Origin of the sequence: Micromonospora sp. B11E3 (assembly GCF_039871625.1) — a bacterium.
Taxonomy (GTDB): Bacteria; Actinomycetota; Actinomycetes; order Mycobacteriales; family Micromonosporaceae; genus Micromonospora.
Map to the genome: position 1 here is coordinate 1 of NZ_JBDPMC010000049.1, position 51,939 is coordinate 51,939.

Annotated in this window: 43 protein-coding genes, 2 tRNA genes and 2 pseudogenes; 11 read left to right on the forward strand and 36 right to left on the reverse strand. The window is 73.3% G+C overall.

All coding sequences use genetic code 11. The annotated features are described in order from the left end of the window. Positions 1 to 105, forward strand: a pseudogene (locus ABGB16_RS22255) (IS5/IS1182 family transposase); the annotation flags it as partial. Positions 106 to 124: 19 nt separating this feature from the next. On the opposite strand, the pseudogene ABGB16_RS22260 reads toward ABGB16_RS22255, so the two are convergent. Beyond that, a pseudogene (locus ABGB16_RS22260) lies at positions 125 to 602 on the reverse strand (hypothetical protein); the annotation flags it as partial. A 453-nt stretch (positions 603 to 1,055) separates the two neighbouring features. On the opposite strand from ABGB16_RS22260, the gene ABGB16_RS22265 reads away from it, so the two are divergent. Continuing rightward, positions 1,056 to 2,435 (forward strand): hypothetical protein, encoded by a 1,380-nt coding sequence (locus tag ABGB16_RS22265; RefSeq protein WP_347670029.1) that lies wholly within the window; start codon positions 1,056 to 1,058, stop codon positions 2,433 to 2,435. 87 nt (positions 2,436 to 2,522) lie between these two features. Here ABGB16_RS22265 and ABGB16_RS22270 read toward each other — a convergent pair whose 3' ends face one another. The 4 genes from ABGB16_RS22270 to ABGB16_RS22285 all read right to left on the reverse strand — a co-directional run bounded on the left by ABGB16_RS22270 (position 2,523) and on the right by ABGB16_RS22285 (position 6,101). Then, positions 2,523 to 2,795, reverse strand: coding sequence for a hypothetical protein (locus ABGB16_RS22270; RefSeq protein ID WP_347670030.1), 273 nt, complete (start codon positions 2,793 to 2,795; stop codon positions 2,523 to 2,525). A 609-nt stretch (positions 2,796 to 3,404) separates the two neighbouring features. Then, positions 3,405 to 3,478, reverse strand: a tRNA-Ile gene (locus ABGB16_RS22275). Between the two features lie 257 nt (positions 3,479 to 3,735). Continuing rightward, positions 3,736 to 5,856 carry an MMPL family transporter gene (locus ABGB16_RS22280; protein ID WP_347670031.1) on the reverse strand — a complete coding sequence of 707 codons (2,121 nt, stop codon included), beginning with the start codon at positions 5,854 to 5,856 and terminating at the stop codon, positions 3,736 to 3,738. 169 nt (positions 5,857 to 6,025) lie between these two features. After that, a tRNA-Asn gene (locus tag ABGB16_RS22285) sits at positions 6,026 to 6,101 on the reverse strand. 288 nt (positions 6,102 to 6,389) lie between these two features. Between ABGB16_RS22285 and ABGB16_RS22290 the strand changes: the two genes are divergently transcribed. The 4 genes from ABGB16_RS22290 (at position 6,390) to ABGB16_RS22305 (ending at position 12,985) form a co-directional block, all read left to right on the forward strand. Continuing rightward, on the forward strand, positions 6,390 to 6,776 hold the full coding sequence (locus tag ABGB16_RS22290; RefSeq protein WP_347670032.1) for a hypothetical protein: 387 nt from the start codon (positions 6,390 to 6,392) through the stop codon (positions 6,774 to 6,776). A 357-nt stretch (positions 6,777 to 7,133) separates the two neighbouring features. Then, positions 7,134 to 10,472: a ThuA domain-containing protein gene (locus ABGB16_RS22295; protein ID WP_347670033.1), complete on the forward strand. Its 3,339-nt coding sequence runs from the start codon at positions 7,134 to 7,136 to the stop codon at positions 10,470 to 10,472. A gap of 85 nt (positions 10,473 to 10,557) precedes the next feature. Continuing rightward, positions 10,558 to 11,649 (forward strand): sugar phosphate isomerase/epimerase family protein, encoded by a 1,092-nt coding sequence (locus ABGB16_RS22300; RefSeq protein WP_347670034.1) that lies wholly within the window; start codon positions 10,558 to 10,560, stop codon positions 11,647 to 11,649. Between the two features lie 142 nt (positions 11,650 to 11,791). Then, complete coding sequence (locus ABGB16_RS22305; protein WP_347670035.1) at positions 11,792 to 12,985, forward strand: ROK family transcriptional regulator; 1,194 nt, start codon at positions 11,792 to 11,794, stop codon at positions 12,983 to 12,985. A 44-nt stretch (positions 12,986 to 13,029) separates the two neighbouring features. Here ABGB16_RS22305 and ABGB16_RS22310 read toward each other — a convergent pair whose 3' ends face one another. From ABGB16_RS22310 to ABGB16_RS22395, 18 genes are all read right to left on the reverse strand, one after another. Next, positions 13,030 to 14,040 (reverse strand): sugar phosphate isomerase/epimerase family protein, encoded by a 1,011-nt coding sequence (locus ABGB16_RS22310; RefSeq protein ID WP_347670036.1) that lies wholly within the window; start codon positions 14,038 to 14,040, stop codon positions 13,030 to 13,032. 320 nt (positions 14,041 to 14,360) lie between these two features. Beyond that, the gene (locus ABGB16_RS22315) at positions 14,361 to 15,440 is read right to left on the reverse strand and encodes a polyprenyl synthetase family protein (RefSeq protein ID WP_347670037.1); all 1,080 of its coding nucleotides are present in this window, start codon (positions 15,438 to 15,440) and stop codon (positions 14,361 to 14,363) included. Positions 15,441 to 15,453: 13 nt separating this feature from the next. Continuing rightward, positions 15,454 to 16,863, reverse strand: a complete 1,410-nt coding sequence (locus tag ABGB16_RS22320; protein ID WP_347670069.1) for a nucleotide pyrophosphatase/phosphodiesterase family protein — start codon at positions 16,861 to 16,863, stop codon at positions 15,454 to 15,456. A gap of 32 nt (positions 16,864 to 16,895) precedes the next feature. Continuing rightward, positions 16,896 to 18,092 carry a metabolite traffic protein EboE gene (gene eboE, locus ABGB16_RS22325; RefSeq protein ID WP_347670038.1) on the reverse strand — a complete coding sequence of 399 codons (1,197 nt, stop codon included), beginning with the start codon at positions 18,090 to 18,092 and terminating at the stop codon, positions 16,896 to 16,898. Beyond that, complete coding sequence (locus ABGB16_RS22330) at positions 18,092 to 18,964, reverse strand: TatD family hydrolase (protein ID WP_347670039.1); 873 nt, start codon at positions 18,962 to 18,964, stop codon at positions 18,092 to 18,094. Before ABGB16_RS22330 ends, eboE begins: the two co-directional genes overlap by 1 nt. Before the next feature lie 2 nt (positions 18,965 to 18,966). Beyond that, complete coding sequence (locus tag ABGB16_RS22335; protein ID WP_347670040.1) at positions 18,967 to 19,614, reverse strand: EboA domain-containing protein; 648 nt, start codon at positions 19,612 to 19,614, stop codon at positions 18,967 to 18,969. 27 nt (positions 19,615 to 19,641) lie between these two features. Further along, complete coding sequence (locus ABGB16_RS22340; RefSeq protein ID WP_347670041.1) at positions 19,642 to 20,550, reverse strand: sugar phosphate isomerase/epimerase family protein; 909 nt, start codon at positions 20,548 to 20,550, stop codon at positions 19,642 to 19,644. Then, positions 20,547 to 21,392, reverse strand: a complete 846-nt coding sequence (locus tag ABGB16_RS22345; protein ID WP_347670042.1) for an SCO3242 family prenyltransferase — start codon at positions 21,390 to 21,392, stop codon at positions 20,547 to 20,549. Before ABGB16_RS22345 ends, ABGB16_RS22340 begins: the two co-directional genes overlap by 4 nt. Beyond that, positions 21,389 to 22,543 (reverse strand): inositol-3-phosphate synthase, encoded by a 1,155-nt coding sequence (locus tag ABGB16_RS22350; RefSeq protein WP_347670043.1) that lies wholly within the window; start codon positions 22,541 to 22,543, stop codon positions 21,389 to 21,391. Before ABGB16_RS22350 ends, ABGB16_RS22345 begins: the two co-directional genes overlap by 4 nt. A 520-nt stretch (positions 22,544 to 23,063) precedes the next feature. Next, entirely contained in the window at positions 23,064 to 24,362 is a 1,299-nt protein-coding gene (locus ABGB16_RS22355; RefSeq protein WP_347670044.1) for a Gfo/Idh/MocA family oxidoreductase, read from the reverse strand. Between the two features lie 20 nt (positions 24,363 to 24,382). Next, complete coding sequence (locus ABGB16_RS22360; protein ID WP_347670045.1) at positions 24,383 to 25,441, reverse strand: substrate-binding domain-containing protein; 1,059 nt, start codon at positions 25,439 to 25,441, stop codon at positions 24,383 to 24,385. A gap of 125 nt (positions 25,442 to 25,566) precedes the next feature. After that, the gene (locus ABGB16_RS22365) at positions 25,567 to 26,700 is read right to left on the reverse strand and encodes an ABC transporter permease (protein ID WP_347670046.1); all 1,134 of its coding nucleotides are present in this window, start codon (positions 26,698 to 26,700) and stop codon (positions 25,567 to 25,569) included. 76 nt (positions 26,701 to 26,776) lie between these two features. Next, on the reverse strand, positions 26,777 to 28,288 hold the full coding sequence (locus tag ABGB16_RS22370; RefSeq protein WP_347670070.1) for a sugar ABC transporter ATP-binding protein: 1,512 nt from the start codon (positions 28,286 to 28,288) through the stop codon (positions 26,777 to 26,779). A gap of 248 nt (positions 28,289 to 28,536) precedes the next feature. Next, a complete protein-coding gene (locus tag ABGB16_RS22375; protein ID WP_347670047.1) occupies positions 28,537 to 29,715 on the reverse strand; it encodes an ROK family protein in 1,179 nt (392 codons plus the stop codon). Positions 29,716 to 30,011: 296 nt separating this feature from the next. Next, entirely contained in the window at positions 30,012 to 31,073 is a 1,062-nt protein-coding gene (locus tag ABGB16_RS22380; RefSeq protein WP_347670048.1) for a YihY/virulence factor BrkB family protein, read from the reverse strand. 63 nt (positions 31,074 to 31,136) lie between these two features. Then, positions 31,137 to 31,946 carry an ABC transporter permease gene (locus ABGB16_RS22385; RefSeq protein WP_347670071.1) on the reverse strand — a complete coding sequence of 270 codons (810 nt, stop codon included), beginning with the start codon at positions 31,944 to 31,946 and terminating at the stop codon, positions 31,137 to 31,139. A gap of 36 nt (positions 31,947 to 31,982) precedes the next feature. Then, a complete protein-coding gene (locus ABGB16_RS22390) occupies positions 31,983 to 32,780 on the reverse strand; it encodes an ABC transporter permease (RefSeq protein ID WP_347670049.1) in 798 nt (265 codons plus the stop codon). A gap of 124 nt (positions 32,781 to 32,904) precedes the next feature. Next, the gene (locus ABGB16_RS22395; RefSeq protein WP_347670050.1) at positions 32,905 to 33,375 is read right to left on the reverse strand and encodes a GNAT family N-acetyltransferase; all 471 of its coding nucleotides are present in this window, start codon (positions 33,373 to 33,375) and stop codon (positions 32,905 to 32,907) included. Positions 33,376 to 33,622: 247 nt separating this feature from the next. Here ABGB16_RS22395 and ABGB16_RS22400 point away from each other — a divergent pair, with 247 nt between their 5' ends. Both ABGB16_RS22400 and ABGB16_RS22405 read left to right on the forward strand, forming a co-directional pair. Then, the gene (locus ABGB16_RS22400; protein ID WP_347670051.1) at positions 33,623 to 33,964 is read left to right on the forward strand and encodes a hypothetical protein; all 342 of its coding nucleotides are present in this window, start codon (positions 33,623 to 33,625) and stop codon (positions 33,962 to 33,964) included. Between the two features lie 111 nt (positions 33,965 to 34,075). Further along, positions 34,076 to 34,462 carry a hypothetical protein gene (locus tag ABGB16_RS22405; RefSeq protein ID WP_347670052.1) on the forward strand — a complete coding sequence of 129 codons (387 nt, stop codon included), beginning with the start codon at positions 34,076 to 34,078 and terminating at the stop codon, positions 34,460 to 34,462. On the opposite strand, the gene ABGB16_RS22410 is transcribed toward ABGB16_RS22405, so the two are convergent. The 3 genes from ABGB16_RS22410 to ABGB16_RS22420 form a co-directional block, all read right to left on the reverse strand. Further along, positions 34,440 to 35,018, reverse strand: coding sequence for a hypothetical protein (locus tag ABGB16_RS22410; RefSeq protein WP_347670053.1), 579 nt, complete (start codon positions 35,016 to 35,018; stop codon positions 34,440 to 34,442). The two genes, ABGB16_RS22405 and ABGB16_RS22410, sit on opposite strands and share 23 nt — an antisense overlap. A gap of 398 nt (positions 35,019 to 35,416) precedes the next feature. After that, positions 35,417 to 35,608 (reverse strand): DUF397 domain-containing protein, encoded by a 192-nt coding sequence (locus ABGB16_RS22415; RefSeq protein WP_347670054.1) that lies wholly within the window; start codon positions 35,606 to 35,608, stop codon positions 35,417 to 35,419. Continuing rightward, positions 35,599 to 36,402 carry a helix-turn-helix transcriptional regulator gene (locus ABGB16_RS22420; protein WP_347670055.1) on the reverse strand — a complete coding sequence of 268 codons (804 nt, stop codon included), beginning with the start codon at positions 36,400 to 36,402 and terminating at the stop codon, positions 35,599 to 35,601. The genes ABGB16_RS22415 and ABGB16_RS22420 overlap by 10 nt, the downstream gene beginning before the upstream one ends. A gap of 436 nt (positions 36,403 to 36,838) precedes the next feature. Between ABGB16_RS22420 and ABGB16_RS22425 the strand changes: the two genes are divergently transcribed. After that, complete coding sequence (locus tag ABGB16_RS22425) at positions 36,839 to 37,084, forward strand: flavin reductase (RefSeq protein ID WP_347670056.1); 246 nt, start codon at positions 36,839 to 36,841, stop codon at positions 37,082 to 37,084. A gap of 112 nt (positions 37,085 to 37,196) precedes the next feature. On the opposite strand, the gene ABGB16_RS22430 is transcribed toward ABGB16_RS22425, so the two are convergent. The 9 genes from ABGB16_RS22430 to ABGB16_RS22470 all read right to left on the reverse strand — a co-directional run bounded on the left by ABGB16_RS22430 (position 37,197) and on the right by ABGB16_RS22470 (position 45,522). Next, the gene (locus ABGB16_RS22430; RefSeq protein ID WP_347670057.1) at positions 37,197 to 38,129 is read right to left on the reverse strand and encodes an ABC transporter ATP-binding protein; all 933 of its coding nucleotides are present in this window, start codon (positions 38,127 to 38,129) and stop codon (positions 37,197 to 37,199) included. A 127-nt stretch (positions 38,130 to 38,256) separates the two neighbouring features. Next, the gene (locus ABGB16_RS22435) at positions 38,257 to 38,793 is read right to left on the reverse strand and encodes a hypothetical protein (protein ID WP_347670058.1); all 537 of its coding nucleotides are present in this window, start codon (positions 38,791 to 38,793) and stop codon (positions 38,257 to 38,259) included. Next, positions 38,793 to 40,661: a DNA primase gene (dnaG, locus tag ABGB16_RS22440; protein ID WP_347670059.1), complete on the reverse strand. Its 1,869-nt coding sequence runs from the start codon at positions 40,659 to 40,661 to the stop codon at positions 38,793 to 38,795. The genes ABGB16_RS22435 and dnaG overlap by 1 nt, the downstream gene beginning before the upstream one ends. Before the next feature lie 122 nt (positions 40,662 to 40,783). Continuing rightward, a complete protein-coding gene (locus tag ABGB16_RS22445) occupies positions 40,784 to 41,035 on the reverse strand; it encodes a helix-turn-helix transcriptional regulator (RefSeq protein ID WP_347670060.1) in 252 nt (83 codons plus the stop codon). 13 nt (positions 41,036 to 41,048) lie between these two features. Continuing rightward, positions 41,049 to 41,900: an ABC transporter permease gene (locus tag ABGB16_RS22450; protein WP_347670061.1), complete on the reverse strand. Its 852-nt coding sequence runs from the start codon at positions 41,898 to 41,900 to the stop codon at positions 41,049 to 41,051. Next, complete coding sequence (locus tag ABGB16_RS22455) at positions 41,897 to 42,871, reverse strand: ABC transporter ATP-binding protein (protein ID WP_347670062.1); 975 nt, start codon at positions 42,869 to 42,871, stop codon at positions 41,897 to 41,899. The genes ABGB16_RS22450 and ABGB16_RS22455 overlap by 4 nt, the downstream gene beginning before the upstream one ends. Positions 42,872 to 42,979: 108 nt before the next feature. After that, positions 42,980 to 43,813, reverse strand: coding sequence for a siderophore-interacting protein (locus ABGB16_RS22460; RefSeq protein WP_347670063.1), 834 nt, complete (start codon positions 43,811 to 43,813; stop codon positions 42,980 to 42,982). 62 nt (positions 43,814 to 43,875) lie between these two features. Continuing rightward, positions 43,876 to 45,159, reverse strand: coding sequence for a deoxyguanosinetriphosphate triphosphohydrolase (locus ABGB16_RS22465; protein WP_347670064.1), 1,284 nt, complete (start codon positions 45,157 to 45,159; stop codon positions 43,876 to 43,878). A 12-nt stretch (positions 45,160 to 45,171) separates the two neighbouring features. Next, positions 45,172 to 45,522 carry a VOC family protein gene (locus ABGB16_RS22470; RefSeq protein WP_347670065.1) on the reverse strand — a complete coding sequence of 117 codons (351 nt, stop codon included), beginning with the start codon at positions 45,520 to 45,522 and terminating at the stop codon, positions 45,172 to 45,174. 237 nt (positions 45,523 to 45,759) lie between these two features. Between ABGB16_RS22470 and ABGB16_RS22475 the strand changes: the two genes are divergently transcribed. Beyond that, positions 45,760 to 46,263 (forward strand): roadblock/LC7 domain-containing protein, encoded by a 504-nt coding sequence (locus tag ABGB16_RS22475; protein WP_347670066.1) that lies wholly within the window; start codon positions 45,760 to 45,762, stop codon positions 46,261 to 46,263. Between the two features lie 133 nt (positions 46,264 to 46,396). Here the strand turns inward: ABGB16_RS22475 and ppdK are convergent, their stop codons facing one another. After that, the gene (gene ppdK / locus ABGB16_RS22480) at positions 46,397 to 49,105 is read right to left on the reverse strand and encodes a pyruvate, phosphate dikinase (RefSeq protein WP_347670067.1); all 2,709 of its coding nucleotides are present in this window, start codon (positions 49,103 to 49,105) and stop codon (positions 46,397 to 46,399) included. Between the two features lie 312 nt (positions 49,106 to 49,417). Between ppdK and ABGB16_RS22485 the strand changes: the two genes are divergently transcribed. After that, entirely contained in the window at positions 49,418 to 51,232 is a 1,815-nt protein-coding gene (locus ABGB16_RS22485; RefSeq protein WP_347670068.1) for a beta-N-acetylhexosaminidase, read from the forward strand. Positions 51,233 to 51,939 lie beyond the last annotated feature (707 nt).

Genomic DNA, 51,939 nt, shown 5'->3' on the forward strand with positions numbered 1-51,939 from the left:
TATCTGTACCTGGCCGCCGCCATCGTCACCATCCGTCAGCTCATCACTCGAGCCCGAACCCTCTACCGCTGGGACGCCCGACCCACCACTCGCAGACTCAGATGACACCTATTGCCGGTCGCTCTTAGTCAAGCAGGCCGCGTATGGCGCTCGCGAGATTGGCGAGTCTCTCGTCGGCGCGGCGGCGTCGGTGTTTGACCCATTCCTTGCCTTCGGCAGCGACACCTTCGAGGACGTGCAGGGTGTGACTGAGCCCAGCGGCGTCCAGCGACAGTTCAGCGATCTTGATTGCGTTTTCGTCGTGCTGGAGCGCCTCGTCGGCAGGTTCGCTCACTCGGACTGAGATGGGTTCTCCGTTGAAGAGCGTCAGCTCGAAGGTCTGCCGCTGTGTGGCGATCCCGTCAATCCGGACCGCGGCGACGGCGTCGAAGCGGTAATTGAGTCGTTGGGTCGTGCGGTGTGCGCCGGTTTCGAAGTCGAGATCGATGTTGACCTGCCGGACCCCGTCGTCCGTGAGCAGGAACAGCAGCAGACGGTACCGGGAGTACCGCCATGGTCTGCGGATACCGCGCCTTTTTACAGGAGGGTGCCGGTGCCTCGACCAGTACTACCTGCTGGCCGGTGACATCATACGGCTGCACCGGCTGCGCTGGGTCATGGAGACGTCGATGCTCAAGACCCTGGCCCGTAAGCACAAATCGACGGTGTCGAGAATGGCCGCCAGACACAAGGCCAAGACCGTCACACCGTACGGGCCGCGCACGTGCTTCGAGGCCCGCCTCGACCGCGATAGCAGGAGTTCACTGGTCGCACGGTTCGGCGGGATCCCGCTCAAACGGCAGAAGACAGCGGTCCTCATCGACCGGCAGCCGACCCGGCCGATCTACGCCCACAAGGAACTCATCCAGAGACTCCACAAGGGCAGAGCGTGGGCGGAACGGATTCGCCTTCTATCGACGCTTGACTACAGTCAAGCGGCACGGCCACGACGCGGTCCGCCGGCTGCGCGCGATCGCCCCCGACCTGATCGACCAGACGGCCGAGAGGAGTTCGCGATGACCGCCCGACTCCGCGAGGCGCTGCGCACCGCCGCGGCCGACGTCCCCGCGTACGAGGTGTACGAGCGGGCGCTCGCCACCGCCCGCCGCTCCCGCCTGCGGGCCGCCGGCGCGACCGCGGCGGCGCTGGCGCTGGTCGCGCTGGCCGGGGCGGTGCTGCCGCTGGTGCGTACCCCCGCGGTCGACTCGGCGGCCGACGCGCAGGCCGCGCTGCCCGACCGGGTCGGCGTGCCCCCCTTCGGCAGCCTGCACGCCACCGACCGGCCGCGACTCGGCCCCGCCTCGGTGATCTTCACCGGGCAGGCTCCGGGGCTGATGTGGGGCGACGAGGGCAGCATCGTCGCGGTCGTTGGTGCGGACACCGACCGCTACCGGATCATCAAAGGCGAGCGGGAGGCGCAGGCCGGCGAGGACATCGTGCTGTCCCCCGACGGTCGCCGGGTCGCCTTCAGGTCGGTCGGCTTCGCGCGCCCCCGCGTGGAGATCGTCGACCTGGTGGCCGGGCGCAGCCGTACCGTCGCCAGCGGAGTGTCCGGCACCGTGATGGCCGAACCGGCGGCGTGGTCGCCGGACGGCCGGGCGCTGGTCGTCCGGGACACGGTGCCGACAAGTCCGGAACGCAGCGACTACCGCGAGGTGCTGAGCATCGTGTGGCTGGACGGCAACCGCCCGACCCGGCTGGCCGACGGTCACGAGAGGGGCGCGTCGCCGGTCGCGTTCGCCCCGGACGGCGCGCGGCTCGCCTTCCAGACCGGGCGGACGGTCACGGTCACCGACCTGGACGGTCGGCGGCTCTCCGCGTTCAGCCTCGCCCCCGACACGGAACTGGCCGGCAAGGGCGCCTGGAGCAGCGACGGCCGGACGCTGACGGTTGCCCGGCGGGACGGCGGCAGTTGGAGCCTGCGGCGCATCGACCCGGCCACGGGCCGGGACCTCGGCGCGACGGACACGCCGGCCGTCTCCGGTGTGACCGCCATCCGGCTCCTTGGCTGGGCAGCGGACGGGTCCGCCCGGGTCGTCGCCTACCAGCCCGTTCCCCACGCGCCGGCCGCGTTCGACGCACCCCTCGACATGGATCAGCGACTGGCCTCCCTCAACGTCGGCACCGTCCGGGTGCTGGCCCTCCACCGGGGCGCGGACTCCCCCACCACCCTGCTCACCGCCCCGGAAGACGTCGTCGGGATCGACGTCTGCGACGACCTGGTCCGCAGCGGTCGCACCCGCCACGCCAGCCCGCCGGGCGGCGGGGTGGGCCCCCGATTCTGGTACTGGGTGGCCCTCATCACCGTCCTGGTGGCCGGCATCGCGGCGTACCGCAACCGCGGAGGGCTGGCGCTCTGGCTCCACAACCGGCGGGTCAGGCGCGCGCGTAGATAGTTGGCGCGGTACCGCCGGTGACGTCCCGGGCTGGCCCCGGCCGAGCAACGAGCGGCCCTTCCCCGCACCGGGAAGCTCGTGTCCGGGTCAGAACTTGCGCATCTCGTCCAGCACCAGCCGCCAGTTGACCGGATGGCTGTGGCTGGCCGGGTAGCTCTCCGTCTGATCGAGCTGGTCCAGGACAGCGTGGGCCATGGTGCTGAGGGCTTCGCGGAGGTGGTAGATGTCGGCCGCGAGCTTGTCGTCCTCGACGTAGCCGCCCCAGCCGCCCTCGGCGATCCTGGCGGCACGCTGCTCCGCCAGGTTCCGCAGCCTGTGCAGGGCGGCGCCGGCGAGCTGGTGCCAGTAAAGGTTCGACATCTGTACGGTCGCGCTGCCGTCGGGCTCGCTTCCAACTTCGGGGCGGGGTGCATTCATGTGTCCTCCAGGGAGATGGGCGGTGGATTGAGGTGGTGCCTCCTCTCGGGAAGATGACGTCGGGTGATGGTAGGCGGGCAGTGGCACCGGCCCGACCCCTCGCGATCAACAGCGTGTCGGCCAACACCGCCACGGATGGCCTTCCGGCACCCGCTTCTACCGGTAAAAACGGCCCTCACATCGCTACCCGCTGCCCATCGCCCTCTTGCGGACCGGATGTGGACTGCACGGCGTAGCTTCCACCGCCTGCCGGTCATAGGCTCGCTTCGTGACGTCGGTGATCGAGATGGTGGGGTGCTGGTGGCACAGGCGACCGCCGAAAGGTTGACTCTGGCCTCCCGCGACGCGTCGATAGCGCTCGCTGTACGACGTGGATGTCCTGAAGGTGTGAGGGGCGACTCCCACAACTGCTGAACCGGTGCCCCAGGCATGGCGGATCCAGCGGAGTCGTACCCGTCTTCAAAATCCCCACAGACACGGCGATGCCCCCGCCCGAAACGGACGAGGGCACACACGATGATCAACCACTGGTTCGCACAATGGTGCGGTCGGTGGGGCGGGCGGGACTCGAACCCGCGACCGAGGGATTATGAGTCCCCTGCTCTAACCGGCTGAGCTACCGCCCCGCAGCCGCGCCGGATCGTAACCCGCCCGGTGGATCACCGGCCAGTGCGAAACAGCGCCGCACGCACCCTCGACGTCGCACGATGGGCTACGCGAGGATAACAGTACGCTGCAGCGCTACGCCGTCCCCTTCGTACCCGGTCGGGCCGTTCCTCCGGGCGCCCCATCCGGGCCCCCTGGGGGCGACCGACGAAGGGTGGCGTTCGCCGTCCAGTACAGCCAGCCGACCGCCGGCAGCCGTCAGCCCGGGGTGCGCAGCTCAGCGCGCATGCCGGGCCGCCCGTCGCGCCGCGCGGCCCAGCCGGCTCGGCCACCACACGGGCGGCCCGATGTCGTACGACAGGGCGGGCACCAGCAGCGAGCGGACGACGACGGTGTCGAGCAGGACCCCGACGGCCACCGCGACGCCCAGCTCGACGAGGACCACCAGCGGCAGCACGGCGAGCGCGGAGAACGTCGCCGCGAGCACGATGCCGGCGGAGGTGATCACGCCGCCGGTGAGGGTGAGGCCGGCGAGCACCCCGGGCCGGGTGCCGCGCCGGACCGACTCCTCCCGGACCCGGCTCATCAGGAAGATGTTGTAGTCGATGCCGAGGGCGACGAGGAAGACGAACGCGAACAGCGGGAACGACTGGTCGACGCCGGGGTAGTCGAGGGCGTACCGGAAGATCAGCCCGCACAGGCCGAGCGTGGCGAGGAACGACAGCACCACGGTCGCGATGAGCAGCACCGGGGCGAGCAGGGCGCGCAGCAGCAGGGCCAGCACGACGGCGATCACCGCGAGCACCACCGGGATGATCACGTTGCGGTCCCGGGCGGACGCGTCGGCGGTGTCGACGTTGACCGCGGTGAAGCCGCCGACCACCGACTGGGAGTCGGGCACCCGGTGCACCGCCTCCCGCAGCTTCCGCACGGTCCGCTCGGCGCCGACGCTGTCGGGCCGGTCGGCCAGGGTGGCCTCCAGCTGGACCCGGCCGCCGACGACCGCGGGTGGGGCGTTCGCGTCGGGCGGTGCGGCCGAGCCACGCCCGGTGACCGGCCGGACGGACGCCACCCCGGGCACCGCCTCGGCGACCCGGGCGACCTGCTGGGCCGTCTCCTGACTGGTGAAGATGGTGGCCGGGCTGCCCGCGCCGGCCGGGTAGTGCCGGGAGATCGCCTCCTGCCCGGCGACGGAGTCGGTGCGCGTGGTGAACAGCTCGCTCTGGCCCAGGGTGGTGACGTGCAGCTGGGTCAGGCCGACGGTGAGCACGGCCAGGGCGGCGGCGGTGACCAGCCAGACCGGCCGGGCGCGGCGGGCCACGAAGCCCGCCACCCGGCTCCAGATCCCGTGCTCGGCGCGGGGGTCGGCCCGGTCCGCCTCCGGCCGGCGGGGCCAGAACGCCCAGCGCCCGCCGAGGAGCAGCAGCGCGGGCAGGAAGGTGAGCATCACCAGCAGCGTGGCGGCGATGCCGACGGCCGCGACCGGGCCGAGCGCCCGGTTGGAGTTGAGGCTGGACAGCAGCAGGCAGAGCAGGCTGACGATGACGGTGCCGCCGGAGCCGACGATCGCCGGGGCGGCGCCCCGCCAGGCGGCCCGCATCGCGTCCCAGGCGCGCCGGTGCCGGTGCAGCTCCTCCCGGTACCGGGCGATGAGCAGCAGCGCGTAGTCGGTGCCGGCGCCGAAGACGAGGACGGTGAGGATGCCCTGCGCCTGCCCGTTCAGGGTGACGAGGTCGGCGTCGGCGAGGACGTAGACGAGCAGGGCCGCCAGGGCGTACGACATCCCGGCGGCGAGCAGCGGGAGGATCCACAGCACGGGGCTGCGGTAGACGACCAGCAGGATGACCAGCACCACGAGGAGGGTGACGAGCAGCAGCGGCCCGTCGATGGCCCGGAACACCTCGATCAGGTCGGCGAGCAGGCCGGCGGGGCCGGCGACGTGCACGGTCAGGCCGCCGGTGTCGGCGCCGGCGACGGCCCGCAGCTCGTCGACCACGCGGCCGATCCGTTCCCCCTCGGCGTCGTCGATCGGCACGACGACCTGGAGCGCCTGGCCGTCCCGGCTGGGTACCGGCGGCGGGATCGGCGGCACCACGCCCCGTACCCCGGCGAGGCGCGCGGCGTCGGCGGCGGCCCGCCGTCGGTCCGCCTCCGTGATCCCGGTGGCCCGCTCGTAGACGACCAGGGCGGGAGTGGTCCGCCGTTCGGCGAACCCGGCGGCGAGGTCCTGCGCCCGGGTCGCTTCGGCGTCGGCGGGCAGGAAGGCGGCGTTGTCGTTGGTGGCGACCTCGCCCAGTCGCCCGGAGTACGGCCCGGCCACCATGCCGACGACCAGCCAGGCGACCACGACCAACGCCGCGATCAGCGTGGCCGCTCCCCGGCCCCGTCCCGTCGCCATTCGGCCATGGTGCCGGCGGAAGCCGCCCGAGGTGTGAGGAAGGGCTCCGTGTTAACGCTTCCGGTAGAGAAACGCCCCGGGGCGTGGCCGCCGAGCGGCAAAACGAGCCGAGGGAGACCCATGGAGCAACTACGCCCGCCGGTGTGACCGACGGGCGTTTGATGAGAGGTGGCTCCCCCGTTTGGACTCGAACCAAAAACCTGCCGGTTAACAGCCGGCTGCTCTGCCAATTGAGCTACGGGGGACCGCATGACGCCTGGTTCCGGATCTCTCCGGCACCCGGCGACGGGACAAGAGTACAGGACTCCCGGGGGGTTCGCGCCAGGGGGTTGTCGACGGGCCGGGCCTGTGGCGGACCCAGGGCGAAACGCCGAGAAAGCAGACAAATCGCCATCCAGGCCCAACCAGGCATGAGCGCGGAGCAGGATGGGTAGTTAGCTGCCAACGCAGGACGTAGGCGCGAACGGGTCGCCGCCGACGGGGCTCCTTTCCCCGGAAGCGGCGACGGCGCGTCAGGTACGGAAGGAGCCGCCATGCGCGGAAAGATCATGTTCCTAGGCGGGCTGGCTGCGGGATTCGTCCTGGGCGCCCGTGCCGGTCGGGAGAAGTACGAGGAGTTGGTCGTCCGGGGCCGCAAGGTGCTCGACCACCCGACCGTCCAGGAGGCGGCGGGTGTCGCACAGGCCCAGGCGAACCGGCTCTACAGCGAGGGCAAGGACAAGCTGAGCCAGACGAAGCTGGGCGAGAAGCTCGGCGCCAACGGCAGGCAGGGCCTGACCCCCGCCGACAGCGCGTACGCGGGCACGCCGGCCGCGGTCGGCAGCAAGTCCGGCGGCAGCGCGTCGGGCACGAGCTCGACCGGGTCGCCCTCGGGCAGCACCAAGCCGTCCGGCCCGAACAACAACAGCAGCACGCTCTGACCGACCGTACGCGACGGGCCGGCCGCCTTCGGGCGACCGGCCCGTCGCCGTGTTGGGGTTGGCCTGGCTCCGCGTGGGATCGGCCCGCCGGCCGGGACCCGCCGTCGCCGGCACCGGTCCGCCGCCGCGTGGCGACGAGGAGACGCCGAGGCCTCACCCCCCGTCGAACTTTCGCCACTTTGGAGCAAAAGTTAGGGCGACTCCGCGAAAACTTGTGCGCTGAAGCCCTTCTCTTTCCCCGTCAGCGCAAATATGGTCCTGCCTAAGAACCTGGCCAGGCTCTAGTCACCTCTTCAAGCGACCACCTCAGCCACGTCCCACCGCTGAGGTGGACCCGCCTGACCAGAGCGAGGTTCGATGCGCATACCCATCGGCCGCAGGGCCGCCACCCACCTCAGCCTGCTCGCACTCGTCGGCGCGACGCTCGTCGCGACAGGGGAACAGCAGCCGACCCCGGCGCTCGCCGCGCCGACCACCACCACCGACCCGGCCGACAACGGCAGGGACTACCGGGTGCTCGTCTTCACCCGGTCCGCCGGGGGCAGCCACGCCGCCACAGCCGCCGGCGTGGCGGCCATCGAGCAGCTCGGCCAGGAGCGCCGGTTCGCCGTCCAGGTGACCGACGACGCCCGCAAGTTCGACGAGGAACACCTCAAGCAGTACCGGGTCGTGGTCTTCCTGAACACCGCCGGGGAGATCCTGAACGACGCCCAGCAGGCCGCCTTCGAGCAGTACTACCGCGACGGCGGCGGCTTCGTCGGCGTCCACTCCGCGATCGAGGCGGAGCCGGACTGGTCGTTCCTCACCAACGTGCTCGGCACGCGGGCCACCGGCGCCGCGCCGGTCAGCCCGGCGACCGTCACCGTCGCCGACCGGGTCCACCCCGCGTCCGAGACGCTGCCCGAGCGCTGGCGGCACACCGACCGCTGGTACAACTTCGCGGCCAACGTCCGGGGCGTCTCGCACGTGCTGGCCACGGTGGACGAGAAGACGTACACCGGCGGAAGCATGGGCTTCGACCACCCCGTCACCTGGTGCAAGGACTACCAGGGCGGCCGGTCGTTCTACACCGGACTCGGCGCCACGCCGGAGAGCTTCGACAGCACCGACCTGCGGGCCCACCTGGGCGGCGCGATCCAGTGGGCCGCCGGCGTGACCGACGGCGACTGCGGCGCGACCGTGCTGGCCAACTACGAGATGACGGTCATCGGGGCGCAGCCCAACGTCAACGAGCCGATCGGCTTCGACGTGCTCCCCGACGGCCGGGTGCTCCAGACCGACCGCCGTGGCGGCGTCCGGCTGCACGACGCGAAGGCCAACACGACCAAGGTGCTGGCGCAGATCCCGGTCTACACCCACAGCGAGGACGGGATGTACGGGCCGGCGGTCGACAACGACTTCGCCACCAACAAGTGGGTCTACCTGTACTACGCGCCGCCGCTGAACACCCCCACCGGCAGCGCGCCGACCACCAGCACCGACCCGTCGACCTGGGACCAGTGGAAGGGCTACTTCCAGCTGTCCCGGTTCAAGTTCGTCGACGGCGAGGACCCGTCGCTGGACCTCGCCACCGAGCAGAAGATCCTCCAGGTCCCCGTCGACCGGGGCGCCTGCTGCCACGTGGCCGGCGACATCGCGTTCGACTCGAAGAACAACCTGTGGCTGGTCACCGGCGACGACACCCCGTCGGGCGCCGGCGGCTCGGGCGGCTTCTCGCCGCACAACGACTCGGTCAGCGACGCCGGCGTGTACCAGGCGCCGTTCGCGGACGCCCGGCGCAGCTCCACGAACACCAACGACCTGCGCGGCAAGGTCCTGCGGATCACCGTCGGCCCGGACGGGTCGTACACGGTGCCGGAGGGCAACATGTTCCCGGAGGCGCAGGACCCGGGTGACAAGACCCGGCCGGAGATCTACGCGATGGGCTTCCGGAACCCGTTCCGGATCACCCTCGACTCCGACGACGTCGCCTACGTCACCGACTACTCCCCCGACTCCCGCGACCCGGCGGTCGGCCGGGGCCCTGCCGGCACCGGCCGGATGATGGTCGTCGACAAGCCGGCGAACTACGGCTGGCCGATGTGCGTGCAGCCGAACCTGCCGTACATCGAGATGAACTGGACCACCAGCCCGATCTCGCCGGTCGCGCCGTTCGACTGCGCGGCGCCGAAGAACACCTCCCGGCACAACACCGGCCTGACCGACCTGCCGCCGGTGGAGAAGTCCGAGCTGTGGTACTCGTTCAACGCGCCGACCCCGTGCCCGGAGTCGTACCTGTCGACGCCGACGCAGACCTGCCCCGTGCTCTTCCCCGAGCTGGGCACCGGCGGCGTCGGCCCGCACGGCGCGGCGAAGTACGACTTCGACCCGGAGCTGAGGTCGGAGACGAAGTTCCCCGAGTACTTCGACGGCGCGATCTTCTTCGGTGAGTTCACCCGCGACACCCTCAAGGAGGTCCGGCTCGACTCGAACGGCGACATCCTGAAGATCAACAATGTGCTGAACTGCGGACAGGCGCCCACCACGCCGGCCAAGCCGTTCCTGTGCGACAACCCGATGGACATGCGCTGGGGCGCGGACGGCAGCTTCTACCTGCTGACGTACGGCGACGGGTTCTTCAACATCAACCCCGACGCCGCGATGGTGAAGTTCAGCTACGTCAAGGGCCTGCGGGCGCCCAGCGCGGTGCTCAACGCCACCCCGACCAACGGGCACGCCCCGCTGACCGTGGCGTTCTCCAGCGAGGGGTCGAAGGACCCGGACCCGGCCGACTCGATCTCGTTCGCCTGGGACTTCGACGGCAACGGCACCGTCGACTCGATCGACCCGAACCCGTCGCACACGTACACCGCGAACGGCGTGTACACCGCGCGGCTGACGGTGACCGACTCCAGTGGCAAGACCGCGTCGGCGAACACCACGATCACGGTCGGCAACACCGCGCCGACGGTCACCGTGAACACTCCGCTGAAGGGCGGCTTCTTCGAGTGGGGTGACGACATCCCCTGGTCGGTGACCGTCACCGACCCCGAGGACGGTCCGGTCGACTGCGCCAAGGTCGAGGTGACCTTCGTCCTGGGCCACGACAGCCACGGGCACGGCGAGGCCAACCAGTTCGGCTGCTCCGGGGTGCTGCCCACGGACCCGGACAACGCCTCGCACGGCGGCTACATCTACGGCGTGGTCAGCGCCTCGTACACCGACAAGGGGGCCAACGGGCAGCCGGCGCTGACCACGGTGGACCAGCAGATCATCCAGGACAAGCGGCAGGAGGTCGAGTTCGCCACCGACGAGTCCGGCACCACGGTCGGCACCAGCGCCGACACCGGCGGCGGGCTGCAGCGCGGCGGCCTCGACCCGGGCGACTGGATCGCGATCAACAACACCGTGAACCTGAAGAACATGGAGTCGGTGACGCTGCGTACCTCCGGCGGCAGCGCCACCACCGCCGGGCAGCCCCGGTTCGGCGTCCAGTTCCGGCTGGACTCCCCCACCGGCCCGCTGCTGGCCACCGCCACGGTGAACGCGACCAGCGGCAACAACGCGTTCACCAGCACCACCGTCCCGTTCACCGGCCCGGGCGGGTCGCGCAAGCTCTACCTGGTCCTCACCACCGTCCCGGGTGGTCCGACCAGCGGCTTCGGCAACCTCAACTGGGTCCACTTCAACGGTCAGGGCATCGGCGTCACCCCCTGACGCCGCCGGCGCGGGTGGGGCCGGGCGGCCCCACCCCACTTCCGAGCACACCATCACCAACCCCCAAGGAAAGGCAGACACCGACATGAGTGACAGCCAGCAGGGCCTGAGCCGCCGCCGGGTGCTCGGCGCCGCCGCCGGCGTGGCCGGCGCGGCGACGCTCGGCGCCACCGCGTTCGCCTCGCCCGCCAGCGCGTCCTCCGCCAACGCCGACGCGGGCAACGGCCTGCTCGTCCCGACCGGCAAGCGGGGCATCATCCTCTACAGCGTCCGCGACCGGATCGGCGCCGCCCCGGACGACAGCGGCGTCGCGTACGGCTTCGAGCGGGTGCTCGGCCGGCTCGCCGAGATCGGCTACAAGGAGGTGGAGTTCGCCGGCTACAACCAGAACACCGCCATCCTCGGCCGGCAGATCACCCCCGAGGAGATCCGCAAGATCCTCGACGACAACGGGCTGCGCGCCAACGGCTCGCACGCCTCGATCCCGAGCACCGTCACGCCGGACACCGTCGCGGCGTTCGAGCGCACCCTGGACACCGCCGAGATCCTCGGCATGACGCACATCGGCACCGGCAGCGACCCGACCAGCAGCAACTACAAGGCCGACTGGGACGCCGCCGCCGACCGCTGGAACTTCTTCGGCGAGATGGCCGCCGCGCGCGGGCTGAAGCTGTACACGCACAACCACGACGCGGCGTACAACTTTCTCCTCGACAGCGGCCCGCTCGACGGGCTGGGCCGACCCACCCGCTCCTCCGGCGTCCGGAAGCTGGAGTACTTCATCGGGCAGACCAACCCGGAGTGGGTCTGGTTCGAGATGGACATCTTCTGGGCGCACGTCGCCCAGTACCGGTACAAGACCTACACCGACGCCGACGGCGTGGCGCAGACGAACGTCTTCGACCCGCTGGCGGTGGTCGCCGCCCAGCCGATCCGGTTCCCGCTGTTCCACGCCAAGGACGGCGCGTTCAACCCGGCCACCACCAACGGGTACGACATGGTGCCGCTCGGCCAGGGCGACATCGACTATGGTGACTTCTTCGCCAACATGGGCGCGAAGGGCTACCACAACCCGATGTGGGAGCAGGACAACGCGCCCGGCGGCACGGCCGACCCGGGCCGGTCGCTGCGCTACGCGGAGGTCAGCTACCAGCACATGTCGGGCCTGCGGGGCTGAACCGACCCGAGAGGCGGGGCCGCGTCCGGGCAACCGGGCGCGGCCCCCGTCTACCCGGCCCCGTGCCGGATGCCTTTCCACCCGCCGCCCCGCGCGGTCGGCGAAGTGGGCGACGGGGGAGGATTTCCGCGGAGGTGGCACGATGACGTTCGTCGGACCGGAGAACGCCGAGCAGGCGCGGCTGCTGCGCCTGCTCCGCGACGACGGCCCCCGGTCCCGGGTCGAGCTGGGCGACGCGCTGGGCCTGTCCCGGGCCCGGCTGACCGCCGAGGTCGACCGCCTCGCCGCCCAGGGCCTGGTGGAGACCGCCGGCCCGGCCGCGTCCCGGGGCGGGCGCCGGTCCTCGTTGCTGCGCGTCGCCGCGCAGGTCCGCTTCGCCGGGGTCGCGATCGGCCCCGCCGAGGTGGACGTCGCGCTGACCGACGGCGAGCTGACCGTGCTGGCCCGGCGCCGGGAGCCGGTCGGCCCCCGCCTCGGGCCCGAGGCCACCATCGCCCGCACGCTGGAACTGCTCGGCAAGGTCCGCGCCGAGCTGGGGCTGGGCCGGCTGAGCGGGGTGGGGGTGGGCCTGCCCGCGCCGGTCTCCTTCCGGGACGGGGTGCCGGTGTCACCGCCGGCCCTGCCCGGCTGGCACGGGTTCGGCGTCCGCGACGTGCTCGCCGCCGAGTTGGGCTGCCCGGTGCTGGTCGACAACGACGCGAACGTGATGGCGCTGGGCGAGCAGCACGCCGGCACCGGCCGCGCCTTCGACGACTTCCTCTACCTCAAGCTCGGCACCGCCATCGGCTGCGGCATGGTGCTCGGCGGGACGCTGCACCGGGGCGCCACCAGCGGCGCCGGCGGCATCGCCCACCTGCGCCTCGGCGAGGGCGACGGCGACGGCCCGCTCTGCGGGTGCGGCGAGAGCGGCTGCCTGGAGGCGTACTGCGGGGACGACGCCCTGGTCCGGGAGGCCATGGCCGCCGCCGAGGCCGGACGGTCGCCCGCGCTCGCGGCCCGGGTGGCCGAGGCCGGCGGGCTCACCGTGGCCGACGTGGCGCGCGCCACCACCGCGGGCGACCCGGCCGCGCAGGCCCTGGTACGCGGGGCCGCGCGCCAGGTCGCCCACGTCCTGGTCGGCCTGGTGAACTTCGTCAACCCGGGCATCGTGATCATCGGCGGGACGGCGCCGGGCGTGGGGCCGACGATGCTCGCCGAGATCCGGTCCGTCGTCTACCGCCGGTCGCCCCCGCTGGCCACCGGCAGCCTGCCGATCGTCCTGTCCGACCTCGGCGACCGGGCCGGCGTGGTGGGCGCGGCCCGCCTCGCCAGCGACCACGTCTTCGCCGCCCCCTGACGGGCGGGCCAGCCAGGGTTCGACCGGCCCGCGCCCGCTCGGGCTCAGTCCCGGCTGCTGCTGAACGCCGCGTCGAAGGCGGCGGCCGGGGCGTCGAAGGCGAGCCGCCGGACGAACTGCAGCGCCTCGGGCGCCCCGACCAGGCGGTCCATCCCGGCGTCCTCCCACTCGATGGAGATCGGGCCGGCGTACCCGATGGCGTTCAGCGCCCGGAAGCAGTCCTCCCACGGCACGTCGCCGTGGCCGGTGGAGACGAAGTCCCAGCCGCGGCGCATGTCGGCCCAGGGCAGGTGGGAGGCAAGCCGGCCGCGCCGGCCGTCGCCGGTACGCACCTTCGCGTCCTTGCAGTCGACGTGGTAGATCCGGTCGGCGAAGTCGAAGATGAAGTTCACCGGGTCCAGTTCCTGCCAGACGAAGTGCGACGGGTCCCAGTTCAGCCCGAACGCGGGCCGGTGCCCGATCGCCTCCAGCGTCCGCTTGGTCGTCCAGTAGTCGTACGCGATCTCGCTGGGGTGGACCTCGTGGGCGAAGCGGACGCCCACCTCGTCGAACACGTCGAGGATCGGGTTCCAGCGGTCGGCGAAGTCCTGATAGCCGCGCTCGATCATCGACGGCGGGACCGGCGGGAACATCGCCAGGGTGTGCCAGATCGACGAGCCGGTGAAGCCGACCACCGTGTCGACGCCGAGCCTCGCCGCTGCCCGGGCGGTGTCCTTGATCTCCTCGGCGGCGCGACGGCGTACGCCCTCCGGCTCGCCGTCGCCCCAGATCCGAGCCGGCAGGATGTCCTGGTGCCGCTCGTCGATCGGGTGGTCGCAGACGGCCTGGCCGACGAGGTGGTTGGAGATGGCGAAGACCTGCAGGTTGTGCTTCGCCAGGGTCTCCCGCTTCCGGTCGACGTACGACTCGTCGGCGAGCGCCCTGTCGACCTCGAAGTGGTCGCCCCAGCAGGCGATCTCCAGCCCGTCGTAGCCCCACTCGGCGGCGAGCCGGCAGACCTCGTCGAACGGAAGGTCGGCCCACTGGCCGGTGAAGAGCGTGATGGGTCGCGCCATTGTCCTTCTCCCCTGTCGTGCGTGGTGGGGGATTCCGTGATGCGGGACCGGGGCGAGGGCGACCGGGCGGATACCAGGTGCGCGGCGGACCGTCGGGGTGCACCGGCGGGCGCGTCCGCGCCTGGACCCAGCGGGTTGCGCCTCCCGCCGGACACCGGCCACCCCACAGGGTCGCCACCCCCACTCTATTCCGCCCCGCACCCCGCACGGAAGCCCCGCACCCCACTCCCCGCGATCTTGCACTTTCGGCCCCCGGTTCGCGGCTTTCCCCCGGATTGCCGGGGCACCAACTGCCAGATCGCGGGGCGTTCCGCAGCGGGTCAGGTCGTGCGGTGCACGGTGCGGGCGGCCAGGTCGGCCAGCGCCCTGCGGGCCGCGGGGGTGAGCGGGGCGTCGGACAGGACCCGCAGCGCGGCCTCGGCGCGTACCCGGATCATCCGCTCGATCTCCTCCCGGGCGCCGGTGGCCTCGATGATGCCGCGCAGCTCGGCCGCGCCGTCGGCGTCCAGGGACGGGTTGCCGAACAGCTCCCGCAGCCGGGCGCCCTGCGCCCGGTCCGCCGCCGCCCTGGCCAGCGCCATCATCACCGTCGGCTTGCCCTCGCGCAGGTCGTCCAGGACGGACTTGCCGGTGACGTTCGGGTCGCCGAAGACGCCCAGCACGTCGTCGCGGAGCTGGAACGCGTCCCCGAGCGGGTCGCCGAACTCGGCCAGCGTCGCCAGCAGCTCGGCCGACGCGCCGGCCAGGGCCGCGCCGATCTGCAGCGGCCGGGTCACCGTGTACCGGGCGGCCTTGAGCCGGATCACGGTGAGCGCGCTGGCCACCGAGCCGTCGCCCACCCCGGAGACCAGGTCCAGGTACTCCCCCGCGATCACCTCCGTGCGCATCGTGGCGAACACCGCGTACCCCCGGTGCACCTCGTCCCGGCTCAGCCCGCACTCGTGGAACATCTGGTCCGACCAGGCCGCGCAGAGGTCCCCGCAGAGCAGCGCGGTGTTGCGCCCGTACGCCTCGGGGTCGCCCCGCCAGGCGGAGCGGGCGTGCAGGTCGGCGAAGAGCCGGTGCACCGTGGGCCCGCCCCGCCGCTGGTCGCTGCGGTCGAGGATGTCGTCGTGGATCAGGGCGAACGCGTGGAACAGCTCCAGCGCCGCCGCGGCGACCACGATGGGCCCGCCGTCCCCGCCGGCGTCGTCCCCGCCGGCGCCCCGCCAGCCCCAGTAACAGAACTGCGGGCGCAGCCGCTTGCCGCCGGCCAGGACGAACCGGTACAGGGCGGTGAACACCCCGCGGGGCGCCCCGTCGGGCCACTGCAGCGCCTGCCGGTCGAGGAAGGCGGCCAGTTCGGCGTCGACCCGGGTACGCAGGCCGCTCGAGTCGGTGGGTGCGACCGTCGCCGTCATGTGTCCTCCCTGGTCACTCCGTCGACAACCGAGCGTCCGCCGAAGCCAGGCCGGCCAGCTCCAGCAGCAGCGCCTTGACGTCGGTGGCGGCCACCGCGTCCCGCGCCGGGCCCGGGTCGGAGCAGAGCAGCACGGGGGCGTCGGCCGGGTCGGTCGGCAGCCGGCCGTGCGACCCGCGCACCGCCCGGGCGCCCGCGTCCAGCCCCACCACGCTCATCAGGTACCGCATGCCCAGCTTCTTGCGGGCCAGCGCGACGGCGGCCCGCCGCTTCGCCGCGCCCGGGGCGGCCGGGTCGAAGAACAGCTCCGCCGGGTCGTACCCGGGCTTGCGGTGGATCTCGACGAGGCGGGCGAAGTCGGGGGCGCGGGAGTCGTCGAGCCAGTAGTAGTACGTGAACCAGGCGTCCGGCTCGGCCACCAGCACCAGCTCCCCCGAGCGCGGGTGGTCCAGCCCGTACGCGGCCTTGCCGTCGGCGTCCAGCACCTCTGCCACGCCGGGCAGCTCCGCGCACAGCTTCGCCACGGCCGGCACGTCGGCCGGGTCGCGCACGTAGACGTGGGCCACCTGGTGGTCGGCGACCGCGAACGCCCGGGACGTCCACGGGTCCAGGTACTCCATGCCGTCCTGGGTGTGCACCCGCAGCAGCCCCTCGGCGCGCAGCAGCCGGTTGACGTCCACCGGGCGGGAGACGTCGGTGATGCCGTACTCGGACAGCGCGACCACCGTGGCGTCGGCGGCGCGGGCGGCGTCCAGCAGCGGCCCGAGCACCCCGTCCAGCTCGGCCGCCGCGGCGGCGGCCCGCGGCGAGGACGGCCCGAAGCGTTGCAGGTCGTAGTCCAGGTGCGGGACGTAGACCAGGGTGAGGTCCGGGGCGTGGTCGGCGAGGATCGCCTCGGCGGCCTTGCAGATCCACGCCGACGAGGGCAGTCCCGCCCCCGGCCCCCAGTACGTGAACAGCGGGAACGTGCCGAACCGCGCGGTCAGCGTGTCGTGCAGCTCCGGCGGATCGGTGTAGCAGTCCGGCTCCTTGCGGCCGTCGGCGTAGTACACCGGGCGGGGCGTGACGGTCCAGTCGACGTCCGCGCCCATGGCGTACCACCAGCAGATGTTGGCCACCGTGTAGCCGGGCTCGACCCGGCGGGCCGCCTGCCACAGCTTCTCCCCGCCGACCAGGGCGTTGTGCTGCCGCCAGAGCAGCACCTCGCCGAGGTCGCGGAAGTACCAGCCGTTGCCGACGATCCCGTGCCCGCTCGGCCGCTCCCCGGTGAGGAACGTCGACTGCGCGGTGCACGTCACCGCCGGCAGCACCGTGCCGAGGGAGGCGGTGAACCCGCCGTCGGCCACCGCGCGCAGCCGGGGCATGTGCGCCAGCAGGCGCGGGGTCAGCCCGACCACGTCCAGCACCACCAGTCGGCGGCTCATGCCGCTGCCTCGCTTCGCTCGCTGACGCTCGCTCATCGCGTCACCTCCACTTCCGCCGGCGCGCCGAGCGGCGCGAGGCCCATTGTGATCAACTCGTCCCGGGCGAAGGCCAGCTCCGCCGCGATCCCGGTGGCCAGCTCCGCGTCGTCGCGGGGCCGCCGCGCCTCCGGCAGCACCCCCCACGTGTACGTCTCGACGTCCAGGTGGTCGCAGCCGGCGACCGGCCCGGCGAACAGCGCGCCCAGCGCGGCGCGCAGCACCGGCAGCGTGGCGGTCAGCGGCGGCTCGGGCGGGGCGTGCAGCGGCACGTGGTAGTGCACCCGCAGCGGGCCGGGCAGGCGGGCGTCCAGGGCCGCGTCCAGGTCGTCGGCGGCGTGCGCCGGGTCGGCCGGGTCGGCGGCGTGCGCGCAGCCGGCGCCCCGGGCCTGGTGCAGGAAGCGCGGCTCCACCCAGCGGCGCAGCGCGTCCGTCGCCCCGGCCGGCGCCTCGATCGCGGCGGAGACCTGGACCTTCACCACCGGCAGGCCGGCGGCGGCCAGCCGGGCCAGCGCGGCGGCCGGCTCCTCCCAGGCGCAGGCCAGGTGCGCCAGGTCCAGGCAGATCCCGAGCCGGCCCGGGTCGGCCCCGCCGAGCAGGGCGGCGGCCTGGGCGGTGCTCTCCACCACGCAGCCCGGCTCCGGCTCGAACCCGACCCGGATTGGGCGGCCGGTGTCCCGCTCGACGCCGGCCAGCCCGGCGGCCAGCTCGTCGAGCCGCCGCCGCGCCGCGTCGGCCCGGCCGGCGTCCCACGGGTCGCGCCAGGCCAGCGGCAGGGTGGAGACCGAGCCGCGGGCCGCGTCGTCGGGCAGCAGGTCGGCCAGCACCCGGGCCAGGTCCAGGGTGTACGCCAGGCGCTGCGGCGTCGTCCAGTCGGGGTGGTACACGGCGTGCTTGACCACCGGCGCCTGGAACGCGGCGTACGGGAAGCCGTTGAGCGTCACCACCTCCAGGCCGCGCGCGGTCAGCTCGGCGCGCAGCCGGCGGCGCGACGCCGGGTCGGCGGCGAGCGCGGCGGCCACCGGGGCGGCCAGCCACAACCCGAGCCCGAGCAGGTCGCCGCCGAGGGCCCGGCGCACCGGCAGCGCGTACGTGTCCAGCTGGGCGAGGATGCCGGCGAGGTCCTCGGCGGGGTGGACGTTGGTGCAGTAGCCGAGGTGGACGGTCTGGCCGTCGGCGTGCCGCAGCCGCATCAGCTGCCGCCGCGCAGGATCGAGTTGCCCTCGAACGTGCCGCCGACCGCCCCGGCAGCCCCGTCCGCGTCGGCCACGCCCGTCAGGTCGAGCCGGCCGGACTGGCCGTAGAACTCGACGGGGTTGCGCCACAGCACCCGGTCGACGTCGTCCGCGGTGAAGCCGGCGGCCAGCATCGCCTCGCCGGTGGCCCGGGTGAGCAGCGGGTCGGAGCGCCCCCAGTCGGCCGCCGAGTTCACCAGCATCCGCTCGGTCCCGTACGCCTTGAGCAGCTCCACCATCCGGGGCGGGGACATCTTGGTGTCGGGGTAGATGGAGAAGCCCAGCCAGCAGCCGGTGTCCCGGACCAGCTTCACGGTGACCTCGTTGAGGTGGTCGAGCACCACCCGCCCCGGCTCGATGCCGGACTCGGCGACCACGGCCAGGCTGCGCTCGACGCCCCGGGCCTTGTCTCGGTGCGGGGTGTGCACCAGCGCCGGCAGGTCGTGCGCGACGGCCAGGGCGAGCTGGGCGGCGAACGCCTCGTCCTCCTCCGGCGTCATCGAGTCGTACCCGATCTCGCCGACCGCCACCACGCCGTCCTTGTCCAGGTACCGCGGCAGCAGGTCGAGCACCGGGCGGCAGCGGGGGTCGTTGGCCTCCTTCGGGTTCAGCGCGATCGTGGCGTGGTGCCGGACGCCGAACTGCCCGGCCCGGAACGGTTCCCAGCCGATCAGCGAATCGAAGTAGTCGGTGAAGCTGGCCGGGCTGGTGCGCGGCTGGCCGAGCCAGAACGCCGGCTCGACGATCGCCCGTACCCCGGCGGCGGCCATCCGCTCGTAGTCGTCCGTGGTGCGGGAGGTCATGTGGATGTGCGGGTCGAAGATGCGCATGGTCACGCCTTTCCGGTGGCGGGGCGGGCGGCCGGGCCGGCGCCGCCGGGGTCGCCGGCGCCGGCGGTGAGCCGGTCGAGCAGGTCGGCGGCGTCGGCCGGGATCGCGCGCCCGGCGGCGTGCCGCTCGGCCGCCAGGCCGGCGAGCATCGCGGCCAGCTCGCCGTCGGCGCGGGCGTCCAGGTCGTGCACGGCGGCCAGCGGGACGCCGGTGAAGACGCACTTGAGCACGGCCTGCCGCCAGGCGGCCGGGTCGAGGTGCCGGGCGTACGGGCCGAGGGCGGCGGCGAGCAGCCGGGTGTCGTTGGTCCGGACCGCGTCGTGCAGCAGTGGCACGCCGGCCGCGCCGATCGGCAGCAGCGGCAGGGCCCGCAGCACGGCCCGCTTCTCGGCGGCGTCGCCGTGCCGGTACAGGTCGGCGGCGTGCTCGGCGTGGCCGGCGGGAAGGGCGGCCAGCAGCAGCGCCCGGGCGGCCTCGCCGGCCGTCCAGCCGGGCGCGTCGGGCAGCGGGTGCCGGCCGCAGCGGCGGGCCGCAGCGGCGAACCACCGCGCGATCGTCGCCGGCTCGGCCGCGACGCGCTCCCGCGCCGCGTCCAGCCACTCCGGGTCGGGTACGCCCCGCAGCGCGGCGCGTAGTCGTTCGGGTGTCATCCCGTCTCCCTTCGTGGGTCGGTGCGGTCAGCCACCGGGCTCCCCGGCCCGGGCGGGCACGGGGTCGACCCGTCCGGGCGCGGTCGCGGCGGCCGCGGCGCGGAGGAAGTCGAGGGACCGGGCGGCCACGCCCGGGGCGTCGTGCGAGTGCCGGGGCAGTTCCACGGCGACCAGCCCCCGGTAGCCGGCCTCGGCGAGCGCCCGCAGCACCGGCGGGAAGTCGATCTCGCCCTGGCCGAACTCCAGGTGCTCGTGCACGCCCCGGCGCATGTCGTCGATCTGCACGTTGACCAGGTGGTCGGCGACCGAGCGGACGCAGTCGGGCACGTCGACGGGCTCCAGGCAGCGGCAGTGCCCGATGTCGAGGGTGATGCCGAAGACCGCCGGGTCGCCCAGCGCGGCCCGCAGCCGCCGCCAGCCGGCGATGTCCTCGACCAGCATCCCGGGCTCCGGCTCGAAGCCGAGCGGCACGCCCGCCGTGTCGGCCGCGTCGCAGACCACGGCGCAGCCGGCGACCAGCCGGTCCCAGGCGACGTCCGGCGCGACCCCGGCGGGGCGTACGCCGGCCCAGAACGACACCGCCTCGGCGCCGAGGTCCGCGCCGACCGAGACGGCCCGGCGCAGGAACTCGATCCGCCGGGCGGGGTCGTCGTGCAGCAGCGTCGGGGCGTGCTTGTGCCACGGGTCGAGCAGGTACCGGGCCCCGGTCTCGACGACCACCGCGAGGCCGAGCGCGTCGAGCCGGCGGCGCAGGGCGGCGGTGCGGCGGGCCAGCCCGGGGGCGAACGGGTCGAGGTGGTCGTGGTCGAGGGTGAGCGCCACGCCCCGGTAGCCGAGGTCGGCCAGGACGGCGAGCGCGTCGTCGAGCCGGTGGTTGGCGAAGCCGTTGGTGCCGTACCCGAAGCGCAGCCCCAGCGCGGCGGGGTCGGCGGTCATGTCGGGGCGACCTTCCGGGCCAGCAGCCGGGCCAGCGGCGCGGCGGCGGCGACCGCGACGCCGAGCAGCCCGGCCCCGGCGCGGGCGGTGAGCGCGCCCTGCAGCGCCGGCAGGCCGGTGATGCCGGCGCCGACGGCGGCGCGGACCCGCCCGGCCGACGGGTCGGCGAGCACCCGGGCCTGCGCGCCGCCGTACCGGGCCAGGTAGCCGGCGGTCAGGGCGACCGGGGCGGCGGCGGGGCGGGGGCCGACCGCGGCGGCGGCGACCAGGGCGGTCCCGGCGAGCGTGGTACGCGGCAGCCGCCGGTCGGCGCCGGAGACCTCGCGGCGGGACAGCTCGGTGACCGTCCACGTGTGCGCGGCGACGGTGACCGCCGCGGGCACGGCCCGCCACAGCCGGCCGCCGGACGCGCCGAGCAGCACGTCCAGCCCCCGGCACGCCGCCATCACGGCGGGGCCGGCGGCGGTGTTCTTGGCCGCGAGGTCGTACCCCCAGACGGCGGCGGCCAGGGGGACGGCGACGGCGGCGGCGCGGCGGCCGCCCGCGGCGGTGGCCAGCGCGACCCCGGCGGCGGTGAGGCCGGCGGCGAGGCCGAACGCGGCCGGCGGGCTGACCCGGCCGCTGGGAATGGGGCGCTCGGGGCGCTCTACGGCGTCCAGCCGCCGGTCGGCCCAGTCGTTGGCGGCCATCCCGCCCCAGTAGAGCAGCACCGACGCGGCGGCCAGGCCGGGCGTGCGCCGGCCGAGCGCCCCGGCCGCCGCCGCGCCGGCCAGCACGTCCCCCGGTACGGAGAGCGCGGCGGGCGCCCGGACCAGCTCGGCCAGGTCGCGGAGCGTGGTCATCCCGCACTGCCCGCGTCGGCGTGCAGCGCCGCGGTGAAGCGGGTCAACCGGTCCCACTGCTCGACCAGCGAGTGGGTCGGCGCGCCGAGCGGGTCCTTGAAGAAGAACGCGAGGTCGACCAGCGGCCCGCGCCGGCCGGCGGCGTGCGCGGCGGCGGTGAGCCGGGCCAGGTCGAGCACGAGCGGGGCGGCGAGGGCCGAGTCGCAGCCGTGCCAGGTGAACTCCATCCGCATCCCGGTGCCGAGGAACCCGGCGAAGGTGACCAGGTCCCAGGCGGTCTTGAAGTCGCCCAGCTCCTCGACGTAGTCGATGCGGGTGTGGCCCTGCGGGACGTAGCCGAGGATCTCGCCGACGACCCGGTCCTTGCTGCGCACCTTGGCGGCGTTGGCGTCCGGGTCGGCCAGGTTCGCGCCGTCGCCGCCGCCGAGCAGGTTCGTCCCGGACCAGGAGCGCACCGTCAGGTGGCGCATCGCGAACATCGGGGCGAGCACCGACTTGACCAGGGTCTCCCCGGTCTTGCCGTCGTGGCCCGCGTACGGCAGGCCGTGGCGGTCCGCCAGCGCCTCCAGCGCGGGCAGCCGGGCCCCGGTGGACGGCGTGAAGTCCACGTACGGGCAGCCCGCCGCGAACGCCGCGTACGCGTACAGCGAGCTGGACGGCAGCACCTCGTCGGGGCCGGCGAGCGCGGCGGCGAGGGCGTCCGGGTCGGCGTGCGCGGGGTGCGGGGCGGGCACCGGCTCGGTGGCGGAGACGTTGACCACCACCACCCGGTCCAGCCGGTGCCGGGCCCGGAACGCCGTGAGGTCGGCGATGGTGGCGGCGGCCCGGTCGGCCTGGCTCCCGTCGGCGGGCGCGGGGCACACCTCGTCGTCGATGGTGGCCAGCTCCGCGCCGAGCGCGGCGACCAGCCGGGCGGGCAGCACCCCGGCGTCGGCGAGCGCTTCGGCCCGCTTCGCCAGCGGCGTGTCCACCGGGTCGTGGCCGCCGAAGACGAGGTCGGCGAAGGACGGCAGGGCGGGGCCCCGCAGCTCGGGCAGCTCGGTGACGCAGCCGGTCGGGCCGGTCAGCCCGGCCCGCAGGGCGAGCGCCCCGACGACGCTGGTGGTCGCGACCGAGCCGCGCGCCCCCACCAGCCAGACACCCGTACGCATGGTGCTCCTTTCCTGGTCGGCGGGACCGGCCGTGCCGCAGTCGATACATTCCGAGGTATTGCGCCCCGCCCGTCCCCCGGTCACCCCGTCCGGCGCCGAAGGCGGCGTCGACGACGCCGGACGGAGTCCCCTGAGGACGGGGACGGACGGGGCTGGCAGGCAGGGGCGGTCGGCGTCCCGTCCCTGCCTCCCCCGCAACCGGTGGTGCGCGGTCGTCTGGCCGGAGCCAGGTGACCGGTGGTGCGCGGCCCTCCGGCCAGAGCCAGGTGACCGGTGGTGCGCGGCCCTCCGGCCGGAGCCAGGTGACCGGTGGTGCTCGGTCCTCCGGCGCGGCCGGGGAATCCCGGTCCGGCCGCACCGGACGACCGTCCTGCTGTCGTGCGCGCCGGGCGGGGCCCGGCCGCACGCCCTCCGGAGCCGACCTCGTCCCCGCCGCGGGGCGCAACCGCGGCGGGTCCCTCGCCGGCCGGTCCGGAAAGCCTCTCGGGCAGCGGCGCCTACCGCGCCGCCGCCGGCCGGGTCAGGCCGCCACCGCCTCCAGCGTCGGCTCGACCTCGGCCCACGAGGAGCCCAGCTCGGCGGAGCGGGCCACGGCGTCCAGCACGAGCTGGACCTGGAGCCCGTCGGCGAACGAGGGCGCCGGGTCGGTGCCGGTGGCGATCGCCTCGACGAAGTCCCGCGCCTGGTGGGTGAAGGTGTGCTCGTAGCCGATGATGTGGCCCGGCGGCCACCAGGCCGACATGTACGGGTGCTCGCCCTCGGTCACCAGGATGCGGGTGAAGCCCTGCTCGGCGGCGGGCCGCGTCGCGTCGTAGAACTCCAGCTCGTTCATGCGTTCCAGGTCGAAGACCACGGTGCCGAGCGAGCCGTTGATCTCCACCCGCAGCCCGTTCTTGCGCCCGGTGGCGAACCGGGTCGCCTCGTACGTGGCCAGCGCCCCGCCGTCGAGCCGGGCGACGAAGACCGCCGCGTCGTCCACGGTCACGAGACCGGTGACCGGCCCGTGGCCGTCGGCCGAGCCGTGCCCGTCAGCCGAGCCGTGCCCGTCAGCCGAGCCGTGCCCGTCAGCCGAGCCGTGCCCGTCAGCCGAGCCGTGCCCGTCGACGTGCGCGCTCAGGCCGCTCGACCCGCCCGGCAGCGGGCGCTCCTTGACGAACGTCTCGGTGATCGCGCTGACCCCGCTGATCCGCTGACCCGTGACGTACTGGGTCAGGTCGATGATGTGCGCGCCGATGTCCCCCAGCGCCCCGGAGCCCGCCTTGTCCCTCTGCAACCGCCAGACCAGCGGGAACTGCGGGTCGACGATCCAGTCCTGGAGGTAGGCCGCCCGGACGTGCCGGATGGTGCCGAGTCTTCCCTCGGCGACCAGCTGGCGCATCAGGGTGACCGCGGGGACCCGGCGGTAGGTGAAGCCGCACATGGCCCGTACCCCGGACTCCCGCGCGGTGGCCGCGGCGGCGGCCATCGCTCGGGCCTCGGCCACCGTGTTGGCCAGCGGCTTCTCGCAGAGGACGTGCTTGCCGGCGGCCAGCGCGGCAATCGCGATCTCGGCGTGGCTGTCCCCCGGTGTGCAGATGTCGACCACGTCGATCTCGTCGGACTCGACGAGCCGCCGCCAGTCTGTGGTGTACGCGTCCCAGCCGAGCCGGTCGGCGGCGTCGGCCACCTTCCCGGTGTCCCGGCCGCAGATCAGCGCCATCCGGACCCGCGCCGGCAGGTCGTACACCCGGTTCACGGTGCGCCACGCCTGCGAGTGCGCGGCGCCCATGAACGCGTAGCCGACCATGCCGACCCGCAGGTGCCTGTCGTGAGTGGACAAGGTGGGTCTCCCCCCGTGTGTCAGAACCCGAGCTTGAGGTAGTTGCTCGCGTTCTCCTTGGTGATCGTCTCGGAGGCCAGCACGATCTCCTTGGGCACCTGGAGCTCCACCAGGTCGGACATGCCCTTGCCCTGGCCGATGAGCCGGGCGAGCGAGATCGCGGAGGAGGCCATCGAGGGGCTGTAGGTGACCGTGGCCTTCAGCACCGTGTTGTCGGCCTGGATGTCCTCCATCGCCTTCTTCGAGCCGGCGCCGCCGACCATGAAGAACTCCTTGCGGCCGGTCTGGTTGACCGCGGCGAGCACGCCGATGCCCTGGTCGTCGTCGTGGTTCCAGAGAGCGTCGATCTTGGGCAGCGCCTGGAGCAGCCCCGTGGCGGCCTGCTGGCCGGAGTCGGCGGTGAACTCCGCCGGCCGCCGGTTGGCCACCTTCAGCCCGTACGAGGCGAGGGTGTCGGCGAAGCCCTTGGACCGCTCCTGCGTCAGCTCCAGCGAGTCGATGCCGGGGATCTCGCCGATGACCGGGTTGCTCACGCCCTTGGCCTTGAGCTGCTCGGCGATGTAGGTGGCCGCGGCCACGCCCATGCCGTAGTTGTCGCCCTTGATCTGGAGCCGGTAGGCCCGGGCGTCCGGGAAGGCCCGGTCCAGGTTGACCACCGGGATGCCGGCCTTCATGGCCTCCAGGCCGAACGCGTTGAGCTCCTTGCCGTCGTGCGGCAGCAGCACGATGACGTCGGGCTTCTGGGAGAGCAGGGTGGACAGCGCCGCCCGCTGGGCCGCCGCGTCCGCGCCCGCCTCGACCGACTTGAACTCCACGTCGGAGTACGCGCCGGCCTGCGCCTTCGCGTTGTTGGTGATGGCGGCGATCCAGCCGTGGTCGGCGGCCGGGGCGGAGAAGCCGATGGTCACCTTCTTGCCGGGCGCGGCGTTGCCGCCGGTGGCGGTCTCGGCCGCCTTGGTCTGCGCCGCGGTCGGCGCCGCCTCGTTGCTGGTGCACGCGGTGAGCAGTGCGCCGGCACCGAGCGCGGCCCCGCCGAACAGCAGCCGGCGGCGGGACAGGTCCCGACTGTGCTGGGTCATTGCGACCTCCTGGTGAGCGATGGTGGGGGAAAGAGGGTGTGGGGGGCCCGGCCACCGTCGGAGCGACGGCGACCGGGGTGCTGCTTCTGGGCTCTGGCGGTGCGGGTGGTGGTGGTACGGACCGGTCAGGTGGTGGTGAACCGGTTGCGGTTGAAGAACTGGGTCAGGCTGCGGAACTGGAACTGCTGGACCAGGACGGCGGCCACGATGATCCCGCCCTTGACCATGTTCTGGGCCTCGGTGGACAGGCCGTTGATGGCGAAGAGGTTGGTGATGGTGGAGAAGATGACGACCCCGAGCAGGGAGCCGACGATCGTCCCCCGCCCGCCGCTGAGCAGCGTCCCGCCGATGATCGCGGCGGCGATCGCGTCCAGCTCGTACAGGTTGGCCATCGCCGCCTGGGCGGAGGTGGCCTGCGCGGTCAGCATGATCGCGGCGATGCCGCAGCAGAGGCCGGAGAGCGCGTAGAGCAGGACGGTGTGCCGCCGGACGTTGATGCCGGCGAGCCGGGCCGCCTCCGGGTTGCCGCCGACCGCGACGGTCCGCCGGCCGAACGTCGTCCGGTTCAGCAGCACCCAGCCGGCCACCACCACGGCGGCGAGGATGTAGACCAGCAGCGGGATGCCGAGCACGTTGCTGCTGGCGATGCCGTTGATCGTGGCGTTGTCGGACACCTGGGTCTGCTTGTCGGAGATCTCGGCGGCCAGGCCCCGGGCCGCGACCATCATGGCGAGCGTGGCGATGAACGGCACCAGCCGGCCGTACGAGATGAGCAGGCCGTTGACCAGGCCGACCGCCACCCCGACCGTGAGTGCACTGAAGATCATGCCCCCCGCGCCGTAGCTCTGGGTGGCGACCGTGGTGCACCAGACGCCGGCCAGCGCCACGATCGCGCCGACCGACAGGTCGATGCCGCCGCCGATGATCACGAAGGTCATGCCGACGGTGACCACGCCGACCACCGAGGCGAGCTTGAGGATGGTGAGGATGTTGTTCCACACCCAGCTCGAGTCGCCGTACAGGTCGGGGCGGGTGGCGATGCCGATCAGGACCAGCACCACCAGCACGCCGATCAGGCCGAGGTTGCGCCGGGCGCCCTCGCCGTTGTCGCCGCGCCACCAGGAGAGCCCGGCTCCCCGGGCCTCGGCGGCGTGGCCCTTGCCGGCCGCCCCGGCGGTCGCGGCCGGGTCCACGGGCGGGGACTGCGCCGGCAGCGACGCCGGCCGGTCCGGTGTGGCGGTGGGGGTAGCGTCGGTCATGCCGCCACCTCGCTTCGCTCGGTGCCGGCCTGACGCTTGGCCGGGCTGTACTGCTGATTCGCTCGCTGACGCTCGCTCATGCGGGTGCGCCTTCCATCAGTGACCCCGCCATGACGAGGTCGAGCACCGTGTTCTCGTCCAGTTCGCCGGCGGGCGCCTCGCGCACCATCCGGCCCTCGCGCATCACCAGCACCCGGTCGGCCAGGCCGAGCACCTCGGGGACCTCGCTGGAGACGAGCAGCACCCCGACGCCCCGGGCGGCCAGCTCCCGGATCACCTGGTACAGCTCGGCGCGGGCGCCGACGTCGACGCCCCGGGTGGGCTCGTCGAGCAGCAGCAGCCGGGTGTCCCCGAGCAGCCAGCGCCCGACCACCACCTTCTGCTGGTTGCCCCCGGACAGGGTGCGCACCGGCCGACGCACGTCGCGGGGGCGCAGCTCCAGGGAGTCGGCGATCCGGCCCGCATCGGCCCGCTCCCGGCCCGCGTCGGTGAAGCCGAGGCGGGCGTACCGGCCGAAGGTGGCCAGGGTGACGTTGCGGTAGATGGGCTCGCCGAGCAGCAGCGCCTGGCTCTTGCGCTCCTCCGGGGCCATCCCCATGCCGGCCCGCACCGCCGCGCCGACGCTGCCCGGGCGCAGCGCGCGCCCGCTCATCGTGACCGTCCCGGCGTCCGCCCGGCGGGCACCGTAGATGGTCTCCAGCAGCTCGGAGCGGCCGGAGCCGACCAGGCCGGCGATCCCGACGATCTCACCCGCCCGCACCGACAGCGAGACGTCGGCGAACTCGCCGGCCCGGGTCAGCCCCTCGACCCGCAGCAGCTCGGCGCCGGCGCCGTCGCCGGCCGGGCGATCCGGGAAGACGTACTCGATGGTGCGGCCCGTCATCCGCGCGACCAGGTCGCGGGTCGGGGTGTCGCGCGCCGGCAGGTTCGCCGCCGTGGTCCGGCCGTCCTTGAGTACGGTCACCCGGTCGCCGATCTCGCGGATCTCCTCCATCCGGTGGGAGATGTAGATGACGGCGATGCCCTGCGCGGTCAGCTCGCGGATGATCCGGAACAGGTTGCCGACCTCGTCGTGGGCCAGCACCGCGCTCGGCTCGTCCATGATGATCAGCCGGGCCTCGTGGGACAGCGCCCGGGCCATGCTGACGATCTGCTTGCCGGCCGCCGGCAGCGCCCGCACCATCCGCCCGGGCGGGATCTCGCCGTGGCCGAGCCGGCGCAGGATCTCCCAGGTCCGACGGGCCATGTGGCCGCGGCGGACGAAGCCCGCCCGGCGCGGCTCGTGCCCGAGGAAGGCGTTCTCCGCGACCGACAGGTCCTCCACCAGGTCGAGTTCCTGGTAGATGGTGGCGATGCCGGCGCGCATGGCGGCCTGCGGGTTGGCGAACTCGGCAGGCCGGCCGCGCCACTCGATGTGCCCGGAGTCGGGGCGGTGCACCCCGGAGAGCACCTTGATCAGGGTGGACTTGCCGGCGCCGTTCTGCCCGAGCAGGCAGTGCACCTCGCCGGCCCGCACCTCCAGCTGCACCCCGTCCAGGGCCCGTACGCCGGGGAAGGTCTTCACCACGTCGGTCAGCCGCAGCACCACCTCGCCGGCGACGGCGTCGGCGGGCGCCTCGACCAGGGGCGCCGTCTCGGCGGTGGTGTGCTCGTTCTCCGTCACTGCGCCTCCTCGGTTCGCGACTGCGGGGCTCGCAAACCCGGCTCACTCCTCGCGCTCACGATGCCTCCTCGGTTCGCGACTGCGGGGCTCGCAAACCCGGCTCACTCCTCGCGCTCACGATGCCTCCTCGGTTCGCGACTGCGGGGCTCGCAAACCCGGCTCACTCCTCGCGCTCACGATGCCTCCCCGAAGGCCACGTCGCTGGCGAGCACGGCCGCCCCGGCGACCCCGGCGCGCGGGCCCAGCTCGGACAGCACGACCGGCAGGTTTCCGGTGGCCAGCGGCAGCGACCGGCGGTAGACCACACTGCGGATCTCGGCGAGCAGGATGTGCCCGAGCTGGGCCAGCCCGCCGCCGATCACGATCATGGACGGGTTGGTGAAGCTGACCAGGCCGGCCAGCACCCCGCCGACCCGGCGGCCACCGTCGCGGATGAGCTGGATGCAGGTCACGTCGCCCTCGACGGCCCCCTCGGCGACGTCGCGCGCGGTGACCACGCCCTTGGTGGCGAGCCGCTCGGCCAGCGCCGGGGACGTCCCGCTGCGGGCGTTGGCATTCGCCTCCCGGGCCAGCGCGGCGCCGCTGAACAGCGCCTCCAGGCAGCCCACGTTTCCGCAGGAGCACATCGGACCGTGCGAGTCGACCTGGATGTGGCCGATGTCCCCGGCGCAGCCGTCGGTGCCCCGGTAGACGTCGCCGCTGAGGTAGATCCCGCACCCTATGCCGGTGCCGATCTTGACGAAGAGGAAGTCGTCCACGGAGTGGGCGACGCCGCCGTGCCGCTCGCCGATCGCCATGATGTTCACGTCGTTGTCGACCACCGCCGGGCAGCCGTGCTCGCGGGTCAGCAGCTCGCGCACGGGGAACCGGTCCCAGCCCGGCATGATCGGCGGCGAGACCGGTACGCCGTCGCGGAAGCTGACCGGACCGGGCACGCCGATGCCGACGGCGTGCAGCCGCTCGTACGCCCCGTCGACGCGGGCCTTGTGCAGCAGCTCGTTGACCCGCTGGAGGGTCACCTTCGGACCGTTGCGGATGTCGGCCGGCTCCGCGTACGCGGCGACCGGCTCCAGCCGCGCGTTGACCACCTCGACGTCGATCGAGCTGGCGCCGAGGTCGACCGCCGCGAAACGCAGGCTCGGGTCCAGCTCGACAAGGGTGGACCGGCGCCCGCCGCGGGACGCCGCGAGGCCGGCCTCGGCGACGTAGCCGAGGCTGACCAGCCGCTCCAGTTCGGCCAGCAGCCGGGGACGCGGCATCTGCAACCGGTCCCCCAGCTCCGCGCGGGACATCGCCCCCTCGTCACGGAGCACCCGCAGCAGCCGCAGGTGCAGGGGTTCCACGGTCCGCACCGGAACTCACCTCCGCATCGGAGTCGGTCGCGCGTCACATCGACGTAACCGCGATGTGTTGTGTCCGACACAGTAGGAGCCTTCCGCCTCACCTGTCCAGAGCTTCAGCCAATTTGATCCAAACTTTTGTCCGGATGAACAAAAGCCTAGAGTTGATCAAGGAAAGTCGAGGGCTGGACGACCCGCCGGGCCCGCGCCGGGACGAGCGTCCCCGGACGCCTGCCACGCGAGCCGCCCCGCCTCGCGCGAAGCGAGACGGGGCGGCGGCGGGTGGGACAGGGCCGGGCCGGCCCCCGTCAGCGCTCGCGCTTCTTCCTGAGCTTGCGGTCGTCGCGCAGCTCGACGTACGGCTCGTCCTCGGCGGGGTGCCCGGCGGCGATCGCCCGGCTCCGCTCCAACTCGGCGTCGAACTCCGCGCCGAACAGGATCGCGATGTTGGTCAACCACAGCCAGACCAGGAAGACGATCACGCCGGCCAGCGCGCCGTACGTCTTGTTGTAGGAGGCGAAGTTGGCCACGTACAGGGCGAACAGGCCGGAGACGACCAGCCAGATCACCACGGCCAGCACCCCGCCGGGGCTGACCCAGCGGAAACCGCCGTGGCGGGCGTTCGGCGAGGCCCAGTAGAGGATCGAGAACATCAGGCTCACCAGGACCACCAGCACCGGCCACTTGACGATGTTCCACACCGTGACCGCCGTCGAGCCGATCCCGATGGCGCCGCCCGCGTCCTCGGCGAGCCGGCCGGTGAACACCACGATCACCGCGCTGACCAGCAGCAGCACCCCGACGGCCGCCGTCACCCCGAGCCGGATCGGCAGCGTCTTCCAGACCGGCCGCCCCTCCGGGACGTCGTAGATGACGTTGGAGGCGCGCATGAACGCGGCGACGTAACCGGAGGCCGACCAGAACGCGGCGAGCAGACCGAGGACGGCGGCGATGCTGGCCAGCCCCCCGGAGTGGCTCGCCTGGTCGATCGCGGTGACGACGATCTGGCGAATGCTGCCCGCCGGCGCGACCTGGTTGACGGTGCTCTTGACCCCCTCGGTGGCGGTCGGGCCGAGCAGGCCCAGGATCGAGATGAGCACCAGCAGCCCGGGAAAGATCGACAGCACCCCGTAGTACGTCAGGGCCGCCGCCCAGTCGGTCAGGTTGTCGTCCTGGAACTCCCGTTTTGTGCGGCGCAGCGCCGCCTTCCAGCCGGCACCCGTCAGGTGCGCGGGGCTCTCCGGCCCCTCGTCCGGGCGGACCGGCCGGCTGCCGGCGCCGGCCCGGTCCTGCGGGTCCCGGCGGTCCGGGTCGCGGCCCTCGCCGCCCCGGTCGGGCCCGCCGCGCGCGGACGTCTCGTCGGAGGCCATGGCCCCTCCCTCGTGGTCGCGATGTCCTGTCGGACATGCCCGGGGAGAGGTGGGACTAACCAGTCACTTGTACAGCAGGCGCCCCATCCGGCGCGACGCCACGAGCAGCCCGAGACCGATCGTCAGCAGCAGGTACGCCACGTCGACCAGCCAGGACCAGCCGCCGCCGTCCAGGGCGACGCCCCGGATCAGGTGGACCGAGCGGTACAGCGGCGTCACCTCCACCAGCCACCGGAGCACGGCCGGATACGCCGTCGCCGGCACGAACGTGCCGGAGAACAGGAACAGGGTGAACTGGGCAGAGCCCATCAGGTCGAAATCCTGCCAACTGCGCAGGAACGTGGCCAGCGCCATGCCCAGCGCCCCGAAGGCGAAGCCGACCAGCACGGCCGCCGGGAGCGCGACCAGCGCCCGCAGCGGCGTGGTCAGGTCCATCGCCACCATGACCGCCAGGAACGCGGCGGAGTAGGCGCTGCCCCGGCCCATCGCCCAGGCCAGCTCACCGAGGGCGATCTCGAACGGCCGTACCGGGGTGGCGATCACCCCGTCGTACAGCTTCATGTACTTCATCTTGCCGAAGAAGTTGAAGGTGGTCTCCGCCAGCGCGCCCGTCATCGCCGAGGACGCCAGCATCGCCGGGGCCACGAACGCCGCGTACGACACAATCTGGCCGCCGGGGAGGGTGAGGTCGCCGACGAGCGTGCCGACCCCGACGCCGATGGAGAACAGGTACAGCACCGGCTCCACGAAGCCGGAGAGCAGCAGCAGCCAGTAGACGCGCTTCAGCGCCGCCACGTTGCGCTCGGTCACCGAGGCCGCCCGGCGGGACGCGGCGGAGACGTCGACCAGCCGGGGCAGGACGAGACTGACCACGGGCATCCCTCTCCTAGACGACGAGCCGGCGGCTTCCTAGACCACGAGCCGGCGACGGAACGCGCGGTGGGCCAGCAGCACGCCGACGAGCGCCCAGGCGGCCAGGTAGAGCAGGTGACCGGCCACCGACCACTGTGGCGCGGCCCCGAGGGTGGCCGCCCGGCACAGGTCGACGGCGTGCCACAACGGCGTCGCGTACGCCAGCCAGCGCAGCGCCCCCGGCAGCGACTCCACCGGGAAGAACACCCCGGCGAACAGCGTCATCGGGATCACCCCGAAGCGGAACAGCATGGCCAGCCAACTGTCGCTGCTCACCGACGCCGTGTACGCGAAGGTCGGCGCGGCGACGGCCAGGCCGAGCAGCGCCACCACTGCCGGCACGACCAGCGCCCACGGCGAGCGCAGGGCCCCGAACAGCGCCGTCACCAGCAGGAACGCCGCGACCGTGGTGAGCACCCGGAACAGCACGAACAGCAGGTGGCCGGCCAGGATGTCGCCCACCCGCGGCGGCGCGGAACTCTGCGCCAGGTAGATCTTCGTCCACTGGAAGTTGCCGAACACCGGCCAGGTCGAGTCGCCGATCGCCACCTGTAGCGCGGTGGAGGCGATCAGGCCGGGCACGATCCAGTCCAGGTAGCGCACCCCGCCGACGCCCTGCTGGATGTAGGCCCCCACGCCGATGCCGAAGCCGACCATGGTCAGCACCGGCAGCAGGAACGACGAGAACACCCCCGCCCGCCAGGTGCGCCGGTAGCCGACCAGGAAGTAGTTCAGCACGGCCAGCGCGGGCACCCTGGGCAGCGGCCGGGCCCGCTCCTGCCGCGCCACGCTCACGCTCACCACCCCGTCCCGCGCTCGGCGTCCTCCGGCCTTCCTACCCGAGGGGTACGACAGACCGCGGCCACCCTACGACCGGCGGCCCCACCCTGTCGCGCGCTTTCCCCCGGCGGCCCGCTGTTCAGACAGCCGGATTCGCAGGGCCGGGTTCCCGGCGGCGGAGAAAGAACAGCTCCGGATCACCCTCGTCCAGGCCGTGAACCAGCCCGACCGGGCTCCACCCGGCATCCCGCAGCAGCCGTTGCATGGGCTGATTCGACACATTCGTTGAGGTGAACAACTTCGGGGTGGTGCAGGACGAGACGGCCGCCTCGAGAAGCCGCGAGCCGACCCCTCGGCGACGGGCGCCCTGCGCCACCATCAGCATCGAGACGAAGCCCTGGCCGAAGAACGAGTACTCCACCACGCAGTAGCCCAGCGGTCCGGCTGCATTCTCTGCCATGACCACCAAACCCAGCCCGCACCACCGCCGAATACTCGCGCACCGCTCGTCGCTGCCGCCGGCCGCCACCGGATCGGTCTCGATCAGGGCGTCCGCGTCGGACTGGTCCGCGCCGCGCACGACGACGTCACCGAGTTCTCGTACGCTCACGACGCCATCATCTCAACCAGGGCCTTGACCACGTAGGCGAGCTTCGAAGGCGGCTGTCCACCCAGAACGAGCGGTCTCCCGTGTACGTCCTGGCATCAGCAAGGGCGGCGAGTCGGTCGAGGAGTTGGCCCTCCACCTCGGCACCGGGCCAGGGCCCGTCTGACGAGGTGGACGCTGTGATCATCTCGTGGGCACACTCGGCCGAGGCCGAGGCACGGTATCAGGAACGGCACAACGCTCAGGAGTGGTGAAATCACTGATTGGCAGGCGGACCGTGCGAGTCGCGGTCGAGCCACCCGGTTCTCTCTGTTCGACTGTTGCGATGAAGGCGGCAATGTCGACCGATGTGACGATCATGATTGGCGGCCGCTATTCGACCTTGGACACCACTCGGCTCACGCACGATCTTTTGGCCATCCTTGCGCTGGACGAAGCCGCGTCGCCGGATGGCGATGAGCTTGTTTTGCCTTATCGGTCAGCGGCGGTGAGAGGCAACCCGACTCCAGTCATTGATTTGAATGCCTCGATGCCAGTAGTCTCGGCACCCCGCCCCGAACTCGTCACCGCGCGGATGAGGAGCCGACAATGAGCGAGATCCTGCCCCCCCTGCTGCGGCGACGCGACGAGCCAGCCACCGACCGGACTCAGCCGCCGCGCCCCCGGTTCGGGCAGCTCCACCGGCCCGCATCTGCACTGGCACATGATCAACCCGAGCGGGGTACGCATCAACCCGCTGACCTACATCAGCCAGAACCCGGGCGGTGGCCTGCCCAAGACGACCACCGAGTACGACGGCGTCCCCGGTCCGGTCTTCTACCAGCGGATGCAGAACTGGCTACGGATCACCGCCGGCTACACGGGCCCGATCGACGGCGTACCGGGCCCGAACACGTACGCCGCGCTGCAACGGGCGATGGTCGCCTACGGCTACACCGGCCCCATTGACGGCGTGCCGGGAACGAACACGTGGAAGGCGGTGCAGCGGCTCTGCTCCGGCTGGGGCTACACCGGACCGATCGACGGGGTGATGGGGCCCAACTCGTGGCGGGCGTTCGCCCGCTTCCTCAACCAGGACCAATGGGACTGACCGTCGATCCCATACCGCTGCGACGTGGCGGCCTGGGGGCCGTGACCAGCGCCAGGAGCGCGTACGCCCAGAGCAGCAGTCCGGCGCCCACGCCGACGACCAGCCCCGCCGGCACGGCCGAGGCGAGCGCGGTGACCAGCCCGGCCAGCGCGACCAGGCACATCGCGCCGCCGAGCAGCCGCAGCCGCGGATCCTTGAGCACCGGGGTCAGCGGGAAAAAGTGCAGCCCGACCACGGCGCAGACCAGCACCGGGGCGTACCCGGCGAGCCCGGCCGCCGCCAGCAGCGCCGCGCCGATCCCGGCGGCGGCGAGTTCGGCGAGCACGATCAGCACGTAACGGCGATCGGCCGCGCTGTCCCGGACGGCGTCGACGGCCGGCCGACTGCGCGCCGCGACGACGCCGCCGACGGCTGCCGTCGCCATCGACGCCACGCCCGCAAGTAGCAGCAGCGCCCGCAACGGCTGGTCGACCGCCGGCACGCTGAACCAGACCGCGGCGAAGGCGCCCAGGTAGAGCGCGGTCAGCCCGACCTGACGCCGGGGAATGGTGAGCACGAAGGCTTCCTCACGAGGGCGGATCGGTGCGTGTCGACGACAGGCGGGGTCCGTGCGGCTCGGGCCGCGCCATGTCGGCGACATCGCGGGGTCCGTGCGGCTCGGATCGCGCCATGTCGGCGACATCGCGGGGTCGTGCGCTCGGATCGCGCCATGTCGCCGACATGGAGCCGATCATGCGCGGGGCGAGCGCGCACCAGCCCGGAGGCGGGCGAGCCGGCCGGGACACCCCCGCGGCCCCACGTCCCCACGTCCCCACGTCCCCACGCCCCGCAGCCCCGCGACCCCGTGGCCTGGGCGCGATCTTGCACCTTCGGCCCCCGTTATGGCCCGCTTCACCCCGTTTTCCCGGGCCGAAAGTGCAAGATCGAGGAGGCGCGACGCTACGGGGAGGGCCGCTACGGCCGGGCCGCGACCCGTGCGACGAACGCGTGCCAGGCGTCGGGGCCGAACGCCAGCACAGGTCCGCTCGGGTCCTTGGAGTCGCGTACGGCCACCACGCCGGGAAGGTTGTCGGCCACCTCCACGCAGTTGCCGCCATCAGGGCCGCTGCGGGTGCTCTTGCGCCACCGGGCGCCGGTCAGGTCCATGTCTCGGCCACCTCCGCTATCAGGTCGAGGGACTGCTGCTGCGATAGTGCCTCACCCCGGATCGACTCCCAAACCTCGACCATCTGCCGCACGTAGTCGACGCGGTCGTTCACCTGCCCGTGGCGCTGCCCCTCCAGGTAGACGACGTCCTCCCCCTGCGGCGAGGTGGCGATCACGAAGGGCCCGCCGAGCCCGGGGTACGCGCCGGCGGAGACCGGCACGACCTGGATCCGGACCCGGGGCAGGGTCGAGCCGAGCTTGACCAGGTGCCGCAACTGCTCGCGCATCACCTCCGGCCCGCCGATCCGGCGGCGCAGCACGTACTCGTCGATGACGGCGGTGAGCAGCGGCGGCCGGTCGCGGGTGAGCATGCCCTGTCGGTCGAGCCGGGCCGCCACCTGCTGCTCGATCTCGTCGGGTGTGAACAGCCCGCCGCCGGTCAGCAGCGCGCGGGCGTACCCCTCGGTTTGGAGCAGGCCCGGAACGCACAGCGGCTCGAACGTACGCAGCGCCGTGGCCTCCTGCTCCATGCCGGCCCAGTCGCGGAACCACGGCACGATGGTCTCCCGGCCGATGCGCCGCTGGATGCGCTCGAACTTCCCGTCGGTGGCGCACACGATGTCGCACCGGCGCGCGAAGTCGAGGCTCGGCCGACGCTCGCAGTTCTCCACCTTCGTCACGAGCGCGGCCGAGTAGCTCAGCGCCTCGGCCAGCGCGGCCTGGGACATGCCGCTGGCGGCGCGAACCAGCCGTAGTTCCTCGGCGAAGTGCTCCAGCATGGACGAACGTTCCACGGACAGCCTCCATACTTCCTCGTACGGCGTCGGCTCGGGCCGATATACGCGCTGGTAGTGGCCACTTTCGACCCTGTCACCGTAGTCGCGTCCTCACCAGACTGTCACGCAGCGGGACCGCTCACGGGATCCAACGGCGGGCGGAACCATGCCGGGGGCGCCCTACGGACAACGGCGTCCGGGGGCGCTCCCATCCACCAAGCATTGGAGGCTCAGCTGTGCGACTCAGGTTCTGGCGCTGCCGGCGCCCGACGCCACCCGCCCCGCTCCCCCGGCGTACGCCGAACGAGCGTCCGGCGTGGGCGACCGCCCCGACCGAGGTGTTCCCGACCGACGATCCCGGCCGCGCGGGGAGGCCGACCCGTGCGCAGGAGTGGCGGGCGAACGGGGGCCGGTTCATACCCGCGCCGCGCAGGGCCGAGGAGGGTACGCGCTGATGCCCCGGTACCGCCCGCACGCCGCGGCGCGCCCGTCCTGGCGCTGCCGGGTGTGCGGTGCCGCGTGGCCGTGCTCACCGGCGCGGCTGGCGCTGCTCGGCGAGTACCGCGAGAACCGGACGGGCCTGCTCATCTACCTTGCCACGCTCATGCACGAGGCCGGGGCCGATCTTGCCGACCTCAACGGCCAGGCCGCACCGGAGGGGTTGACCGACCGCTTCCTCACCTGGGCGAGGGCCCGTTGAGGACCGGCCCGACGGTGAAGGTTGGCAGCTCAGCTACTCGACGCGCCGAGGAAGGTGCCGCTGAGCCGTCAACCTTCACGGCTGATCATGACCGGCCGCGGGCAGCGGGCGGTCAGTCGACCAGGGTGCGGCCCGTCAGGTGCAGGAAGACGTCCTCCAGGCTGCTGCGCCGGACCAGCACGTTGACCGGGCTCAGGCCGAGGGCGGCGACCTCGGCCACCGCCGCGTCGCCGTCGGCCACGTAGAGCAGAACGCGGTCGGGCAGCACCTCGACCCGCTCGCCCAGCCCGGCCAGTTTGCCGGCGAACGTCTCCTGCGAGTCGCCCGCGAAGCGCAGCTCGACCACCTCGCGGGTGGCGTGCCGCTCGATCAGTTCACGGGGCGAGCCGTGGGCGACGATCCGGCCGCCGTCCATCACCACCAGCCGGTCGCACAGCTGCTCGGCCTCGTCCATGTAGTGGGTGGTGAGCACCAGCGTGACGCCCTGCTGCTTGAGCCGGAACAGCCGCTCCCAGACCAGGTGCCGGGCCTGCGGGTCGAGCCCGGTGGTCGGCTCGTCGAGCAGCACGATGTCGGGCTCGTTGACCAGCGCCCGGGCGATGGTCAGCCGGCGCTTCATGCCGCCGGAGAGCGGCTCGACCTTGCTGTCGGCCCGCTCGGCGAGCTGGACGAAGTCGAGCAGCTCGCCGGCCCGCTGGCGGGCCACCCGGCGCGGGATGCCGAAGTAGCGGGCGTACGTGGTCAGGTTTTCCCGGACGGTGAGCTCCGGGTCGAGGTTGTCGAGCTGCGGGCAGACGCCGAGGCGGGCCCGGATCGCCGGCCCGTCGCGGACCGGGTCCATCCCGAGGATGCGCAGCTCGCCGCCGCTGGGTGGGGAGATGCAGCCGATCATCCGCATGGTGGAGGACTTGCCGGCGCCGTTGGGCCCGAGGAAGCCGAACGCCTCGCCGGCGAGCACCTCGACGTCGATGCCGTCGACGGCGGTGAAGTCGCCGAACCGCTTCACCAGCCCGCGCGCCCGGATCAGTGCCTGCCCCGTCATCACCGCCCGACCCTACCGACCCCCACCGACACTCCCCACCGGGTTTCCCGGCCCGAGTTGATCGTCTGCTGGGAACGGAGACGACACGCCGAGCGGAGTCTCCCCGGACAGCAGACGATCAAGGAGAGCGTCAGAGGTCGGCCGGGGCCGTCGCGGCGCGGGCCGCGGCGACCAGGCGGGCCGTCTCGGCGAGCACCGGCTCGTCGTCGACCGGGGTGCCCGGCTCGTACCGGACCGTCCAGGTCAGGCCGTCGACGCCGGGCGCCCGCCGCGCCGCGATCCGGCTCGCGCCGCCGGGCACCGGGTGCGCCTCGGTGTACGCGACCGAGCGGGTCACCCGGGCGCGCACCTGGTGGGGCAGGTCCCCCGGGTCGAGCAGCAGGTACGTCTCGGCGGGGCGGTCGGCCACCACGAGGTAGCCGTCGCGCTCGGCGACGCGCTCGGCCGGGGTGACGGTCAGCTCCCGCCCGGACCAGACGGCCTTGAGGATGTCGTGCCAGCCGATCCGCTCGCCCCGGCCGGGCAGCCACAGCCCCAGGTTGCTGGCGACGATCACCCCGTCGCCCTCGCCGTTGCCGGCCGCCGCCCAGGCGAGCACCCGCTCGTCGCCGGCCAGCGGCGGGCGGGCCGCCGGGGGCAGCTTCGGCCTGCGGTTGAACAGTCCCATCACAGTCCTCCCGCGGCCTGCTCGCGCAGCGCCCGCGCGTGCTGCTCCAGCGAGAGCAGTTCCCCGAACAGCGCGAAGTACTCGTCCTTGTTGCTCACCGGATTGATCCGCTGGATCTTGGACTTGAGGTCCTTGATTCGGCCGGACACCGAGCCCCACTGCAACCCCGCCATGGTCACCGAGACGTACCTCGGGTCGGGCTCGCCGTCGATCCGCAGCGGCTCGACGGACAGCTCCCCGACCAGGGCCTGGGCGGCGAGGTCGGCGCAGGCGTCACGGACGGCCTCGACCCAGACGACGCCGCCGGCCGCGGCCGCCGCTCCGCCGGCCGCCGCGATCGCCTCCCGCACGGCCACGTGCACCGGGTGGCGGTACTCCGACGCCTCGACCGCGTCGAACATCGGGCCGGCGAGGGCCGGCTCCTGGAGGGCGAGCTTCAGCGCCTCCCGCTCGACCAGCGCCTGCGGACTGTCCGCGGCCGGCGCGGCGGGCGCGGAACGGGCCGGGGCGGGCGCCTCCCCCGCCGGCCGGCCGTTGGCGGCGGCGAGCACGGCCCGCTGCACGGGCTCGATCTCCATGCCCAGGTCGCCGGCGAGCTTGCGGACGTACTCCGGGCGCTTCTCCCGGTCCTTGAGTTTGGCGACCAGCGGGGCGGCCCGGCGCATCGCCTCGACCCGGCCGTCGACGGTGTCCAGGTCGTAGCGGCTGATGACGTGCCGCAGCGCGAAGTCCACCAGCGGCTCGCGGCGGGCCACCAGGTCGCGTACGGCCAGGTCGCCCTTTGCCAGGCGCAGCTCGCACGGGTCCATGTTGTCGGGGCTGACGGCGATGAAGGTACGCCCGACGAAGCGCTGGTCGTCGTCGAAGGCGCGCAGCGCGGCCTTCTGGCCGGCGGCGTCCCCGTCGAACGTGAAGATGATCTCCCCGGCCACGGCGTCGGTGTCCAGCAGGAGCCGGCGCAGCACCCCGATGTGGTCCGAACCGAACGCGGTGCCGCAGGTCGCCACGGCCGTGGTGACCCCCGCGAGGTGGCAGGCCATCACGTCGGTGTAGCCCTCCACCACGACCACCTTGCCCTGCTTGGCGATCTCCCGCTTGGCCTGGTCGATGCCGTAGAGGACGTGCGACTTCTTGTAGATCGGCGTCTCGGGGGTGTTCAGGTACTTCGGGCCGTCGTCGTCGTCGAACAGCTTGCGCGCGCCGAAGCCGATGACGTCGCCGGTCAGGTCCCGGATCGGCCAGAGCAGCCGGCGGCGGAACCGGTCGATCAGGGTGCCCGAGCGGGACGGCCGGGACAGGCCCGCCGTGACCAGTTCGTCGTGGGTGAAGCCCTGCTGGCGCAGGTGCTTGGTCAGCAGGTCCCACGCGTCGGGGGCGAAGCCGCAGCCGTACCGCTCGGCGGCGGCCCGGTCGAAGCCGCGCCGGGCCAGGAACTCCCGGGCCGGCCGGGCACCCGCCGTGGTGAGCTGCGCCCGGTAGAACTCCACGGCGGCGGCGTGTGCGGCGACCAGGCGTTGCCGCTGCCCCTGCTGGGGGCGGGCGCGCGGGGCCGCGCGGTCGTCCTCGACGTACCGCAGCTGGATGCCGGCGCGGGCGGCGAGCCGCTCCACGGACTCCACGAAGCTGAGGTGGTCGGCGTCCATCAGGAACTTGATCGCGTCGCCGCCGGCGCCGCAGCCGAAGCAGTACCAGACGTTACGGGCGGGCGAGACGTTGAACGACGGGCTCTTCTCGTCGTGGAACGGGCACAGCCCCTTGAGGTTGCCGCCGCCGGCCGACTTCAGGGTCACCGTCTCGGAGATGACCTCGGCGATCGAGGTGCGCTCGCGGACCAGCGCGATGTCCTCGTCCCGGATCCGCCCAGCCATCCGCCACCCCCTCGGCCCTACATCCTGCCCTGCCGCACCGACGTTCCGCCGTTGGGGGCGCGCCGTGTGGCGGGCGCCCCGTCGCGGTCGCGCCCCACGCCCGTCCCGTCGCGGCCGGGCCGTCAGGCGGTGCGGCCGACGCCGCCGGGCACCTCCCCGATCCGGGGGAACGGCTCGATCGAGAAAACGACCTCGACCGGCACCTCGAAGTAGGCGGCGATCCGCAGGGCGAGGTGCAGGCTGGGCCGGAACTCGCCGCGCTCCAGGTAGCCCACGGTCTGGTAGTGCACGCCGAGCGCGTCGGCGAGCTGCCGGCGGGTCACGCCGCGCTCGGCGCGCAGCACGGCGATCCGGTTGTGGACCGTCTCACTCATCGACCAGACCTTCTCACACCGGCCGCCGCAGCGCCTTCTCCCGGCGCAGGGCGACCCGGGACCCCGACTCGCGTCGGGCCATCCGGCGCAGCACGACCGGGGCCAGCAGCATTCCGAGCACCGCCCAGACGCCGAGCACGGCCAGCGTCTCCAGGTGCCGCCACGACCCGCCGAGCTCGACGGCGGACATCGCGTCGGGCAGCAGGGCGGAGCGCATGCCCAACCCTAGCCAGTAGAGCGGGAAGACCTGAGCGACGGCCTGCAACCAGCCCGGGTAGCCGTTGATCGGGTAGAAGATGCCGGAGAGCGCGACCAGCCCCATGACCGGCAGCACCACCACGCCCATGTTGCGCGGGTTCTCGATCAGCGAGCCGATGACCGCCCCGAGCGGCAGGGTGGCGAGCAGCCCGAGCAGCACCACCCCGACGAGGACGAGCCACGCCCCGGCGTCGGCGACCCGGAGCCCGTCGAGGAAGAACAGCGCCGGGGTGAGCTGGATGAGCACGCCGATCAGGGTCACCGCGGAGATCATGATGATCTTGCCGATCAGGTAGCCGAGCATGCCGTTCGGGGTGGCCTTGGCCCGCAGCAGGGTGCCGTCCTCCCGGTCGACGATGAGCTGCTGGGCCAGGCCGAGCAGACCGCCGAACGCCAGCCCCATCGCCAGCGCGCTGGGCAGCGTACGGGCGCCGAGGGAGAACTGCGTGCCCGGCACGGTGGATCCGCGCATGAAGAACATCGCGACCAGCAGCACGAAGGTCGGGAAGAAGTAGTTCCACAGGTCCTGGACGTTGGTGAAGCTGTTGCGCAGCTCGATCCAGCCCCGGCCCAGGCCGGCCCGGACCGCGTCGGTCCTCGCGCTCATCGTCCCGTCCCCTTCCCGAACGCGCGGGCGGCCTCCGCGGGCCGCGCCCCGGACTCGTGCGCGTACACGATCGCCATGTAGGTGTCCTCCAGGCTGGGCCGGCGCACCTCCAGCTCCCGCACGGCGTCGCCGTGCTGGCGGAACAGCTCCCGGACGAAGCGGGTGGCGTCGGCGGTCGAGTGCACGTACCGCTCGCCGTCGCGGGTCCACCGGACCTCCGCCTCGCCGGCCACCCGCCGGGTCAGCTCGTCGGGCGAGCCCTCGGCGACGATCCGGCCGCCGGCCAGCACGAGGATGCGGTCGGCCAGCTTCTCCGCCTCGTCGAGGTCGTGGGTGGTGAGCAGGATGGCGGTCTCGTCCAGGTCGACGAGGCGGTGCACCAGGTCGTGGAACTCGCGGCGGGCCACCGGGTCGAAGCCGACCGTCGGCTCGTCGAGGAAGAGCAGTTCGGGCCGGCCGACAATGCCCACGGCCACGTCCAGCCGCCGGCGCTGGCCGCCGGAGAGCCGGCCGATCCGGTCCCCGGCGTGCCCGGCGAGCCCGACGGCGGCCAGCAGCTCGGGCACCGGCCAGGGCCGCCGGACCCGGTCGGTCGAGTACGCGGCGTAGAACCCGCCGAGGTGGGTGAGCAGATCGGCCACCCGCCACTTCGCGTGGTCCCGCCAGGACTGGAGCACCACGCCCAGCCGCGCCCGCCACGCCTCGCCGCCCCGGGCCGGGTCCTCCCCGAGCACCGAGACGTCGCCGGCCGAGCGCATCCGGAAGCCCTCCAGGATCTCGATGGTCGTGGACTTGCCGGCGCCGTTGGGCCCGAGCAGGACCACCACCTCGCCCCGGCGGGCCTGGAACGTCACCCCGTCGAGCACGTCCACCGAGCCGTAGCGCATCCGCAGGTCGCGCACGTCCAACACCAGGGAGCCGTCGGGCGGGCCGTCGACACCGGCCCTTCCCCGTTCCGTCACCGACGTCATCGCCCTCCGCCCTCCGTCGCACCTGTGCGGCAGAATGTAGCAGATGTGCTACATGGCCGGGCAAGGGAAAGGCCCGCCCCGGACGGGACGGGCCGGCGGCGGGACGGGTCAGATGGGAAGGGTGACCTCGTCCGCCTCGACCTGGCGGTTCCAGTCGGGCTTGCTGGCGCGCCAGCCCTCGTCGTCCATGCCGCGCCGCCAGTAGCCGGAGATCGACAGCCACTCCCGCGGCACGGCCCGGTCGATCCGCAGCAGGCGGCGCAACTCCTTCACGAAGCCCGCCTCGCCGTGGACGAAGGCGTGCACCGTCCCGGGCGGGAAGTCCAGCGCCCGGACCGCCTCGACCAGCGCCTCGCCCACCGGGCGACCGGCCCGGTGCAGCCAGCGCAGCTCGACCGCGCCGGGGCTGGCCAGCGGCAGCTCGTCGGACGGGCCGTCGACCTCGACGAAGACCCTGGCCGGCGCGCCGAAGGGCAGCCGCTCCAGGGCCGCGGCGATCGCCGGCAGCGCGCTCTCGTCCCCGACCAGCAGGTGCCAGTCGGCGGTCGGGTCCGGGGCGTACGCCCCGCCGGGGCCGGTGAAGAGCACCCGGTCGCCGGGACGCAGCGCGGCGGCCCACGGCCCGGCCAGCCCCTCGTCGCCGTGGTGCACCACGTCGATGGTCAGCTCGCCGGCCGCCGCGTCCCACCTGCGCACCGTGTACGCCCGCAGCCGCGGCCACTGCTCGGCCGGGAACTCGCGCTTGATGGCGGCCAGGTCCGTCGGGTGCGGGTACGCCACCCCGGCGGGCGGGAAGACCAGCTTGACGTAGTGGTCGGTGTACTCGCCCACCGGCAGGCCGGTCAACTCCTCCCCGCCGAGCACCAGCCGGATCAGGTGCGGGGTGGGCCGCTCGGTCCGGACGACCGTGGCGGCGGTGACCTTCTTCGGGCGCTCCGTCATGCCACTTAGGCTAGCCTAACCAGCGGAGATCTCCCATCCCCCGGGTTTCCCATCTCCGGCATTCAGCCCGCGGCCAGCCGGTCGTGCCAGGCCACGGCGGCCGGGTCGGTGAGCGAGGCCACCTGGTCGATCACCACGCGCAGCCGGCCGGCGTCGTTCGGCGCGGCCCGCCACAGCGGGGCGAACACCTCGTCCAGCGCGTCCGGCGCCCGGCGCACCAGCGCGGCGACCAGCTCGGCGAGGATCCGCCGCTGCCGCTCGTACCGGTCGACGGCGCCGGGGCGACGCATCACGTAGCGCAGGGCGATGCCCTTGAGCAGCGCGCACTCCGCCCGGGCGCGGCGGGGCACCACCAGGTCGGCGGCGTACCGGCGCAGCGGGCCGGAGCCGTGGCGCTCCCGGGTGGCGGCCACCGCGGTCGAGACGAACCGGCCGGTCAGCACGCTGGTGGTCGCCTTGAGCGCCGCCTGTGCGGAGTGGCTGCCGTCGTACGCCGCGAGCGGAGCGAGCACCGGGTCGGCCAGTAGGTCCACCAGCACCTCGCCCAGGTCGCCCGGGGACTCCCCGGAGTAGGTGGCCGCCACGTCCGCGCACAGCGCGGCCCGCTCGTCCGGGTCGGCCAGCAGCGGGCCGAGGCGGACGTACCCGCCGTGGATGCCGTCCTCGACGTCGTGCACCGAGTACGCCACGTCGTCGGCCCAGTCCATCACCTGCGCCTCCAGGCAGCGCCGCCCGTCGGCCGGGGCGCCGGCGCGCAGCCAGTCGAAGACCGGCAGGTCGTCGGCGTACACCCCGAACTTGCGCTCGCCCGGCCGGCGGGGCCAGGGGTACTTGCTGGTCGCGTCGAGCGACGCCCGGGTCAGGTTCAGCCCGGCGGACCCGCCGCCCGGGGCGAGCACCTTGGCCTCCAGCCGGGTGAGCACCCGCAGCGTCTGCGCGTTGCCCTCGAAGCCGCCGCACGGCGCGGCGAGCAGATCCAGCGCGGCCTCGCCGTTGTGCCCGAACGGCGGGTGGCCGAGGTCGTGGGCGAGCCCGGCGGTGTCCACCACGTCCGGCTCGCAGCCCAGCCGGGCGCCCATCTCCCGGGCGATCTGCGCCACCTCCAGCGAGTGGGTCAGCCGGGTACGCAGGAAGTCGTCGGTGCCGGCGGTGTGCACCTGGGTCTTCGCGGCGAGCCGCCGGAACGCCGCCGAGTGCAGCACCCGGGCCCGGTCCCGCTCGTACGGCGAACGCCCGTGGCCCGTGTCCTTGGGCGGCTCGTCGACCCAACGCGCCTCGTCGACGGACGACCCGGGCCGGCCTGGCCCGGGGACGTCCCGCGCGCCGGACGACCCGGGCCCGCTCACCCCGCCACCGGCCTATCCCCGCGGCCGCAGCACGCAGAACTCGTTGCCCTCGGGGTCGGCCAGCACCGTCCACCCGACGTCGCGCTGACCGATGTCGACGTGCCGGGCGCCCATGTCGACCAGCCGCTCGACCTCGGCCTCCAGGTCGGCCGGGCGCAGATCGATGTGCAGCCGGTTCTTGACCTGCTTGTCGTCGGGCACCGGCACGAACACGATGCCGGGAAGCCGGTCGGGGGACTGCCGGATCTCCACCTCGTCCGGCCGCTCGGTGACCACCTGGTAGCCGAGGGCCTCCGCCCACCACCGGGCGAGCCGGGCCGGGTCGCCGGCGTCCACGGTCAGACTTGCCCAGACGCTGGTCATGCGGTCCACCCTCCACCCGGCTACGACGGCTCGCGCGAGCCAAGATTACGCCCGACCGGGCACCGCGGCGCGTTTGACGACTCCCGTGCCGGCGCCTGGCAACAGCCGATCAGTCGAGAGTTGTGAACTGATCGCCCACCGTCACGGGCTCGCGGGGCGACCATGGCCGGAGGTAGCGTTCCCAGAGCAGAACGTGATCACGGATCCGTACGCGAATCGCACGACGGGGAGGCTCTTGTGGACGCTGACCGGATGCTGGGCTCGGAGCTGCGCGGGCTGCGCCGACGGCGACCGGAGGTCGCCGGCACGGTGCTCGCCGGCACCGACGGCCTGCTCATCTCCAGCGACCTGCCGACGACCGACGCCACCCACCTGGCGGCGCTGGCCGCGGCCAGCTTCGGCCTCGGCAACCGGGTCGCCGACACGGTGCGGCACGGCGAGTTCCAGGAGTCGGTGGTCCGCACGGCCCGGGGCGCCGTGGTGACCTACCCGGCCGGCCGGCACGCCCTGCTCACCCTGGTCACGGCCGCCGCCACCGACCTGGAGACGCTGCACGCCGAGGCCCGGGCGGTGGCCGACCGGACAGGCTCGGTCTTCGACCGCCAGCGCACCACCCGGACGCACACGGTGCCGCCGCCGGACCCGCGCGCGCCGCTGGCCGTGCGTACCCCGATGGCGACCCTGCCCGGGCGCTCGCAGAACGCCCCGCGCACCACCGGCTGGCGCCGCCCGCCGATCTGACCAACGGCCCCCGGGACCGGGCACCGGTCCGGCCCGCACACGGCTCAGACCCGCACACGGCTCAGACCCACGGACCGCTCAGACCCGGCGGCCGGCCCTGGCGACGCGCGCGCCAGGGCCGGCACCGGGGCGTTCAGCGGCTGTCGGAGCCGGTGGTCTCGATCGCGGCCCGGCCGGCCTCCAGCCGGGCCACCGGCACCCGGAACGGCGAGCAGGAGACGTAGTCCAGGCCCACCTCGTGGAAGAAGTGGACGGAGTCCGGGTCGCCGCCGTGCTCGCCGCAGACGCCGAGCTTCAGCTCCGGCCGGGCAGCCCGCCCCTCCTCGGCGGCGATCCGCACCAGCCGGCCCACGCCCTCCCGGTCGATCGACTCGAACGGCGAGATGCCGAAGATGCCCAGCTCCAGGTAGCGCCAGAAGAACGCCGCCTCGACGTCGTCGCGGGAGAAGCCCCAGCCCATCTGGGTCAGGTCGTTGGTGCCGAACGAGAAGAACTGCGCGGCCTCGGCGATCTGCCCGGCGGTCAGCGCCGCCCGCGGCACCTCGATCATCGTGCCGATCAGCACCTCGACGCCGCTGTCCCCGACCACCTCCTCGATGATCTTCTCAGCCTCGGCCCGTACCGTCTCCAGCTCCTGCACCGCGCCTACGAGCGGGACCATGATCTCCGGGCAGGCCGACCCGCCGTCGCGGGTGATCCGGACGGCGGCCTCCGTGATCGCCCGGACCTGCATGGCGAACAGGCCGGGGATCACCAGTCCGAGCCGCACGCCGCGCAGGCCCAGCATCGGGTTCTCCTCGTGCATCCGCCGGACGGCGGCGAGCAGCGCCTCCTCCCGGGCCACGTCCTCGCCGCGCTCCTGCGCGACCGCGACGTTGACCGCGAGCTGCTCCAGCGGGGGCAGGAACTCGTGCAGCGGCGGGTCGATCAGCCGTACGGTGACCGGCAGCCCGTCCATCTCGCGGAAGATCTCCACGAAGTCGTCGCGCTGCAACGGCAGCAGCGCCGCCAGCGCGGCCTCGCGCTCGTCGTCGGTGCGGGCCAGGATCAGCCGCTCGACCAGCTCCCGGCGGTCGCCGAGGAACATGTGCTCCGTGCGGCACAGGCCGATGCCCTGCGCGCCGAAGCGCCGGGCCCGGGCGGCGTCCGCGCCGGTGTCCGCGTTCGTGCGCACCGCCAGCCGCCGCCGTCCGTCCGCGTGGGTCATGATCCTGTGTACGGCCTCGACCAGCGCGTCGTCGGTCCGCTCGGGGTCGAGGGTGCCCTCGAAGTACTGCACCACCTCGGACGGCGTGACCGGCACCTCGCCCAGGTACACCTTGCCCGTGGTGCCGTCGATGGAGACGACGTCGCCCTCGCCGACCGTGTGCCCGCCGACGGTGAACCTCTTCGCCGGGACGTCGACGTCCAGCTCGTCGGCGCCGGCGACGCAGGTCTTGCCCATGCCCCGGGCCACCACCGCCGCGTGGCTGGTCTTGCCGCCCCGGGAGGTGAGGATGCCCCGCGCCGCGATCATGCCGTTGAGGTCGTCCGGGTTGGTCTCCCGGCGGACCAGGATCACCGCCTCGCCCTCGGCGGCCAGCTCCACGGCACGGGCGGAGGTGAAGACGACCTTGCCGGAGGCGGCGCCCGGCGACGCCCCGACCCCCTTGGCCACCGGCTGGAACTCGTGGTCGAGCTGGAACCGGGGGAACATGAGCTGGGCGAGCTGGGCGCCGTTGACCCGGTGCAGCGCCTCGTCCAGGTCGATCAGGCCCTCGTCGACCAGCTGCGCGGCGATGACGAACGCCGCCGCCGCGGTCCGCTTGCCGACGCGGGTCTGCAACATCCAGAGCTTGCCCCGCTCGATGGTGAACTCGATGTCGCAGAGGTCCTTGTAGTGGCCCTCCAGCCGGGCCATGTACCCGAGCAGCTCGTCGTAGGACTTCTTGTCGATCCGCTCCAGCTCCTGCAACGGCACGGTGTTGCGGATGCCGGCGACCACGTCCTCGCCCTGGGCGTTGGCCAGGTAGTCGCCGTAGATGCCCTGCGCGCCGCTGGCCGGGTCCCGGGTGAACGCGACGCCGGTGCCGGAGTCGGGGCCGAGGTTGCCGAAGACCATGGTCACCACGTTGACCGCCGTGCCGAGGTCGGCCGGGATGCGCTCCTGCCGCCGGTAGACGACCGCGCGCTCGGCGTTCCACGACTCGAAGACCGCCCGGATCGCCAGGTCCAGCTGCTCGCGCGGCTCCTGCGGGAACTCCCGCCCGGTGTGCTTCGCGAAGATCCTCTTGTACGCGTCGACCAGCCCGCGCAGGTCGTCCGCGTCCAGGTCCAGGTCGTTCTTCGTGCCCTTGGCGCGCTTGGCGTCCTCCAGGGCCTGCTCGAACTCCTCGCCGGGCACGTCGCACACGGTCTTGCCGAACATCTGGATCAGCCGGCGGTAGGAGTCCCAGGCGAACCGATCGTTCCCTCCGGCCTGCGCGCTCAGCCCGACGACGCTGCGGTCGTTGAGGCCGACGTTGAGGACGGTCTCCATCATGCCCGGCATGGAGAACTTGGCGCCCGAGCGGACGGAGACCAGCAGCGGGTCGCCCGGGTCGCCGAGCCGGCGGCCCATCTCCCGCTCCAGCGACTCCAGGTGCGCCTGGATCTGGCCGGCCAGACCGTCCGGCTCCCGGCCGGTGGCGAGGTACGCCTTGCAGGCTTCGGTGGTGATGGTGAAGCCGGGCGGGACCGGCAGGCCGAGGTTGGTCATCTCGGCCAGGTTGGCCCCCTTGCCGCCGAGCAGGTCCTTGAGGTCCTTGTTGCCCTCGGCGAAGTCGTAGACGTACTTGTGATCGACCGTGTCTTGCGCTGCCACCAGAGCCTCCCACGCGCGCCGGACTGGACACTTAACGAAGGTTCAGCTGCCTCATACCCCGGGGCTGACCACAGGTAATCCGAGGTCAGCGCCGATCGGTGGGCGAAGGCTAAGCGAACATCGAGGGGCTTGGGGCCATTCGGTGACAATCGGCACACCCATCACCACTTTCCGCGTCCGTACCGGTTTTTGGGACCGCTTCCACGCGCACGATCACGCATTTGCGCTGGCCCTCGTACCCTTGACGACACCGACCTCCGCCGAACCTCACCTTTGCCATATCCCTCGCGAATACCCCCGGGAGCCGTCGCCGTGCCACCCACCCCGCCCCCCACGCCCGCCACCGGCCAGGAGCCCCCCGACTCCCTCGGGCTCTCCGGTCAGGAGCCCCCCGCCCGGCTCGGGCTCCCCGGCCACGAGCCGGCCGCCGCCGACCTGGCCCGGGCCGCCTCGCTCGCGGCCGGCGACCTGCTCGCGCCCGCGGCCCCGGTCCGGCTCGGCGACGTCGTGCCGGCCCCCGAACTGGTCACCCCGGACCCGTCGGCCGACTTCACCCTGCCCGCCGACGCGGCCATCCGGGTCAGCCCGGACCCAGCCGCCCGGGACGTCGCGGAGCAGCTCGCCGACCTGCTCCGCCCCGCCACCGGCTACCCGCTGCCCGTCGCCGACACGCCGGGGCCGGCCGACGGTCTCACCCTCACCCTCGGCGGCGTCGCGGCCGAGGTGGCACCCCCCGGCGGGGGCACGGACCGCGGCGACGTCACGGCCCCGATCGACGTCGCAGCCCCAGTCAACGTCACGGCCCTGAGCGCGGAGGGCTACCGGCTCGACGTGCACCCCGACGGGGTACGCATCAGCGCCGCCACGGCCGCCGGCCTGCTGCACGGCGTGCAGACGCTGCGCCAACTCCTGCCGGCGGCAATCGAGAGCCCGACCCCGGTCGCCGAGCGCTGGGTCGTGCCCGGCGGGGTGATCGTCGACCGTCCCCGGTACGCCTACCGGGGCGCGATGCTCGACGTGGCCCGGCACTTCTTCGCCGTCCCCGACGTGCTCCGAGTGGTCGACCACCTGGCCCGGTACAAGCTCAACCACCTGCACCTGCACCTCAGCGACGACCAGGGCTGGCGGATCGCCGTCGACTCGTGGCCCCGGCTGGCCACCGTCGGCGGGGCGACCCAGGTGGGCGGCGGCCCCGGCGGGTACTACACGGCGGCCGACTACCGCCGCATCGTCGCCTACGCCGCCCGGCGGCACGTCACCGTGGTCCCGGAGATCGACCTGCCCGGCCACACCAACGCCGCGCTGACCGCGTACCCCGAGCTGGCGCCGGACAAGGTCGCGCCGCCGCCGTACACCGGCACGGACGTCGGCTTCAGCTACGTCGATCCTGCCGACGAGCGCACGTACGCCTTCGTCACCGACGTGCTCGGCGAGGTGGCCGCGCTCACCCCCGGGCCGTACCTGCACATCGGCGGGGACGAGGCGTTCAAGGTCGGGGCCGACGCGTACGCCGGGTTCGTGCGGCGGGCGCAGGAGATCGTCGCCGGCACGGGCAAGACGGTGGTCGGCTGGCACCAGATCGCCCCCGCCGAGCACGCCGAGGGGCGGATCCTCCAGTGGTGGGGCACGAAGGCGGACGATCCGGTCGTCGCTGACGCGGTCCGGCGCGGGGCCCGGCTGATCCTCTCCCCCGCCAACCACGCCTACCTCGACATGAAGTACGCCCCGGACACCCCCATCGGGCACAACTGGGCGGGCCTGATCGACGTGGCCCGGGCGTACGACTGGGACCCGGGTGCACACCTGGCGGACGTGCCGGCGGAGGCGGTGCTCGGCGTCGAGGCCCCGCTGTGGACCGAGTCCGTCACGTCGCTCGCCGACATCGAGTTCCTGCTGCTGCCGCGGCTGCCCGCCGTCGCCGAGCTGGCCTGGTCACCCCGGACCGCCCACGACTGGCCGGCGTTCCGGGACCGGCTGGCCGCCCACGGCCCCCGCTGGACCACGGCTGGCATCACCTTCCACCCCTCCCCGGACATCCCCTGGCCGGCCACACTCCCCGAACACCCCACCGGCGGCATCCCGACCCAACGCCCCCACCCGGACACCGCCGACACCCCAACCCCCTGACCGCCCCCGCCCGCCCCGCTTCCGCGATCGTGCACCTTCGGCCCCGACAAACAGGGCGAATCCGCCCACAAGAGGGGCCCAAAGTGCAAGGTCGCGTACGGAATGGCTGAGCCTCGCGCCCAGCTCAGCCCGGCCGGACCGCCCTCGGGTGACGATCGACTCCATGTCGCCGACATGGCCTCCTCCTGCCTGCCTGGACGGTTGGCCCCATGTCGCCCACATGGGGTCATCCACGCCAGCCGGACTCCGCCATGTCGGCGACATGGTGCGACCATGCCCTGGCCGGCGACGGGTGAGGGGAATGCCGACGGCCCCGGGGGCGTTACACACCCGGACGCCCGGCGTGGTCCGTCCCCAACTGGTCGGGCTGGTGGTCTACCTCGGGCTCGAGCAGCAGTCCCGGCCGAACCCCTCCGGGGCAGGTCCGGCGGAATCATCGCCCGTCCCGGGCCGTTACACCACCCGGGCCACGGGCCCCGGGTGCCGCTCGACTGCATGTCGCCGACATGGCGCCTTCCTGCCCACCCGGACCCCGCGATGTCGCCGACATGCACTCACCACCCGGGCCCACGCGCCGGGCCGTTACACCACCCGGGCCCACGCGCCCCCGGGTAACCACAGGGCCACACGGCGGAATGCCGCCAGCCGCCCGGTCGTTACACCCCCGGGCCACCCGAGCCGAGCACCACCGCCGGGACACGAGCCCT

Excerpts from the sequence above, each read along its gene's own strand:
- ABGB16_RS22315 (WP_347670037.1), bottom strand. The coding sequence starts at position 15,440 with ATGACGGCGACGGTCGCACCCACCGACTCGAGCGGCCTGCGTACCCGG.
- eboE (WP_347670038.1), bottom strand. The coding sequence starts at position 18,092 with ATGCGGCTGCGGCACGCCGACGGCCAGACCGTCCACCTCGGCTACTGC.
- dnaG (WP_347670059.1), bottom strand. The coding sequence starts at position 40,661 with ATGGCTGGGCGGATCCGGGACGAGGACATCGCGCTGGTCCGCGAGCGC.
- ABGB16_RS22415 (WP_347670054.1), bottom strand. The coding sequence starts at position 35,608 with ATGGACCTGACCGGCGCCCGGTGGCGCAAGAGCACCCGCAGCGGCCCT.
- ABGB16_RS22365 (WP_347670046.1), bottom strand. The coding sequence starts at position 26,700 with ATGACCGACGCTACCCCCACCGCCACACCGGACCGGCCGGCGTCGCTG.
- ABGB16_RS22270 (WP_347670030.1), bottom strand. The coding sequence starts at position 2,795 with ATGTCGAACCTTTACTGGCACCAGCTCGCCGGCGCCGCCCTGCACAGG.
- ABGB16_RS22310 (WP_347670036.1), bottom strand. The coding sequence starts at position 14,040 with ATGGCGCGACCCATCACGCTCTTCACCGGCCAGTGGGCCGACCTTCCG.
- ABGB16_RS22460 (WP_347670063.1), bottom strand. The coding sequence starts at position 43,813 with ATGACGGAGCGCCCGAAGAAGGTCACCGCCGCCACGGTCGTCCGGACC.
- ABGB16_RS22280 (WP_347670031.1), bottom strand. The coding sequence starts at position 5,856 with ATGGCGACGGGACGGGGCCGGGGAGCGGCCACGCTGATCGCGGCGTTG.
- ABGB16_RS22300 (WP_347670034.1), top strand. The coding sequence starts at position 10,558 with ATGAGTGACAGCCAGCAGGGCCTGAGCCGCCGCCGGGTGCTCGGCGCC.
- ABGB16_RS22435 (WP_347670058.1), bottom strand. The coding sequence starts at position 38,793 with ATGGGACTGTTCAACCGCAGGCCGAAGCTGCCCCCGGCGGCCCGCCCG.
- ABGB16_RS22335 (WP_347670040.1), bottom strand. The coding sequence starts at position 19,614 with ATGACACCCGAACGACTACGCGCCGCGCTGCGGGGCGTACCCGACCCG.
- ABGB16_RS22350 (WP_347670043.1), bottom strand. The coding sequence starts at position 22,543 with ATGCGTACGGGTGTCTGGCTGGTGGGGGCGCGCGGCTCGGTCGCGACC.
- ABGB16_RS22380 (WP_347670048.1), bottom strand. The coding sequence starts at position 31,073 with ATGGCCTCCGACGAGACGTCCGCGCGCGGCGGGCCCGACCGGGGCGGC.
- ABGB16_RS22265 (WP_347670029.1), top strand. The coding sequence starts at position 1,056 with ATGACCGCCCGACTCCGCGAGGCGCTGCGCACCGCCGCGGCCGACGTC.
- ABGB16_RS22360 (WP_347670045.1), bottom strand. The coding sequence starts at position 25,441 with ATGACCCAGCACAGTCGGGACCTGTCCCGCCGCCGGCTGCTGTTCGGC.
- ABGB16_RS22425 (WP_347670056.1), top strand. The coding sequence starts at position 36,839 with ATGCCCCGGTACCGCCCGCACGCCGCGGCGCGCCCGTCCTGGCGCTGC.
- ABGB16_RS22320 (WP_347670069.1), bottom strand. The coding sequence starts at position 16,863 with ATGAGCCGCCGACTGGTGGTGCTGGACGTGGTCGGGCTGACCCCGCGC.
- ABGB16_RS22330 (WP_347670039.1), bottom strand. The coding sequence starts at position 18,964 with ATGCGCATCTTCGACCCGCACATCCACATGACCTCCCGCACCACGGAC.
- ABGB16_RS22455 (WP_347670062.1), bottom strand. The coding sequence starts at position 42,871 with ATGACGTCGGTGACGGAACGGGGAAGGGCCGGTGTCGACGGCCCGCCC.
- ABGB16_RS22305 (WP_347670035.1), top strand. The coding sequence starts at position 11,792 with ATGACGTTCGTCGGACCGGAGAACGCCGAGCAGGCGCGGCTGCTGCGC.
- ABGB16_RS22290 (WP_347670032.1), top strand. The coding sequence starts at position 6,390 with ATGCGCGGAAAGATCATGTTCCTAGGCGGGCTGGCTGCGGGATTCGTC.
- ABGB16_RS22295 (WP_347670033.1), top strand. The coding sequence starts at position 7,134 with ATGCGCATACCCATCGGCCGCAGGGCCGCCACCCACCTCAGCCTGCTC.
- ABGB16_RS22470 (WP_347670065.1), bottom strand. The coding sequence starts at position 45,522 with ATGACCAGCGTCTGGGCAAGTCTGACCGTGGACGCCGGCGACCCGGCC.
- ABGB16_RS22340 (WP_347670041.1), bottom strand. The coding sequence starts at position 20,550 with ATGACCGCCGACCCCGCCGCGCTGGGGCTGCGCTTCGGGTACGGCACC.
- ABGB16_RS22405 (WP_347670052.1), top strand. The coding sequence starts at position 34,076 with ATGATCAACCCGAGCGGGGTACGCATCAACCCGCTGACCTACATCAGC.
- ABGB16_RS22345 (WP_347670042.1), bottom strand. The coding sequence starts at position 21,392 with ATGACCACGCTCCGCGACCTGGCCGAGCTGGTCCGGGCGCCCGCCGCG.
- ABGB16_RS22445 (WP_347670060.1), bottom strand. The coding sequence starts at position 41,035 with ATGAGTGAGACGGTCCACAACCGGATCGCCGTGCTGCGCGCCGAGCGC.
- ABGB16_RS22450 (WP_347670061.1), bottom strand. The coding sequence starts at position 41,900 with ATGAGCGCGAGGACCGACGCGGTCCGGGCCGGCCTGGGCCGGGGCTGG.